Origin of the sequence: Sphingobacterium sp. BIGb0116, assembly GCF_024808035.1 — a bacterium.
GTDB lineage: Bacteria > Bacteroidota > Bacteroidia > Sphingobacteriales > Sphingobacteriaceae > Sphingobacterium > Sphingobacterium paramultivorum.
Genome location: NZ_JANUDT010000011.1, coordinates 288,358 through 330,439 on the forward strand (window position 1 = coordinate 288,358; position 42,082 = coordinate 330,439).

At 39.5% G+C, this 42,082-nt stretch carries 35 protein-coding genes; 18 read left to right on the forward strand and 17 right to left on the reverse strand.

Features of this window, described 5'->3' with window-relative positions; translation table 11 throughout:
* The first annotated feature begins 343 nt into the window (after positions 1 to 343).
* Together M2419_RS24060 and msrA are read left to right on the forward strand one after the other, a co-directional pair.
* Positions 344 to 1,372: a N(4)-(beta-N-acetylglucosaminyl)-L-asparaginase gene (locus tag M2419_RS24060; protein WP_120336530.1), complete on the forward strand. Its 1,029-nt coding sequence runs from the start codon at positions 344 to 346 to the stop codon at positions 1,370 to 1,372.
* 199 nt (positions 1,373 to 1,571) lie between these two features.
* Positions 1,572 to 2,087 (forward strand): peptide-methionine (S)-S-oxide reductase MsrA, encoded by a 516-nt coding sequence (msrA, locus tag M2419_RS24065; protein WP_083663801.1) that lies wholly within the window; start codon positions 1,572 to 1,574, stop codon positions 2,085 to 2,087.
* A gap of 81 nt (positions 2,088 to 2,168) precedes the next feature.
* Here the strand turns inward: msrA and M2419_RS24070 are convergent, their stop codons facing one another.
* From M2419_RS24070 to M2419_RS24090, 5 genes are all read right to left on the reverse strand, one after another.
* Positions 2,169 to 4,904, reverse strand: a complete 2,736-nt coding sequence (locus M2419_RS24070; protein WP_182332957.1) for a DNA gyrase/topoisomerase IV subunit A — start codon at positions 4,902 to 4,904, stop codon at positions 2,169 to 2,171.
* A gap of 143 nt (positions 4,905 to 5,047) precedes the next feature.
* Positions 5,048 to 5,596, reverse strand: coding sequence for a GNAT family N-acetyltransferase (locus tag M2419_RS24075; protein WP_259255763.1), 549 nt, complete (start codon positions 5,594 to 5,596; stop codon positions 5,048 to 5,050).
* A 27-nt stretch (positions 5,597 to 5,623) separates the two neighbouring features.
* Positions 5,624 to 6,301, reverse strand: a complete 678-nt coding sequence (locus M2419_RS24080; RefSeq protein WP_259255764.1) for an ATP-binding cassette domain-containing protein — start codon at positions 6,299 to 6,301, stop codon at positions 5,624 to 5,626.
* Positions 6,298 to 7,212 carry a hypothetical protein gene (locus M2419_RS24085; RefSeq protein ID WP_182332951.1) on the reverse strand — a complete coding sequence of 305 codons (915 nt, stop codon included), beginning with the start codon at positions 7,210 to 7,212 and terminating at the stop codon, positions 6,298 to 6,300. The genes M2419_RS24080 and M2419_RS24085 overlap by 4 nt, the downstream gene beginning before the upstream one ends.
* Before the next feature lie 198 nt (positions 7,213 to 7,410).
* On the reverse strand, positions 7,411 to 8,583 hold the full coding sequence (locus M2419_RS24090) for an MFS transporter (RefSeq protein ID WP_259255765.1): 1,173 nt from the start codon (positions 8,581 to 8,583) through the stop codon (positions 7,411 to 7,413).
* A 332-nt stretch (positions 8,584 to 8,915) separates the two neighbouring features.
* On the opposite strand from M2419_RS24090, the gene M2419_RS24095 reads away from it, so the two are divergent.
* Positions 8,916 to 9,086 (forward strand): hypothetical protein, encoded by a 171-nt coding sequence (locus M2419_RS24095; RefSeq protein ID WP_202883792.1) that lies wholly within the window; start codon positions 8,916 to 8,918, stop codon positions 9,084 to 9,086.
* A 24-nt stretch (positions 9,087 to 9,110) separates the two neighbouring features.
* Here the strand turns inward: M2419_RS24095 and M2419_RS24100 are convergent, their stop codons facing one another.
* Positions 9,111 to 9,860, reverse strand: a complete 750-nt coding sequence (locus M2419_RS24100; RefSeq protein WP_182332947.1) for an RNA methyltransferase — start codon at positions 9,858 to 9,860, stop codon at positions 9,111 to 9,113.
* 8 nt (positions 9,861 to 9,868) lie between these two features.
* Between M2419_RS24100 and M2419_RS24105 the strand changes: the two genes are divergently transcribed.
* Positions 9,869 to 12,220: a BamA/TamA family outer membrane protein gene (locus tag M2419_RS24105; RefSeq protein ID WP_182332931.1), complete on the forward strand. Its 2,352-nt coding sequence runs from the start codon at positions 9,869 to 9,871 to the stop codon at positions 12,218 to 12,220.
* 69 nt (positions 12,221 to 12,289) lie between these two features.
* Here the strand turns inward: M2419_RS24105 and M2419_RS24110 are convergent, their stop codons facing one another.
* From M2419_RS24110 to M2419_RS24120, 3 genes are all read right to left on the reverse strand, one after another.
* Positions 12,290 to 12,817 carry a hypothetical protein gene (locus M2419_RS24110; RefSeq protein WP_075991705.1) on the reverse strand — a complete coding sequence of 176 codons (528 nt, stop codon included), beginning with the start codon at positions 12,815 to 12,817 and terminating at the stop codon, positions 12,290 to 12,292.
* Positions 12,818 to 13,090: 273 nt separating this feature from the next.
* Positions 13,091 to 13,537, reverse strand: a complete 447-nt coding sequence (locus M2419_RS24115; RefSeq protein WP_182332929.1) for a hypothetical protein — start codon at positions 13,535 to 13,537, stop codon at positions 13,091 to 13,093.
* 49 nt (positions 13,538 to 13,586) lie between these two features.
* Entirely contained in the window at positions 13,587 to 14,465 is an 879-nt protein-coding gene (locus tag M2419_RS24120; protein ID WP_182332927.1) for a hypothetical protein, read from the reverse strand.
* A gap of 95 nt (positions 14,466 to 14,560) precedes the next feature.
* Between M2419_RS24120 and M2419_RS24125 the strand changes: the two genes are divergently transcribed.
* Complete coding sequence (locus M2419_RS24125; protein WP_259255766.1) at positions 14,561 to 17,671, forward strand: DUF6493 family protein; 3,111 nt, start codon at positions 14,561 to 14,563, stop codon at positions 17,669 to 17,671.
* A gap of 4 nt (positions 17,672 to 17,675) precedes the next feature.
* Positions 17,676 to 19,010 carry an SWIM zinc finger family protein gene (locus tag M2419_RS24130; protein ID WP_182332924.1) on the forward strand — a complete coding sequence of 445 codons (1,335 nt, stop codon included), beginning with the start codon at positions 17,676 to 17,678 and terminating at the stop codon, positions 19,008 to 19,010.
* Between the two features lie 108 nt (positions 19,011 to 19,118).
* Here M2419_RS24130 and M2419_RS24135 read toward each other — a convergent pair whose 3' ends face one another.
* The 3 genes from M2419_RS24135 to M2419_RS24145 all read right to left on the reverse strand — a co-directional run bounded on the left by M2419_RS24135 (position 19,119) and on the right by M2419_RS24145 (position 21,162).
* The gene (locus tag M2419_RS24135; RefSeq protein ID WP_153844974.1) at positions 19,119 to 19,607 is read right to left on the reverse strand and encodes a hypothetical protein; all 489 of its coding nucleotides are present in this window, start codon (positions 19,605 to 19,607) and stop codon (positions 19,119 to 19,121) included.
* 76 nt (positions 19,608 to 19,683) lie between these two features.
* A complete protein-coding gene (locus tag M2419_RS24140; RefSeq protein WP_153844973.1) occupies positions 19,684 to 20,469 on the reverse strand; it encodes a triacylglycerol lipase in 786 nt (261 codons plus the stop codon).
* Positions 20,470 to 20,562: 93 nt separating this feature from the next.
* Positions 20,563 to 21,162 carry an SMI1/KNR4 family protein gene (locus M2419_RS24145; protein ID WP_153844972.1) on the reverse strand — a complete coding sequence of 200 codons (600 nt, stop codon included), beginning with the start codon at positions 21,160 to 21,162 and terminating at the stop codon, positions 20,563 to 20,565.
* Positions 21,163 to 21,432: 270 nt separating this feature from the next.
* On the opposite strand from M2419_RS24145, the gene M2419_RS24150 reads away from it, so the two are divergent.
* Positions 21,433 to 22,446 (forward strand): YhcG family protein, encoded by a 1,014-nt coding sequence (locus tag M2419_RS24150; RefSeq protein ID WP_153844971.1) that lies wholly within the window; start codon positions 21,433 to 21,435, stop codon positions 22,444 to 22,446.
* 167 nt (positions 22,447 to 22,613) lie between these two features.
* Positions 22,614 to 22,874 (forward strand): hypothetical protein, encoded by a 261-nt coding sequence (locus M2419_RS24155; RefSeq protein ID WP_075991712.1) that lies wholly within the window; start codon positions 22,614 to 22,616, stop codon positions 22,872 to 22,874.
* 175 nt (positions 22,875 to 23,049) lie between these two features.
* Here M2419_RS24155 and M2419_RS24160 read toward each other — a convergent pair whose 3' ends face one another.
* Positions 23,050 to 23,463 (reverse strand): hypothetical protein, encoded by a 414-nt coding sequence (locus M2419_RS24160; RefSeq protein ID WP_112374214.1) that lies wholly within the window; start codon positions 23,461 to 23,463, stop codon positions 23,050 to 23,052.
* A 67-nt stretch (positions 23,464 to 23,530) separates the two neighbouring features.
* Positions 23,531 to 24,145, reverse strand: a complete 615-nt coding sequence (locus M2419_RS24165) for a sprT domain-containing protein (RefSeq protein WP_075991714.1) — start codon at positions 24,143 to 24,145, stop codon at positions 23,531 to 23,533.
* Positions 24,146 to 24,448: 303 nt separating this feature from the next.
* Between M2419_RS24165 and recN the strand changes: the two genes are divergently transcribed.
* Positions 24,449 to 26,110: a DNA repair protein RecN gene (gene recN, locus M2419_RS24170; protein ID WP_153844970.1), complete on the forward strand. Its 1,662-nt coding sequence runs from the start codon at positions 24,449 to 24,451 to the stop codon at positions 26,108 to 26,110.
* A 49-nt stretch (positions 26,111 to 26,159) separates the two neighbouring features.
* Here the strand turns inward: recN and M2419_RS24175 are convergent, their stop codons facing one another.
* Both M2419_RS24175 and M2419_RS24180 read right to left on the reverse strand, forming a co-directional pair.
* Positions 26,160 to 26,579 carry a hypothetical protein gene (locus M2419_RS24175; RefSeq protein WP_159729157.1) on the reverse strand — a complete coding sequence of 140 codons (420 nt, stop codon included), beginning with the start codon at positions 26,577 to 26,579 and terminating at the stop codon, positions 26,160 to 26,162.
* 138 nt (positions 26,580 to 26,717) lie between these two features.
* Complete coding sequence (locus M2419_RS24180; RefSeq protein ID WP_075991716.1) at positions 26,718 to 29,243, reverse strand: ATP-dependent Clp protease ATP-binding subunit; 2,526 nt, start codon at positions 29,241 to 29,243, stop codon at positions 26,718 to 26,720.
* Positions 29,244 to 29,428: 185 nt separating this feature from the next.
* Here M2419_RS24180 and ettA point away from each other — a divergent pair, with 185 nt between their 5' ends.
* The 9 genes from ettA to uxuA all read left to right on the forward strand — a co-directional run bounded on the left by ettA (position 29,429) and on the right by uxuA (position 40,236).
* A complete protein-coding gene (gene ettA, locus M2419_RS24185) occupies positions 29,429 to 31,111 on the forward strand; it encodes an energy-dependent translational throttle protein EttA (RefSeq protein ID WP_046672222.1) in 1,683 nt (560 codons plus the stop codon).
* Positions 31,112 to 31,120: 9 nt separating this feature from the next.
* Complete coding sequence (locus M2419_RS24190; protein WP_159729155.1) at positions 31,121 to 32,305, forward strand: PAS domain-containing sensor histidine kinase; 1,185 nt, start codon at positions 31,121 to 31,123, stop codon at positions 32,303 to 32,305.
* Positions 32,306 to 32,347: 42 nt separating this feature from the next.
* Complete coding sequence (locus M2419_RS24195) at positions 32,348 to 33,415, forward strand: response regulator (protein WP_153844966.1); 1,068 nt, start codon at positions 32,348 to 32,350, stop codon at positions 33,413 to 33,415.
* Positions 33,416 to 33,779: 364 nt separating this feature from the next.
* Positions 33,780 to 34,196, forward strand: coding sequence for a lactate dehydrogenase (locus M2419_RS24200; RefSeq protein WP_120336507.1), 417 nt, complete (start codon positions 33,780 to 33,782; stop codon positions 34,194 to 34,196).
* Between the two features lies 1 nt (position 34,197).
* Positions 34,198 to 35,568, forward strand: coding sequence for an oxygen-independent coproporphyrinogen III oxidase (gene hemN / locus M2419_RS24205; RefSeq protein ID WP_182332918.1), 1,371 nt, complete (start codon positions 34,198 to 34,200; stop codon positions 35,566 to 35,568).
* 9 nt (positions 35,569 to 35,577) lie between these two features.
* The gene (locus tag M2419_RS24210; RefSeq protein ID WP_153844965.1) at positions 35,578 to 37,971 is read left to right on the forward strand and encodes a heavy metal translocating P-type ATPase metal-binding domain-containing protein; all 2,394 of its coding nucleotides are present in this window, start codon (positions 35,578 to 35,580) and stop codon (positions 37,969 to 37,971) included.
* 5 nt (positions 37,972 to 37,976) lie between these two features.
* Positions 37,977 to 38,165 (forward strand): cbb3-type cytochrome oxidase assembly protein CcoS, encoded by a 189-nt coding sequence (gene ccoS, locus M2419_RS24215; RefSeq protein WP_075991720.1) that lies wholly within the window; start codon positions 37,977 to 37,979, stop codon positions 38,163 to 38,165.
* 79 nt (positions 38,166 to 38,244) lie between these two features.
* Complete coding sequence (locus M2419_RS24220) at positions 38,245 to 39,063, forward strand: SDR family oxidoreductase (protein WP_088160737.1); 819 nt, start codon at positions 38,245 to 38,247, stop codon at positions 39,061 to 39,063.
* 12 nt (positions 39,064 to 39,075) lie between these two features.
* Positions 39,076 to 40,236 (forward strand): mannonate dehydratase, encoded by a 1,161-nt coding sequence (gene uxuA, locus M2419_RS24225; RefSeq protein WP_182332914.1) that lies wholly within the window; start codon positions 39,076 to 39,078, stop codon positions 40,234 to 40,236.
* A 141-nt stretch (positions 40,237 to 40,377) separates the two neighbouring features.
* Here uxuA and M2419_RS24230 read toward each other — a convergent pair whose 3' ends face one another.
* Positions 40,378 to 41,400, reverse strand: coding sequence for a LacI family DNA-binding transcriptional regulator (locus tag M2419_RS24230; protein ID WP_120336504.1), 1,023 nt, complete (start codon positions 41,398 to 41,400; stop codon positions 40,378 to 40,380).
* Between the last annotated feature and the right edge of the window lie 682 nt (positions 41,401 to 42,082).

Consider the following 42,082-nt stretch of genomic DNA (forward strand, 5'->3'; position numbering starts at 1 on the left):
TGATGTTATGTTGCTAAAAAACGAATGTTTGGGTTTAATTTTAATTAAATTATCTAATTGCTAAAACCATTTTGTAATATTGCTTATTGATTGTAAAGTCAATATCCTTCTTCAGTTTAACACGAAGCTGTAAAAATGTAGAATAGCATTTTCCGGCGTATATCGATGAAGTAGATTGGGGTCAGATGTGACGTAAGGTCGTGCAATACACTAGAAAGAGAGCGATGCCTTTGTGCAGTCAATAATGGAAATTTTTTGTATTCGGTAGACCGAAGGCAATTTTTTTGATTGTTTTTTGCCGGATTAATCAATAGCGATAGTTTTATAAAATATTAATAAGGAAATGAGTTCAAGACGTGATTTTATTAGGCAAGGTTTGATTGCTGCGACGGCAATGGGGACATTGACAGCATTTGATGCGAAAGGATTGACGATTGCAGCAAAGGGCAGTGTTAAAAAATATCCTATTGTAATTTCAACTTGGGACTTTGGGATTGCAGCAAATAAAGCCGCTTGGGAAATATTGTCGAAAGGTGGTAAGGCATTGGATGCCGTTGAACAAGGCGTACGTGTACCCGAGGCTGATCTCAAAAATATGACAGTTGGTAAAGGTGGTTATCCAGATCGCGATGGTCACGTCACACTTGATGCTTGTATCATGGATGCGGATGGTAACTGTGGTGCTGTTGCTGGAATGGAAAAAATTGGACATCCAATATCAGTAGCGCGGATGGTCATGGAAAAAACACCCCACGTGATGCTAGTAGGCGAAGGTGCATTGCAATTTGCGTTAGAAAATGGTTTTAAGGAAGAGAATCTTCTAACGCCAGAAGGTGAAAAGGCTTGGAAAGAATGGTTAAAGGAGAAAAAATACAAACCTGTAGCCAATATTGAAAATCAATCCTTTGCAGCGGAACGTCTGCCAGGGAACCAGTATAACCACGATACGATCGGTATGTTGGCTTTGGATGCCAATGGGAATATTTCTGGAGCTTGTACAACCAGTGGTATGGCTTTCAAGATGCACGGCCGGGTAGGAGATAGCCCTATTATTGGAGCCGGACTTTATGTCGATAATGAAGTGGGCGGAGCTACATCGACCGGAGTTGGTGAAGAAGTCATACGGAATGTAGGTAGTTTCTTGGTTGTCGAATTGATGCGTCAGGGTTATTCTCCGGAAGATGCCTGTAAGGAAGCCGTTATGCGTATCGTGAAGAAGAAACCTGCAATTGCGAAGGAAATTCAAGTTGGATTCTTAGCAATAAATAAAAAAGGCGAATATGGTGCCTATGCGCTACAACAAGGTTTTTCCTATGCGGTTTGTGACAGTAAACAACAAGATTTATTGATTAAGGGAAAACACTACTATTAATATTAAAATAGGGGGCTATGGGTACGAGGGCTTCGTTCTCAAGTGGCAAATGGAACGTAAGCTGCCATTTTTCGCAATGATAGCAGTGTATCTCATTGCCGATTAATAATTATATTTGTCTAAACATTTTTCGCTGTAGCTACTAAATCGGCTATAGTGTTTGAAAAAGTAAGATTAAAATACGCAAGATTATAAAAGTATGAAAGCAACATTTGGAGGAGGATGTTTTTGGTGTACAGAAGTTATTTTCCAAAACACTGAAGGGGTAACATCGGTATTGCCTGGTTATATGGGAGGGCATGTAGATAAGCCAACTTATGAGCAGGTCTGTACGGGTACAACTGATCATGTTGAGGTTGTCGAGCTAGAATATGACGAAGAGCTGGTGAACTATGAAGACCTATTGAAAATCTTTTTTAAGACACATAACCCGACGACATTAAACCGTCAAGGTAACGATGTGGGTACGCAGTATAGATCAGTTGTTTTTTATCATAATGAAGAACAGGAGATCTTAGCGCAGAATTTTATCGACGAATTGGAAAATGAGGATGTTTATGAGGACGCTATTGTCACAACGGTAGAACCAGCCGTGACATTTTGGTTAGCAGAAGATTATCATCATAATTATTTTAATGATCATCCTGAAAATCCATTTTGTTCAGTAGTCATTGCTCCAAAACTTCAAAAATTCCTAAAAGAATTTAAAGCTTAAAGGACAATACTTAAGGTGTTGTATCCTACACAAAAAAGGCTCGAATATTTATTCGAGCCTTTTTTGTGTATGGAATACGAATTAGAACATTTCCATCTGTCCTTTATCGTCGATTTGGATGTCATTTGGATTAGTGATTTCCAATTTGATATCGTCATTTTTATCGGTTGACTCTACCTCCTTCTCCTTCACGGAACTGTCCACCGCCGTTATGGTGCTATCAACCGTTGTTTCTGTGGTATCAGTACTCGTTTCGGCTGCTTTTTCTTTACCTTTTTGACTTAAATCTTCATCCACCGTTGTTAACGTAACCGATTTTACGGTATGGAAAGAGAGGCGGTTTCCTTGTGCTTTTATTCCTTTTACGTCAATAATTTCAGTCAAAGGTTGATCAAGAGTTTCTTCCGTTTGGGATTTACCTTTTAAAATATCCAATTTGACCATCGGTTCAGCCGCATTACTCATCAATACCAATTTAGACCCCGCATCTTCATTAATAAAGGAAATACGTTTTCCAATAGGTTGATCGTCAAATTTAAAACGTTTGACAAAGTACGTTCCACTCTTGCCGTCCTGATGCACAACTGTATAGATATGGTCCGGGTAGTATTTTTCGATCCGGATCATTTTCTCGTCAAAGTGGTTGCTTAGATCAAAGTTTGACAATTCGTAACTACCGTCCGAAAGAACCACTAATATCTTGTCGTCGCCGTCAAACTCGCCAAGGTATTGGCCACGTTCATCTGCATTTAGACGTTTCATGATGGTATCGTACCATATTTTTCGTCCTGCCAGTGTGGAGACACCAGAGCTTTTAAAGCTGATTTTTTTGACGGGATATTTTGACACAATGTTTCCTTGTGAAGCACGGCCCTTGATTGCAATCTCGGCAAAGTCCATGTCAAAATTCAACTTGCGCAATTTTGTGTGCGGTTTAAGCTGTATATTAACGATCTCTGCTTCACCGTTTGGATTGGCTGTGAAATATAGGATTTTAGATCCTTTGGATCCTTTGGATACATCATATTCCTTATCCCGAGTGACACCTACCACAGAGAAACGTTTGATGTAACTGGTACCAGTTTCACCTTCTTTATAGATGGCATTATAGATTGTACGTTCATCACCTTTTTTGAAAACAGCAACGTGGATAATTCCTTTTCCAACGAATACTTTATCCTGGATTTTACTGACAACATACTTGCCATCCTCGCGGAATACAATAATATCGTCGATATCCGAGCAGTCGCATACAAACTCATCTTTCTTCATGCCTGAGCCAATAAATCCTTCCTCACGATTGACATATAGCTTGGCATTTGCTAGGGCAACTTGGGTCGCTTCTACTTTATCGAATATACGCAGTTCGGTTTTACGCTCGCGGTCTTTACTATATTTCTCACGCAATTTCTCAAACCATGCAATGGCATATTCTGTCAATTGACGTAGATGACGCTTGACTTCCTTGATCTCATTTTCGAGTGTTTTCATCATTTCGTCCGCTTTTTTAACGTCGAAACGTGTAATACTACTCATTGGTTTATCGATCAATTTTTTGTAATCTTCTGGTCGTATCTCGCGATAAAATTGATCGAAGAAAGGTTCAAACAAGCGATTCAGAACCTGCACCACGACCTCAAAGTCACCTGCATTTTCATAATCCGGATGTTTGTACATCCCCTCTTGAATAAATATTTTTAATAAACTACTGAAGAAGATTTTTTCTTGAAGATCGTTTAAACGAATCTCCAATTCTCGTTTCAATAAATTTTTGGTGTTTATTGTGTTTTCCGTTAGAATGTCATTGACACTCATAAAGTGAGGTTTCTCATCTTTGATAACACAAGTGTTAGGTGAGATAGAGACTTCACAGGCGGTAAAGGCATATAAGGCATCAATCGTTACATCAGGAGAAATTCCAGGAGCCAAATGCACAATGATCTCTACATTTCCTGCTGTATTGTCCTCGATTTTTTTGATCTTAATTTTTCCCTTATCGTTTGCTGTGACCACACTTTCAATCAGACCGCCCGTCGTGGTTCCAAATGGAATTTCTGTAATTGCGAGCGTCTTTTTGTCGCGTTCTTCAATTTTCGCACGTACACGGATTTTACCGCCACGTTGACCCTCATTATAATTTGAAACGTCGGCCATACCACCCGTAGGGAAATCTGGGAAGATATTCGGACGTTCACCGTGTAATACCTGAATAGATCCATCAATTAACTCAATGAAATTGTGCGGCATAATCTTGGTTGCTAAACCAACAGCAATACCTTCGGCACCTTGAGCCAATAATAATGGAAATTTTACCGGAAGTGTGACAGGTTCGCGATTCCGTCCATCATAACTCAATTGCCACTCAGTTGTTTCGGGATTGAAGACAACGTCATTTGCAAATTTGGATAATCTTCCCTCGATGTACCGTGGAGCAGCAGCAGAGTCGCCCGTAATTGGGAAGCCCCAGTTACCTTGACAGTCAATCAGGAGATCCTTTTGGCCCAATTGTACCATGGCATCACCGATAGAAGCATCACCATGTGGGTGATATTTCATCGTGTTACCAATGACGTTGGCAGCTTTATTATATCGTCCATCATCCATTTCCTTCAAGGAATGGAGGATACGACGTTGTACGGGTTTCAAACCGTCATTGATATGTGGTACGGCTCTGTCCAAGATAACATAGGATGCATAGTCCAAAAACCAGTTTTCGTATAGTCCTGATAAAGGTATCGTCTGACTTCCGTTTTCTGTTTTTCCTGATCCCAGTTCTTCTTGATTATCTTCCGTTGGGAAGTTCGTTTCGTCACTCATTTACTCAGCAATAGATTAAATTGTACAATACAGAAATGTTCGAAATAGTATTTTATTCGAACGTGTAAAAATACAAAACCATTTTGTTTTATCCCAGTGAAACTATGAAAAGTTAAAAAAATTAGTTTTTAAAGCTAATATAATTAGTTTGTTGGTCGGTCAATGGCCAGATCATACCAATAACAGGGAATATTCCATAGGTCGAAATGAGATTCTTCAGTTACCTGAAATCCTACTTTTTCCAAGACATGCCTTGACCCCAGGTTTCCCGTATGTGTGATGGCATGTACTTCAAAATGGGTCAGCTGTTCTCTGTAATATTGCATGCAGGCTAGTGCGGCTTCTGTCGCATAGCCTTTTCCCCAAGATTCCGTTCTGAAACGATAACCAAGGTCTAAAAATCCAATACGTCCGTTCTCCAGTTCGTCAATATATTTAAATCCTGTCCAGCCTATCCATTGATTGCTTGATTTCTCAATGACCCCTAGACGGCCTATACCGTATTTTTCATATTGTTGCTGAATATGTGCGATGGCTTTTTTCATTTCTTCAATAGATTGAACAGGTTCGTTATTCAGAAAGGTATGAACCTCCGGCTGTGAATCCATTGCGAAAAAATAAGCTGCATCATCCATCTGTATTGGACGGATAATTAAACGTTCAGTTTCCAGTATAGGTAAGTGTTTTTCCATATTGTTTATCTCAAGTGTTACGGCATGCTAAAGCCACAATTTGTCGATATCTTTTTGTAGTATTTTTTCTTTCATTTCCTCTTCAAAATCGCCGAACTGCTCTTTTTTTACAGATTTACTAATTCTGCCATTTTCGAGTACCAAGATTTCATCGCAGGTATCTTTTAGCGTAGAAAAGATATGGGACGAAATCAGGATCGTTTTACTCATTGCTTTTAAGCGAAGAATAATCTCCGTAAGAATAATGCTGCTTTGTAGATCGATGCCATTAAAAGGTTCGTCAAGGATATAATAATTATTGTCCTGAAGTAAAGTAGCTGTCAGGGCTAGTTTTTTTTTCATTCCCGTGGAATAGGTGCTCGCATACTCCTTTAAGGGCAACTCGAAAATATTCCTTTCACTGAGGTTTTTGATCTGTTTACCCCGTGCATCTGCCAGCAAATAAATATACTCTTCCCCGGTGAGTTTTGAAAGGAAATACGGATCCGAGGTGAGGTAACCTAAATTGTTTTTCAGCGGTTCTAAATCAGATTTTAGACTTCCAGTGGCGGTTTCTAGTCCAGCAATACAACGAAATAGCGTTGTCTTTCCAGCACCATTTTCACCGACGATACCATATACTTTTCCGCTATCAAAGAGGTAAGTAACCTCGTGGAGTACTTGATGCTGTCCAAAGGACTTATTGATATTCGCAAGCTCGATCATAAGTAATTTTTTAGATTGTTGATTGCTTTGATATAATAAAAAGGTAAGAGCGCTAGAATCAAAGGGTAAAAGCTAAAACAAAGTGCCAAAGCAAAACCTTCGGGGAAATTGATCTCCCGTGGGTAAGCGACGTATTTCAATGTGATTGCAAAAGGAAGTAAAAGTAATATTCCGCCCAATACAATACAGGCATTAAATAAATCCGATGGAAAGATTACAACATACAGAAAAAGAAGGGGCAGTACCAAGAGCAGACACTGTAAAATTCCCCTTTTAAACTTTCGCATCAGAAAGACTGTTGGTGTATGATGGTGATTCCAGAGGTAAAAAATAGGCTCCGGCAATTGATAATAGAAAACGCAGGTGAGCGCAATGCAAACGACGCAAAATAAAACAAGATTGGAATTGGCGACATAAAAACCGATTCCAGCCAATAGATACAATACAAGCAAAAGCAAGTAGCTCCGTCGGAACCCGATGATAAATTCAAAAGGTTTTTTTACGAAAGGTGTCGGAATAGATTTTACGAAAGCCCCAAATGTCAAAAATGCAAAAACAACAGCCAAAGTATCCAATAACAACGCATAGTGCCATTGGCTGTGGAGGAAAAGAATGACGAAGGACGGCAGCGTTAATAGGCCATTCTCAACTATTCTGATCTTGTGAAAATCTCGCTTACTGTATGTATTTTTGAGAAAGTCATTTCTGTTCTTTTCAGTGAGCAGAAACAGTGCTTGAAAATTACCAAGCAGTAGTGCATAACAACCAAAAAGCGGGTATTGAACCAAAGCATAATAAGCAAAATAACATAATCCAAACAACAGGAGAAAGGCGAGCCAAACAGGCAGTCCTGTAGCCCGAATATGCCGAGACAGTAAAGTATACTGAAGCTTTAAATAATTGCTTAACATGATAAATCAAACTTAGATAAATTACCTTTTATATGCAATATAATTGCGTGGCATATAAAAGCAAGTATTCGATTTTCTCTGTTCTTCTCGGTACTCGGATTACTGCGCAGTTTACTGATTTCTCCGCTATCCATTGAGAAACACATTTAAAGAGGAAATGAGGTTTGGTCCTGCATGAGTTTGCAAAAGCAATAAAGGCTAGTGGGCTTTGTGCTTTCTCTGCCAGCTCAGCATATAGGTCAGTGCCAGTAGCAAAACTACCGCATTGGCATACATAATGACTGGAATCCGGAGGATAACATCACTATAGTATAATCCAGCAAGCAGTGCGCCAAGCCCTATTCCAGCTTCAAGTGAGATATACATGGTTGCTACTGCCTTGCCCCGATGTTCAGGTAGGCTAAGGTCGATCGTCCAAGCATTGACGGCAGGGGAGAGTATACCTGTGCCCACGCCATAGATGCTTGCGCCGATCATCATTCCAATGAAACTATTGCCCATACCGATAGCAACGAGTGCAATAGCAATAATGACTATTCCGACAACAATGACTTTTGGTCTCCCGTAACGGTCCGAAACTTTGCCGGATACGAAACGTATCAGCACCGATGCGATTGTAAATGCCAGAAAAAATAGCCCTTTATTTTTAAGTCCCAGATATTCACTCCAATCGGGAATTAAAGTTAAAATGACTCCATAAGCGGTATAAGATAAAAACGTGACGATTCCAGCTGGAAGGGCACGCCATTCAATAATATCCTTGCGGTTTATTTTGAGCATGGAAAGATTGAATTTTTCTTTTTTCGCCAGTGTTTCTTTCATGTTAATGACGATAAGAATGGAGAGAAGTGCCATGAAAGAAGAGCAATAAAACATAACATTGATACCAAAGGCCTCGAAAATGGCACTCCCAATTGCTGGGCCAACAGCTGTACCGACGCTAAAAGCCAGTCCATGCATGCCAAGAGCCTCACCCCATCTTTTTTGAGGAACCAGATCGGCGACATACGCAGAAGTTGAGGTAGGTTTAAAACCGGTGGAAAAACCATGTATCAATCGTAAGAATAGGAAGCCCGCGACTGATGTTAAAATGGGATAAAGAAAACCACAGATGAAACAGACGATGGATCCAATTGCCATGACCGGTACACGTCCCCACCGATCGGTCAATTTACCACTAAAAGGCCGCGAAATTCCAGCAGTCAAAGTAAACAATGCTATGATTAGCCCTTTGTACTCCGTACCCCCCAAACTGCTCAGATAATTGGGTAGTTCCGGAATAATCATATTGAAACTAGAAGAAAATAGGAGCGAGCTTAAGCAAAGTAAAATAAATTGTAACGTATAGATGGATTTCTGTTCAGCGGGCATGGTGTAATTTTATCGTGTGTGAATATTCAAAAAAGAACATGGATAGCGGTATCGATCCGTCTTTCAATTGAACTGTTCAAATGTACAGTTTTTGGAGCGATTAAGCTTTTTCTTTTGACAAAAATTAATCGAATCTTTTAAACGAATAGAAAAATGTCGCGACGGGGCTTTTTCTCTATTAAAATTGATATTTTTGATGAAGATCAGTGTTTAAATATGGAAGGGTATAGAAATCTCAGGAGTATATTTTGAAATTCCTGTAACGAATATGGAAAGAGCTGTTCGGTTTTACAGCCAAACATTTAACTTTTCCTTTGAACGGGAAGAATTTGATGGAAATCATTTATTTCCATGTAGAAAATGTGATCGATACAATCGGGAAAGCGCTAGCGCTTGGGGGAAAAGAGTTATATTCAGCCACCTTTCATACCGACTTGGGCTTTGCCGTCGCAGAGATTGAAGATTTGGAAGGAAACAGGATTGGATTACATCAAAAGCTATAAGCGAAGTATCAAATTGAATCTGTTTTAGGTCAGTTTTTGTCTGGAAATCTCACTACAGAAGATCGTTGTTGCTACGGCTACATTCAATGATTCGGCTTGCCCTAGGCGTGGTATAGTGACAGCTTGATCGATCAAAGGTATTATTTCGTCGCTGATGCCATTTCCTTCGTTACCCATAACAATTAGCCCCTCATCAGCCCACACAGTCTGATAAATGGATTGACCATCAAGTAGGGCGCCATACACTTTCAATCCAGTAGCCGGAATAAAATCAGTTAAATCAGTATAGTGGATCTGCAGTCTTGCCAATGAGCCCATAGTTGCTTGCACTACTTTAGGATTGTAAGCGTCTACAGTGCCAATGGAACAGATAATATGTTCGATTCCAAACCACTCCGCCGTGCGGATAATTGTCCCTAGATTGCCTGGATCCTGCACATCATCGAGTACGAGGCTAAACTTATTTTTTAAATCACTTGATACAATTTTTTGCTGTAAAGGAAGTTTGACCAAAGCGAGTATACCTTGTGGCGATTTCAGTGCGCTAATCTTTTGGAATTCAGTTTCCGTTAGTTCATGGGATTTTATATTATGCGAGATTTTACCCACTTTTGTGTTGGCGTCGTCCGTGTAGAAAATAGACTCAACCTCATAACTTGATGAAATAAATTCCATCACGGATTTTATACCCTCAACGATAAACAGGCCGTGTTGTTTTCTATACTTTTTATTTTGTAGAGACGTTATTAGACTGATTTGCGCTTTTGACAACATTTTTATTGATGATTAAGTATACTCGTTTTATCGGATTTGCAAGTATAACGCTTTTAGTGTTATTTTTTGCATCATGCCGGTCTTCAAAATATCTTGACGATGACCAAGCTCTGGTTACAAAAGTACAGATTTCTGGTGTCACCCCTGCATTGAAAGAATCATCCGAAACGTATATTTCCAATCAAATAAGACCTAATTCAAGGGTAAATCTATTCATTTACAATACGTTCAATACTAAAAACGGACGCTATAAAACCAAGAAAATTCGGAATGTCGGTGAACCACCTCATTTGCTGGATTCGGCAATGGTGGATTTGTCTGCCAATCAAATCCGGCGTTTTCTATTTTCAAAAGGTTACTTTAAAGCTAAGGTCGAACCTACGATTTCAGTTTCCAAAAAGAGAGCACATATCGATTTTAAAGTGGATGAAGGTGTTCCTTATCAAGTTAGAAATATAGATCGAAAATTTGAGGATGAAGATATAAAGGCAATATTTGAACGGGAGGTACTTCCTAAAACTTCCGTAAAATCCAATACTCAGTACGATGCCGCAAAGTTGCTTGATGAGCGGGAGAAACTTTATGTTTCGATGCGTAACAATGGGTATTACGATTATGTAAGGCAATATATGCGTGCTGGGGTCGATTCAACTATCGATGGAGCTTTGATTGACTTGAAAATTAATGTCGAAAATCCATCTGACTCTACGATACATAAAAAGTATCAAATAGACAGTGTTTATATGACGATAAGGAATTATGGAACAATGTCGAAGAAGGAGCCACGTCGTATCCTAGATTCTGCAAAACGTCTTTTATTTGTTGATGAAACGAATAGTTTCAGGTGGAAACCTTTGGAACGCTATATGTATTTACGCTCAGGTCAGTACTATTCCTTGCGGGAGGAAAATAAATCCTATGACCGATTGTACGAGATGAATGGTTTTCGTTCTGTCAAAATGCAGTTTGTCAAAAAAGATTCCAATAAACTAGATGTGCACTATGATTTCGTTCCAAGACCTCGTATGGGAAACCAGATAGAGGGGGAGTATACCTTTAGTTCAGGTATGAGCGGATTTAATATTGGAAATACATTCTCACAACGTAATATCTTTGGTGGTTCGGAGCAATTGGAAGTGAAATTACGTTATGGTGTATTGTTTGATCCGCGTTTAGCAGGAGGGCTTTCCAGTAAAATATTCAATAACGATTTTCAAGCGGGCGTAAATTTGGTTATTCCTCGTCTGATGGTGCCCTTTCATATTAATCCAGGGGGGAAGTTTGGTTTGCCCAAAACGACCTACTCGATGACATTGCAGTTGTTCGATCAAGATAAAACCTATTCAAACCGCTATTTTATCACATCGCTGAATTACTCTTGGTATGAAACAGAAAATAAGTACCATAGTTTTACGCCTATCGTTTTGGAGTATCGGGATGGACGCTTGGATTCCAATTTTCGGAACAAGCTTGTACAGGAAGGCTACCAGCTGTATGTACGTAGCAACGATCGCCAGTATTTTGGTTTAGGAACACAATATACCTTTATCCTGAATGGCAAGAAATTGAATAGCAAGGAGGATTTTCAATATTTCAGAGGAACATTGGACGTGAGTGGAAACGTGCTGGACCTTATTAGCTCCTTGGCAAAATTGCCCAAGAATGCTGATGGTGAGAAAAAAATATTTGGTGTGCCCTTTCTTCAATACGCCAAGACAGAATTTGATTATCGTTTATACCGAAATCTTGGTGGAAATAGGCAGTTTGTCTTCCGTTTTAATCCAGGGATAGCGATTCCTTATGGTAATAACTCTAAACTGTTGATTTTTGAAAAGAGCTTTTATAGTGGGGGGATGAATGGTATACGCGCTTGGCAGGCACGTACCCTGGGACCAGGTGCCTATAACCGGCAGAGTCTTAGTGAGGATTTGCGTTTAAACCTGCGTAACTTGGATCAGTTGGGGGAGATTAAGCTGGAAGCGAATGCGGAGTATCGATTCAGATTACTTAATAACTTCCTGGGCGCAAAGATGAATGGAGCGACATTTGTGGATATGGGAAATGTTTGGCGACTGAAGAAGGATGAAGAACTAAATCCGGGTGGAGAGTTTAAATTCAATAAATTCCTTGGGCAAGTCGCCATCGGTACCGGTTTCGGACTTCGTTTCGATTCGGACTATTTTGTGATTCGCTTAGATGCCGGGCTTAAACTAAAAGATCCACAATTCTCAGGTGCTGATCAATGGGTTATCAAGCACTTCTTTGATTCCAAGGAATTTAAGGCACAATATTATGAAACCCATAGACCCGACAGATACAATTTTATTCAATACAATTTTGGAATCGGTATGCCGTTCTAATGTACAATCGTTTTGTTATGATTTACTTTGATCACATCAATTGATGTGATTTCCCAAGAGATTGTGTTGTCAACCGATGAGATTTTTGAGACTTGAAAATATAGATTCAAAAATTTTACTCAAGTCTAAACCCTGTGAATGGTTGAATAAAAAGAAAACTATAGCCAGTGCGATCGCTGTCATAATCACTTTTTTAAACATATAAGCTATTCCTAATACAATGGCCGGAATAATCAAAAACATCAATCCGCTAATGGCAAAAGGAGAGAGTCCGCTATCGCTCTTATAGATATAAAATAAGCGACCTTTGGAAGTTTGTTGATTCTTATGGCTAAAGAATACAAATGTTGATGACTCAATTTTCTGATTAGGGACAGCGACACCCTCATGAAATTGTAGTGCTTGCGAGAAACCATTGATTGTAAATAGGTAATTGCCATGGATGTTTTCATTGGTGTTTCCAAGTGAATCCAATGCAACTACAGCTAATTTTCCATTTTTGGAAAGGTTTTCTTTTACGATAAAGTTTTGGATATTTTGCTCTTGAGCAGCCGCCCAAAAAGGTATCAGTAATAGAAAAAATATAATCTTTTTCATCGTTTTATTTTTATTCAACTCGCTATTTCCCTTTTTAGGGCCTATTTCCGTAGCGTCAATATCGTTTGGAAGATCAGTAGCATTAATATGCTGAATCCGATTTCCTTGAAATGAGACTGCAATTTTAGGGATTTTAATTTTCTTTTGAAAATCTTTAACTATACGAATGTTGAAACCTTTGTAAATAGGCTCGAGGGTTTTTCATTATTCCTCAGAAGAAGGTACTATCTCCTGCTTCAGTTAACCCTCCTTTTATTTTCTTCTATGGGTAAATTAAGTATTATCCTCGTTGGGTAAAGCATACGAATTGCTTTTATCTGTGTCTTTTGTTAAGATCATATTTTGGAAATATCTAATTTCAGGCTCCCCCAAAAACTTGTTTATTTTTCCCATCGTTTGATCATCGCACCAGTTACCGTTCTGATCTTGGACTTGTAGTACCCATTTATAAGGTCGTTTGTTGTTGGAAAATTCCTTTATCCTAATAACCCCAAATAAGGCATAGGTAATCTGATTTAACATTTCATCTATTTCCTCTTCTGTATTATCAGAATGCCAATGGAAGTGGTCAAAAAAGAGCATATTTTCTCTTACGTCAATACATAATGTAATATCAAAGCCCTGAGTGGGAGTGCCTAATATTTGAAGTTCGTTCGCGTTTGGTCTTCGGTATGAGATTTCAGGGTGTTTTGTTAGTTCATCTATAATATTTTGGTCCATCGTAATGTTGGATTATTCACTTATAAAATAGGCTAATTTCCAGAAAAATTTAGTTCTTTGAAAGTTCTTGGATCAATTGCAATTTCACTGCGTCATTTAGAATACCTTTTGGATCATCAATAGTTATTTTTCCAAGGATATCTTTCTTGACGGAAGCCCGATTTCCTTTATTGTCACTCGCATCATAATTTCCTAAAATATCCTTTCTAACTGAAACTCGATTTCCGCTATTGTCTTCAATCGTTTTACCCCCTAGAATATCAGTTCTCACTGTGGTACGTTGACCATTGCTATTTTCGATAGTGAGATTATCAAGAATATCTTTTGTTATCCGGCTTGAATTACCTTTGTTGTCTCGAATTTCCAGATTTCCTAAAATATCTTTGGATATCGTTGAGCTATTACCTTGATTATCTCGGATGTCGAGATCTCCAGAAATATTTTTTGATACAGTTTTTACATTTCCTTTTTCATCATGTATTTCTAAATTACCGTGTATATTTTTTAAAACTGTAGATGAACTTCTGTCTAGATCGGGGATATCAAAATCGCCGCTGCTATTTTTTCTGGTAGTAGTTTTATCTCCATTCTCATCTTTTACAACAATATTTCCTGAAAAATCTTCTTTTATGGTCAGTTTAATACCACTCTTATTGACAGTTGTATATTCACCCAGGCTACCCCGTCTAAATTTAATGGTATTTCTCCATGTGTCTGAAAGAACAACTTCTCCCCAGCTATCGGTTTCTATTTTTATGGAGTTTTTATCTAGCCCATCTGAAATTGCCATTTTAATCATGTACTTTTTCATATTATTAGAAGGGGGATCGGACCATATTCGGGTATACTCTTCCGCTGTTGAAATTTTGGCTTCTGACGTTAAAGTAACTAATAGTAGTGAAAAACTGAATAGGAAATATATACGCATGATCTGTCTGTGATTTAATGTCAATATACGTTTTTTTCTCTACTTTCGTTATATTTAAACAGTAAGCGAAATAATTGATATTACAGTTATAAATAATGTTTAAGCACTTAAAATACATAGACGGTACATCGGATAAATTTTGGGAAATACAAACAGCGGGAGCAACTCATACAGTCACCTATGGACGGAACGGTACCGCTGGACAAAGTAAAAGTAAAACCTTTGATTCCGAGGAAGCCTGTCTTAAAGATGCAGATAAATTAATTGCAGAGAAGACCAAAAAGGGCTATTCTGAAGATGGTGCTGTAGATGCAGACAGCAAGGATAAAGGATCCGCTGTTCGACAGCCAACGGCTGCCAGCCAGCGAAAAGAAGAAGCGGTAGCAGCTCTGAAGTTGCTTATTAAAGAGGCAAGGACGGAAGATATCATCCCTTTTCTGGAAGAATATTCCAGTGGCAACCTGGAAATTTTAAAAAAAGAAATTCGTGTAGCCAAACGATATTGGGTCGACTACAGTGATCTCTCCAAAGATCCTGAATTTAAAAATAAGACGCAGTACAACTGGGGGACACGGGGTACGAAGGAGCAACAACGTACAGTAAAATTACTGGCGCTCGCCACATTTTCCGGCTCCGATGCCGGCAATTGGGATATTTTTTATGAACTTTTGAACCAGGCTCGGAGCAAGGAGGTGATACAGATCCTTGCCTATGCGAAGCCCAATTGGTTGGGCGGATATTTATTACAGTTAGTTCGTAAAAATGAGTGGCAGCAGATTAATTACGACAATCTCCGTTTTTTGGAGAGAATGGGGCATGTTGATTTTGAACCGGAGCTTTATGGAAGTTCAATTTCTGGGTTTAATAATTATGAATCCAAAAAGTTTTTTGAGCTGCTGACAACAGATGAATTGACGATCCAGCGGGATATTCCTCTGGTATTTGAATATGAAACGGGCGTTCATAGTAGGTATTGGGACTATAACTATCAGAATGTAGTCAATGAACTGTTATGGGATAGAGTGTTCGATACGTTGTTGGAAAACGGAAAAATTGATCCGGTACTCATCATCACTGGAGCGCTCGAAGCTCAAACCAAAAATTGGAATAATAATCTAAAAAGCTATTTCAGAAAGCTTATTGAGCGGATGAAGCTTTCCGAGAATACAGTTATTGAATATCAGCAACAGTTTTTCCCTTTATTGCATGCTGAGCATAGTGCTGTGGTCAATTTTGTGGTTGAGTATTTAAAACCATTCTTAGCGCATCGTGATTTCCAGTTACAGGAATTTTTAGATTGGGCCGAACCTATCTTTATGCGGAGTGATATTAAGACAAGTCTTAAAACTCTTTTGATTCAATTTGATAAGCTATTGAAACAAAAACCGGAATGGCGGGAGCGATTTGTTTCCCTGGCTGCGGATCTATTTATGATTTCGGACCTACAGTTACAGGAAAGAGCAAGTAAATTCATCTTAAAAAATCAGACAGAGCCTTCAGAAGAACTTTCCGGTAAGCTTCAGTTATATAAAGCCCAAATGATGGGTTCAGTGGCTGTTGACCTGAAGCATCTTTTGCAAGAGGATGGATATTCTGAAGCCGAAATCCTAGCAGAGCTGAATGGTCAATCTTCAGAGCAATATATTTATCAGCCAACAGAAGTTCGTTACCTGAACGAAGCTTATGACTATCCACAGACCTGGAACGAGTTATTTTTCAAGGTAGGGGAGGTAATCGGAGGTTCCGACCCCATTCAGGTGGAGATCCTAATGAATGCCTGGGTGCAACAGACAGCTGTTTTTCCCTCAGACTATCAGATCCAGCTGGAGCCTTATATAAAACAGCTAACAGGAGCTTATCGCGAATCTTCCTGGTACAATCATTTCTCAGGGACCTTCATTAATATGTATTATAAACCCACGGTAGTATATAAAGATAAGGATCGGTATCACAATTACTCCAAATGGGTCAGTCTCATGGGCAGCCAATTGGAGCTATTGCAACGTTATCGGATTGATGGTATCCGCCTGCCACTTTTGAGTCTGCCGACACATCGACCATTTTGGATCGCGCCGACGATTCTCGTTAAGCGTATTTTGGCTTACCAGGAAGCAGGAGTGAGAATCAATTTATTGGATTTGTCTATAGCACTGAGCCGTACTGTCCGTGAAGATCTGGAAGGAATTGAAGTACTGATAAAACAAATAAAGGAACAGCAGGTACAGGATGTGATCAGCTATGCCCTAGGTTTGAATCCGATGAAGGTTCAGCAGCAATCTTGGGTTAGAAATTTATTGTCTTCCAAAGATTCCGATCAGTTCAATTGGATTGGTGTATGGGCTACAGTGGCGCGCACGCATCATCGTGATACCTATTTTGAAGAATTTAACAAAGAGCCTTTGGCGGATATTCCTTTCGCTGGACAGCCATTCCGTCCGGTCTTGAAAATAGAACCGACCTATTATAACGGTTATAACTATACGACTAGAAAATCCGAGCAGGTATATAACGGAGATAAGCTCACCTATCATTTCCCCCCATACAAGCTAGGAACGGATACCTTTTTGTATCACAAAGATATTTTCAACCGTGGGAACGATGTTTTATTGTCTTATTATTTATATAGGGCAGATGTCCCTTATATGCATAGTTTGATGCCACAGAATACAGAAAGTCTTTCTATGTTTTTAACGATGGGGCTGAATAGCAAAAGCGATATCGGTGGAAAGTCTTCGGCAGCCTATCTGCAAGAGATGCTGTACGATTTTTTCCGTTTTGATCAACAGTCCAATCTATATCTGGCAACTTCGCTCTTCAATAAAGAGAAGGAGGTGCGCGCGATGGCTGTTGAAGTCATCTTGGCTGCAGTTAACGAAAATAGATTGGACACCACTGTATTAGGTGAACAATTGGGAATGTTGCTGAGCAATGGGTATGGTCCGATTGGCCGTTGTATTGAAGTGTTGGAGCAATGTCGCGATATATCTTCGAAGCATAACAATGCTTTGTTGCAGCTATTGGATGCGGCTTTTGCGCATTACATCATTGCTGAAAAAATGCCGACCAATTTTAAGAAAATCGTCGAATATTATTACGATTTGATGAACAAGGAACAATATCATTTTCCGGATGATCTTCAACAGGTTTTTGAGAAGCTGGAAATATATAAGAGTTTACAATCCATTTTGAAAAAAATAAGAAAATAACAATATGGCAGAGCAAGATTTAGCGATTAGCTATGCAAGAAATTCACAACTGACCCAACAATCGGGCATACAGCAATTGGTATTGGCACATCAGTCGGAATTGGCAGAAATCGCCAACGTACCTTGTTTCTTTTGGGGGAGTTTGACGGATCCTTTACTGACATCCAAATGTTTGTTGACCTTGTCGAAAGTAGTGCAGTCAAGTTTTGGTCCCGTACCTCCGAGTTTACGGGATCCTATCGTTTCTGCTGGTACCAATCAGATTCGTTTTGAGGGCTTTTCTTCCTGTAATGGTGTTTATGCACGCCTGGATTTATTGGAAGATGCTATTGATGGGGAGTTTATTACGAGTGGTACAACCAATGTGGATTTCAATGAGCCGATGCTCAATGCGTTAAATGCTGTCAAGAAAACCGAAAAGATGGTGTTGGGAGTAGGAAGCAATGAGGTTGCCATTAGTACCGATAAGGCTAAAGTGACCGAAAAGAAAGTGACTTTGCCCCCGCGTTGGATCAAAGGGCTGACTTCGGTCCAATTATATTTGGCAGGTATGGAGTTACAGTTTGAATTAAATAAAATTCAGCTTATCCAATTATTTCAGGGCATTCCGAAAGGGAATGTGAAGGGGGAATTTTATCTGACGAAAAGGGCTAACCGGTTTGTGTTTTCCCCTATAAGTACAGGTGATGCGGTGCGTATTGGTGGTTTACAGCGGTTGCGTTTATTGGAGGGATTGCTGACTTACGCAGATAAGTTGTTTGTTTATCAGGAAAAAGGAGGTGAAAGTGCAGCTTTTGTTGCCGACTTTGGTAAAATGAGACTGACTCTTGCGTTGTCACCAGATAGTTATCGCGGATTTTCGGGCGAAGGTAATGTATTGGAAAATATGATTAAGGCCGTTCCGGATGAATGGATACATGCGGTCAACGGATTACTTAAATCCAACGAGTTATTTGATCCAACAATGCTTTCAATTGAGCATGATGTCGACTTTGATACGATGGACACGCTATCAGCATCATTGTCTTCTATTGGGTTGCTTGGTTATGATTTGCATAGCCATCAGCACTATTATAGACGATTACCGTTTAAGATGGAACGTATCTTGGCATTGAACCCAAGGCTAAAAAATGCTAAAAAACTTGTTGCGACAGCAGGTGTACAATTTGTTAAGAATACAACGGATTATATTGAAGCTAGAGTGGATGGATCAGGTGTGCAACATACCGTCATTATACAGGGCGACAAGCATCAATGTACCTGCAATTGGTTTACCAATCATCAGGGAAAAAGAGGGTTATGCAAACATATACTTGCCGTCAAGATGTTGAATGGCTAACCTGTTTGTTGCTTCATACTTTACTTGCTGCGAAGTATGAAGTAACAAAATATAGGGGCACATATTTAAAAGTAAAGCGATAGGAGGTTTGACCTGTTCCGTGTTGAACTAGTCTAAGATCTCTTCGTATGTCAATGTGTTTTTATGATTGGATACACAGATTTTTATAAATGTTGGAGTGATGCCTTTGCCATTTGGACGATACATGGAATAAGTATAGGAATCATTGTCATGATAATTGGCGCGTAGCGTGTCACCTTCATATCTGTCTACCGCGGAGCTATGAACTTCTATTCTTTCATCCATTTTGTCACTCCAAGTTCGTTGATCGATAAAAGATTGTTTGTCTTTTTCGGAAATAGATAGTTCAAATTGATGTGTGTAATCTCTTAAGCCACCACTTTGATTGGAAATAATTTTAAAATCATCGTTTAGCGTGATATGGTGTTCGCTGAGTAGTTGTCTTGCATCAGATTTAGAGAATAATAGATCATCAAATAGTAGGTATAGCGTGAGCATAAGAAAAGGCAATATTAAAACAATCGAGACGATAGTTCCCAACTTTTTACGGCCAGATTTTTTTAGAATCCAGTACATTAAATAGATGAATAGGCCTGGGATGCCAAACCATATCAAAAAAATTAGCGCGTATAGCGTATACATTTGTTAATCGTTATAATCCTAAAGCTCCTAATCCACTAATAATGTCTAAGTAGATTTGTGGTATATGTACATTCCCAATATTGTTACGGGTGATATCGGTAATACCAGCATGCGAAATACCCTGGGAAGCATGTATATGTTTAAAGTTGGCTCCCCACACTGCACTTTCTAATGGGACCATCCCATCATTTTTACCTGCCAGTCCCGTCAGGTATTTAAAACTCAATGCGTACAATAAATCATCCTGTGGCTTATTCATAGTCGAAGCAAAGCTCTGATAAAATACATTGTCCATATTGGGGTTGAGCTGGTTGAAAGCACGCATTTTTTTTACACTGAGATCTCGGATTAATTCGATTGGGGCGGGAGATTGCCCTCTAAATAAGAAAGAAATACGTTGGATCAGTTTTTTTGTGACAGAATCCCCGGATAGATGTTTTTCCATTAGATAATCTGCTATTGGTGTTCCGAAGTGTGGCGTGGATAATGTGCTTAAAGAGGCCACCATTTGATGGCCTTTTAGAGTTGAAATAAAATAGCGGGCGTCGATCCCACCTTTAGAATGCGCGATGAGATTAAATTTAGTGACACCTGTTTTTTCTGCAAGATCTGACAGATTTCTTTTCAGCATCTGCGCATTGTTAGCTACAGAGCCCCAACCATCGGTTTTGCCATAGAAAAATGAGATATTGTTTTTTTTGAAAGTCTTGGGGATCCTGCCCCAAAACAAACTACTATCTCCAGCTGCGGTACCATGGATCAATATAATAGGATATCTTAATTTAAAGGCATTCATTGGTTTTTTTATACGTTTTAATCCATCCAATAGATTTTTTAAATTAGCTTTATCGCATTTATAAACTAGGGAAAAACCACTATTTCGATACTATTACATATTTTCTTCATCAATAAAATTGCAACCAGTATTGATCAGTAGCTGGAGATACGCATCGAAACTATCCGCTATGACACGAAACTCATCAGGGTCATGCACGAAACGTACAATTTGTCCTTTTTTACCTTTTCCGGAGGGGCTGAAGTCTACAAATAATTGAGAAGTCCCGCCGTTATTCATACAATCGGAAAAATGAAGCCATTTTAAGTCCGTTGATTTATCAGTAATCTTGTTGTCGATCTCTACATGATCGTATTTTCGGTCAATATAGTCAGCATAATAGGTGTGCGCAATATGTTGATTATCTACCATCTCCTTAGATGATAGCAGATAATAAGGATACTCATTTAAGTCAGACCCCAAAAAGAAAAAGGCAATTTCTTCATCGGCATAAGTCCTCCAATAAGTCCCATCGACATATTCGAGCAAATCGACCAGTCCCTGGGGGATTGCTGGAAAAGCTTCTTGAAGTTTCTTAATATCTGTTTTGCTTGCACCATGTTTAATCTTTTCAAAATGATTCCAGGTTTCTTCGTTACCATTGTCATAGTATGCTTTCTTTAAACCAGATAAATAATTGTCAGCTATTTTCATTTACTTTTCTTCTTGTCAGTGAAGTTAGCCAAACTTTATGATAGAATAAAAGTAAATTCTCGCGTATCTCCTATTCTGTTGATTTTAAAAAGGAACTGAAATTTAAAAGTATAGAAAAGAATCATTTTAGCCAATAATTCTTGAAGACTAGGATAATTAAATCTGATGTGATAGGGAATTATTGTTTGCTAAAATATTTAGTATTTAAATTATTTATAGTTATCTTTGTATTGTTCACTTACAGAAGTAATACCAAGAAAATAAACAATTATGTTGTCCGATCAAACTTTAGTATCCGATATAAAGGCAATTATTGCGCAGTCCAAAGATAATGCGATTCGTGCGGTCGATCATCAGCGCACATTAATGTACTGGCACATAGGCAAACGTATTTTTGAGCAGGAACAGGAAGGCAAGGATCGAGCTGATTATGGAAAATACATCATTAAATATCTTTCAGCAGAGTTACAGCCTGAGTTTGGAAGTGGTTTTTCATCTAGACAGTTAAATTGGTACCGTCAGTTTTATCGCACATTTCCAATTGTGTCTACACTGTGGACGCAATTGAGCTGGAGCCAATACAAGCTACTTTTAAGTCTTAGGAGCGAAGAACAACGTGAGTTTTATATCGCCGAGACCATTAAGAATAACTGGACAGTCCGGCAGCTTGAGCGGCAGATCAATACGAATCTATACGAACGCCTGTTGCTTAGCAACGATAAGGAAAGTGTGTTGGCTGTAGCGAAAAAGGAAAAGATGCCTTCCGATGCGAAGGAGATTATCAAAGATCCGATGGTGCTGGAATTTTTGGGTTTGAAACGGGAAAGCGCTTACTATGAGAAAGATCTTGAGGGCGCCATTATTGCCCATCTTCAAGAGTTCTTATTAGAATTAGGGAATGGCTTTTCATTTGTCGCTAGACAAAAACGTATTCATATCGAAGGCGATGAGTTTTTTGTCGATTTGGTCTTTTACAACCGTTTGTTGCAAAGTTTTGTGATCATTGAAATTAAAACCCATAAATTAACGCATCAGGACATTGGTCAATTGCAGATGTATGTCAATTACTATGACCGTATTGAAAAGCTTCCGCATGAACATCCGACGGTTGGTATCTTGCTATGTGCGAGTAAAAACGACGCGGTCGTCAAATTTACGCTTCCTGAAGATCAAAAACAGATTGTTGCAAGTCAATACGACCTTTATCTACCGACAGAGCAACAGTTGCTGGATGAGGTGAATAAAGAGTTGAATAGTTTTGTAGGTAAAAGTGACGCTGAGTAGAACTTTCAAGTGTTTGTATGGCGCCATTTAAGGGAATTTTAAACGCGCTAAACCGAGTTAATTTATAAGTATTGGGAGATGAAAGCCCTGTGTTTCCGCTTTTTTCATTTTTATTTTTCTAACATAGATTATTTTGTACATTTGTATCGAATAAAATCGAAATTGAAATGGCAGAAACTGTACAACCAAGAGGTCCAAAGACAACTGATAATAATGCGAACCAAACTCATTACTACAAAACATTGGTAGTAGCGATCGCTTTAGGTTTAATAGGTACATTTATCCGTTTTGTACCGGATGTATGTGCGGCAATGGGTCAACAAACTTTTTTGTTTTCCGCGATAGCTAACATCTCCATGATCGTAGGTGCACTTATCGCATTCAAAACCGTTTTCGGAATTTTGGGATTTGGAAAAAACCGTGACTAATTAAAAGTCAACTAAGATATTTGAAAGCCCCAGTTTACTGGGGCTTTTTTATTTTAATCCTTTTTTCGAACTCAGTTCATCGTGGACGATCCCGTCCCGTTATGCTTCTATGATCTACAAGGTACAAAAAAAGGCCTCACGATCGTGAGGCCTTTTCTTGTATGATTATCGCAGACTACGCGAAAAGTGACCAAGTAGACCAAGGAATACGAGCAAGAATTAAAATCAAACCGATGATATAGAAAATAACAACCGTTTGGTTTGCTTTTTTTGCATTTTCAATCTTTTTAGCTTTAGAGTAACCAATTGTGATCAATACAATAGCAATGATCATGGTTAATGGGTGTTCGATGATTTTAAAACGTAATGTCGGATCTTTCATTACGGCGCCAGAGATCATCGATGGATACTTTAAATAAAAGAATAAGATCAATCCCACCAATAATTGAATATGCGATGCGATAAAACCCAATAAAGCAATTTTACGGTTGTACGGTTTGTTGCCTAAATAGTTTGATAGGGTGATCACGATCGATATCACCAGGGCTAGCAATAATACAATTGCTATAGTCGAGTGTAAGTGTAACATAAAAGCTCTCTTTAATTGTTTCCTAAGTTAGCAAAGATAAAAATATAATGAATGTATTTGTCAAAAATCATTGTTCTAGCAGAAATACCTCCGCTATTGGATTGAATAGGTACATGCGTTTGCTGTTTAATTCCATGCACTTATAGCGTTTTCTTATCTTTTCAATGCGTTGAAATGAACGACCATTTTTTAGTTTAAAGAAATGGCCATCCTCCAAAGATTCCACCGTAAGGGCACTGGTTTTGACGGTATCGTATGATTTTAAGGTGCGAAACAGGTGAAGGTCCGTGCAGCTTGAAGCCGCGGGGTTTTCCATGTAGCGATGAATGGCACTGCTAATATCGATTGGAAAAATATTCAATTTAAGGAAGGGCTCCATCAGTTCCTTGAAATTATTTTTCCACTCAGTACCATGTGGCTTGACACGATGTTGGTGTTTGTTCCAGGTTTGTAAATGGGCAAATTCATGGATCGTCGTAATCAGAAATGAATAGGAATTTAAGTCATGGTTGACTGAGATGCGGTGTGGGCTTCCTTTAAACGGTGCACGGTAATCTCCTAGTTTGGTACTCCTTGAACGAGAGATCTTAAATAAGCAGCGGGTATGATTAATCCAGTTGGATATAATCGGCGCAGCTTCTTCAGGCATGTATTTTTTAAGCGTAGCACTATAATCTTGCATGCCATAAAAATAGGGATTTATTCATGTCAATAGTGCTAAATGAGAACATTCTTTTGTAAAAAATAAAATCTATTTACTAAAAATAGTAGTTTTTAATTTGGAAAAATGATATTATTTTTAGTATTTAGTGCCTGAGAATATTAAAAGTGGGCATGTTATTAAAGCAGAGTAGCTGTTTTTTTTAAATAAAATATATTGAAATCGCCTGAGTTTTAGGTAAATTACCTACAGAAAGGTTCATGAAACATAGGATCCGATTGAGGAACGGTATTTCCTCTAAACTGTAATTAGACCTTCAAGAATATGCTAGATACCTTACATATTAGAAATTATGCGCTCATCAACGAATTGGAAATCCAATTTGATAAAGGTTTGAATATGATTACCGGTGAAACCGGTGCCGGTAAATCTATTATCATGGGAGCATTATCGTTGATCTTAGGAAATAGAGCAGAGGGCAAGCATTTTTTCGACCCAACCAAGAAATGTGTGATTGAAGGGGAATTTAAAATTGGTTCTTACCAGCTACTTCGTTTTTTTGAGGAAAATGATCTCGATTACGCGGACCACACGATTATTCGAAGAGAAATATCTCCCGATGGTAAATCCCGGGCATTTATTAATGATTCTCCCGTCACCCTGGCTATCCTTAAAGCTTTAGGCGAGCAGTTGATTGATGTGCATTCTCAACATGCAACATTGCAGATTAATACAGAAGATTTTCAGTTTTTGGTAGTGGATAGTGTAGCAGGCTCTTTTGGACTGAAGCAAAGCTATCGAGAGAGCTTCTTCGCTTATAAGAAAGCAAAAAAAGAACTCGAAGAATTTAAGGATCTGGTAAAAAAAGCTGCAATAGAACAAGATTATTTTCAGTTTCAATTTGATGAACTTGACGCCGCCCGATTGGTAGCAGATGAACAGGGACAACTCGAAGTACAACAGCGACAATTGGAAAATGCAGAGGATATCAAGCGTGCACTAACTGGGGCATCACATCTTTTGGAAAACGAAGATACAGCAGTTTTAAGCCGTTTAAAAGAGACGATGAGCCAGGTGGAAGGCATTGCTTCATTTCTGCCTGAGGCTGCAGATTTGGCTACGCGATTAAAGAGCACTTGGATTGAGCTGAAGGATGTCGCAGCAGAGCTGAGCTCACTTGAGGAGGATACCCAAATCGACGAAGGAACTTTATTGGAAATCAATGAGCGCTTGAGCTTATTGTATTCCTTACAGAAAAAACATCATGTGGACTCCGTTGATGAGCTGATCAAATTACGTGATGATCTTGAATCCAAACTGTTTGCTATAAATTCTTCGGATGAGCAATTGGAGCGATTGGAAAAAGAGGTTGTGGCTAAATTAGCCATTGCCCAGAAAAACGCAAAGGAACTATCAGCAGCCAGAAGAAAGGTACTGGAGATGATCGCAAAGGATGCGCAAGCGACCTTGTCAAATGTAGGTATGCCGAATGCACGACTTCAAATTAATCTTGAACCATTAAAGGAGGGGGATATGCGGGAATCGGGGATGGATTCAATACAGTTTTTATTTTCGGCCAATAAAGGACAGGCATTGCAATCCATTCATAAGGTTGCATCCGGAGGAGAGCTTTCTCGCGTGATGTTGGCCATTAAATCCTTAGTTGCTAAAACTTCTGCATTACCTACTATTATTTTTGATGAGATCGATACAGGAATCTCTGGAGAGGTAGCGTTGCGTGTGGGGGAGGTAATGGAAAGTCTAGCGGAGAATATGCAGGTTATTGCTATTTCCCATTTGCCCCAAATTGCAGCTAAAGGTGCTGCGCATTATAAAGTATATAAGGAAGATAAAGCCAATCGAACCATATCTAATATTGTTCGATTAGATCAAGAGGGGAGAGTCAAGGAAATTGCTCAGATGCTCAGTGGTACCAATCCCACAGATGCAGCACTGGAACATGCGGAGTTGTTACTGAAAGGATAGTTATTAAATATAAAAAAAGGTCTTAGAGATTTTCTAAGACCTTTTTTTATTAGTTTCCACCGTTATCGGCATCCGTTAATGTTACTTTTACTAACATATTGGTCGGACGGACTGGTTTATTGTCGCTACCCACATAATCAGCATAGAGATATACTTTACCAATTTTATACTCCACACGATAATTGTAAGGGCCAATAGCTGAAGGAATGTTAATGAAATAATTTGGATCATTATCAAATGATACAGCTACTCCCACATGTCCGTAGTCGAAATATTTTGCATCTAGTTCGGGAAAGTCCAATTCATTTGAGAAAGAATATCCAGTATTATCAACTCCCCAAGAAGAAGATACCACCTTCGTATTAAAAGTTACTCCCGGTAAATAGTTTGTAACGTATTCTTTCTTACAAGAAGAAAATGAAACCAAGGCTGCGGTTCCAATTAATGCTGCTAATAAAAGTCTTTTCATATTGTTCGTGTTATTTGTGACATTTTTTTATTATAGGACGATAAAATAGTGCGAAAGTTTAACGCCAAATTTATATACAACAAAAAATGCACCATAAAGGTGCATTTTATTGAAATTATTTTTAAAGATAGCTGAAGCTTACTTCTCAGCTGTATCTTTTGAAGACTTAGAATCTGAGCTAGAAACCTCAATATCTTTGGTTTCAGGATTAATGCTCACGGTCAAAACTGAACCTGTTTGCACATTTCCTTTGAGGATCTCTTCTGCAATCGGATCTTCAAGATATTTTTGGATTGCTCGTTTTAATGGACGTGCACCAAAATTACTGTCATAACCTTTGTCTGCGATGAAATCTTTTGCCTCATCGGTTAAATTGATGGTATAGCCCAAATCAGCGATACGTTTGAACAATGACCTTAATTCAATATCAATGATTTTGAAGATATTCTCTTTCGTCAATGAGTTGAACACAATCACATCATCGATACGGTTCAAAAATTCAGGAGCGAAAGCTCTTTTCAAAGCGGTTTCAATAACTCCACGTGAATGCGCATCAGATTGTTGTGATTTTGCTGCAGTGGTGAAACCAACACCCTGACCAAATTCCTTCAATTGGCGTGCCCCAATATTTGAAGTCATAATGATTATGGTATTTCTGAAATCTACTTTACGGCCCAAACTATCTGTCAATTGGCCTTCGTCCAACACCTGTAACATGAGATTAAATACATCCGGGTGAGCTTTCTCAATCTCATCCAATAAGACAACCGCATAAGGTTTACGACGTACTTTTTCAGTCAATTGACCACCTTCTTCATAACCAACATATCCTGGAGGCGCTCCAACAAGGCGAGATACCGCAAATTTCTCCATGTATTCGCTCATGTCAATTTGGATCAGTGCATCTTCTGTATCAAACATAAATCGCGCTAATTCTTTAGCCAACTCTGTTTTACCAACCCCAGTAGGACCTAAGAAGATAAATGACCCGATTGGTTTTTTAGGATCCTTCAAGCCCGCACGTGTACGTTGAATAGCTTTCACCAATTTACCTACAGCGTCATCTTGACCAATGATTCTTCCCTTCATCAACTCAGCCATATTCAACAGTTTTTGACTGTCTGTTTGACTAACACGTTGTACTGGAATACCTGTCATCATGGCCACTACTTCAGCAACATTTTCTTCTGAAACAGTATAGCGTTTAGATTTTGTCTCTTCTTCCCAAGCGATTTTTTCTTTCTCGAGCTCTTCGATCAATTTTTTCTCCGTATCACGCAATTTGGCGGCCTCTTCGTATTTTTGACTACGAACGACCTTGTTCTTTTCCAATTTGACCTCTTCAATTTTATTTTCAATGTCAATAATGGACTGCGGTACATGAATATTGTTTAAGTGCACGCGAGAGCCTGCCTCATCCAAAGCATCAATAGCCTTATCTGGTAAGAATCTGTCTGTAATATAACGTGTTGTTAACGACACACAGGCTTCGATCGCTTCGGGAGTGTAGGTCACATTGTGGTGATCCTCATATTTCTCCTTGATACGATTCAATATCTCTACCGTTTCATCATGTGTTGCCGGCTCAATTGTTACCCGTTGGAAACGACGGTCCAAAGCACCATCTTTTTCAATGTATTGACGATATTCGTCCAATGTGGTTGCACCAATACATTGGATTTCTCCTCTTGCCAAGGCTGGTTTGAACATATTGGAAGCATCTAACGATCCTGAAGCGCCACCTGCACCAACGATGGTGTGAATCTCATCGATAAATAAGATGACATCCGGTGATTTCTCCAGCTCATTCATGACCGCTTTCATACGTTCTTCAAATTGACCGCGATATTTCGTCCCGGCAACCAATGAAGCCAGATCCAATGTGACTACACGCTTATTGAATAGTACACGCGAGACCTTGCGTTGGACAATACGAAGAGCAAGTCCCTCCGCAATAGCTGATTTACCAACTCCCGGTTCACCGATCAACAAAGGATTGTTCTTCTTGCGTCGGGATAAAATTTGAGATACACGCTCAATTTCTTTCTCGCGACCCACAATAGGATCCAATTTACCCTCTTCGGCAGCTTTGGTCAAATCACGGCCAAAGTTGTCCAATACCGGAGTTTTGGATTTGATATCCGAAACTTTTTTAGGTTGGATATATTGATCATCCTCAGCAAAATCATCGTCGCCGGTAGGAGAGCCTGGAGCCTCATCCTTGATGGTCGTTCTATTTTGCTCAACTTCAGATTTGAAGATGTCGTAAGTCACATTGTATTGTTGTAAAATCTGAGAAGCAATATTATCTTCATCTCGTAAGATAGCCAATAATAGATGCTCCGTTCCGATGATGTCCGATTTGAATATTTTAGCTTCCAAATAAGTGATCTTCAAAACTTTTTCAGCCTGTTTTGTTAATGGCATATTGCCAATAGGAGCGCGTGAAACCGATGCCCCCTTCACTGCGTCCTCCACAGATTGACGTAGTGCTGTCGTGTCAATGCCTATGTTTTTAAGGATCTTTATCGCCATACCATCGCCTTCACGAATCAATCCGAGCAATAAATGCTCCGTTCCTATATAATCGTGACGCAATCTCAAAGCTTCCTCTCTACTGTACGATATGACATCCTTTACGCGCGGTGAAAATTTTGCTTCCATTGAATACCTTTCTGTTTTATATTAAGGATATATAAATGTAGTAAATTCTGCATTTCAAACCTTAAAATTATTTTAAATAATGTCATCAACAATTAAGCCATGACCGTTATACGTCCAAAATGTCAGTATAAAAGATTACATTTGTATGTTAATATAATAAGAGTTTTCGAATTTTTTTAAATTTTATGTCAGACGAGAAGATCATTTTTTCGATGGCGGGTGTCAACAAAATCTATCCGCCTCAAAAACAAGTTTTAAAAAATATCTATTTATCTTTTTTCTATGGGGCGAAGATCGGTGTGATCGGTTTAAACGGATCAGGTAAATCTTCCCTATTAAAAATTATCGCTGGATTGGATAAGTCCTACCAAGGCGAGGTGGTGTTCTCCCCAGGTTACTCTGTGGGTTATTTAGCACAAGAACCTCAATTGGATCTTGAAAAGACTGTTCTTGAAGTCGTTCAGGAAGGTGTCGCTGAAATTACAGCCATCTTACAGGAATACGAAGAAATCAACGAAAAATTTGGCTTGCCAGAGGTGTATGAAAATGCCGATGAGATGGACAAATTGTTGGCAAGACAAGGGGAACTTCAGGATATCATTGATGCCACTAACGCTTGGGAAATCGATTCGAAATTGGAAAGAGCAATGGATGCTTTACGTTGCCCCGAACCAGATGCGAAGATTGTCAATTTGTCAGGTGGTGAGCGCAGACGTGTAGCATTATGTCGCTTATTGTTGCAGGAACCTGATGTATTACTCCTAGATGAGCCGACCAACCACTTGGACGCCGAGTCGATTGATTGGTTAGAACAACATTTAAAACAATATAAAGGAACGGTCATTGCCGTTACCCACGACCGTTATTTCTTGGATAATGTAGCCGGATGGATTCTTGAATTGGATCGCGGTGAGGGTATTCCTTGGAAAGGAAATTATTCTTCTTGGTTAGATCAAAAAGCAAAACGCTTGGCACAGGAAGAAAAACAGGAAACCAAACGTCAAAAAACCTTGGAACGTGAGCTGGAATGGGTGCGTATGGCACCGAAAGCACGCCACGCCAAATCGAAAGCTCGTTTGCATAACTATGAAAAATTAGCTTCTGAGGAAACGAAAGAACGCGAAGAAAAATTGGAATTGTTTATTCCACCGGGACCACGTTTAGGTAATTCGGTCATTGAGGCAACTAATATTTCCAAAGCGTATGGCGATCGTATCTTGTTTGAAAATTTGAGTTTCATGTTGCCGCCTGCGGGTATCGTAGGGATTATTGGACCCAACGGTGCGGGTAAAACAACCTTATTCCGTCTAATTACAGGTCAGGAAACACCTGACACGGGTTCGTTTAAGGTCGGAGAAACGGTAAAATTGGGTTACGTAGACCAAATGCACCACGACCTCGATCCTGAAAAATCGGTTTGGGAAAATATTACGGGTGGCAGCGACAATATGATGCTGGGCAATCGCTCGGTAAACTCAAGAGCTTACGTTTCCAAATTTAATTTTAACGGTGCTGATCAACAAAAGAAAGTAGGTGTACTTTCCGGTGGAGAACGTAACCGTGTTCACTTGGCTATTACACTCAAAGAAGGCTCAAATGTGCTCTTACTCGATGAGCCGACCAATGATATTGATGTAAATACCTTACGGGCACTGGAAGAAGGCTTGGAGAATTTCGGTGGTTGTGCCGTTGTGATCTCCCACGATAGATGGTTCCTGGATCGTATCTGTACACACATCCTTGCTTTTGAAGGGGATTCACAGGTTTATTTCTTTGAAGGTAACTACACTGAATATGAAGAAAACCGTAAAAAACGCGTTGGTGACGTGACACCGCACCGTATTAAATACAAGAAACTGGTAAAATAAGCAACGATCATGGACGGTGGAAGGCTTTTAGCTGCTATAATAGATCACGCTATTGATGGAATAATTACCATAGACAACAGGGGGAATGTGGAAAGCATTAACCCTGCTGCCTTGGAATTGTTCGGTTATCAGGCTGAAGAAGTGATCGGACACAATATCTCCATGTTAATGCCTGAACCTGATCGTGGCAATCACGATGGTTATCTGCATAATTACCAAACCACAGGTCACAAGAAAATCATCGGAATCGGCCGTGAAGTGATGGGCTTAAAGAAAAATGGAGAAACATTTCCATTTCGCTTGGCAGTCAGTGAGGTTTGGTTAAAAGATAAGAATATCTTTACCGGCTTTATTCACGATTTATCGCGTGAGAAGGCTGCCGAGGATATGCTCAAGCAACATGCAGCCGAACTTGAACATAAAGTCAGTGAGCGTACACGCGACCTGATCTCTCTGGTATCTGAACTTGAAAAAGCTAAAGCAGAAGTCTCAAAGTCTTTGGAAAAAGAAATTGAACTTAACCAGCTGAAATCACGGTTTGTGTCCATGGCCTCGCATGAGTTCCGGACACCTTTAAGCTCGGTTCAGCTTTCGGCTTCTCTGATTGAAAAGTATTCCGAACGACCGGATGATAAAGCTAATATCCTTAAACATACCAATAAAATTAAAAGTGCAGTTCAATTGCTCACAAGTATCCTGAACGACTTTCTGTCACTTGAAAAATTGGAAGCGGGTATTGTTGTGATGAATAAGCAGTACATCAATCTCGTTGAGTTGGCAGAAGAGATCACCGAAGAAATGCAATTGATCTGTAAGAAAAATCAGCATATTGTATACCAACATACCGGAGAAATTGGGCATTTCACCCTAGATCCAAATTTGTTGAAAAATGCTTTGGTCAACTTAATCTCCAACGCGATCAAATATTCCGGAGAAGATACCTTGATCGAATTCACAACCTGTATCGACGACGAAGGCTGCTTAATATCCGTGAAAGACAATGGTATTGGTATACCCGAGGAAGATCAGGTACATTTGTTTGAGCCTTTTTTTAGAGCACATAATACAGGTAATATCCCTGGTACAGGATTAGGTTTGAATATTGTAAAACGATACATCGAATTGATGGCGGGGCAGATGGAATTTGAATCGGAAGTACACAAAGGAACTTCATTCAGAGTAAGCTTTAAATAAAGGTGAACTTGCAGATTCGCATAACTGAATAAATAATTGCAGATGAGAAATAAAAAGACAATTCTAATTATTGAAGATAATATCGATATCCGAGAAGGGACTACCGAAATATTGGAGTTGACAGGAAGGTATGATGTCATTACAGCCGAAAATGGGCGCGTTGGCGTCGACCTGGCGACAAGACATATTCCTGATTTGATTCTCTGTGATATCATGATGCCTGAATTGGATGGTTACGGAGTCTTATTTATGTTAAGCAAAATTGAAAGTACAGCCAAAATTCCGTTCATTTTTCTGACTGCCAAAGCGGAACGCGCAGATATGCGCAAAGCGATGGAAATGGGGGCGGATGATTATTTGACGAAACCTTTTGATGATGTCGAATTGATGAATGCAATAGATGTTCGCCTCAAAAGACATGAGCAGCTTGCAGCAGATATCCCTCGGGAAGAAGATTTGAGTTTGAGCGCCGAAGAGCAGGTATTGTTGCTAAAAGAGCTAATTGCCAATTCACGTGTGAAAACAGTGAAGAAAAAACAGTCTATTTATGAAAAAGATGATTCGCCAACGTACGTCTATTTTGTGAAATCTGGTCAGGTACGCAGCTTTAAGTCCTATAAAGATGGACGTGAGCTGTCTACAGGTATTTTTATTGAAGGCAATTACTTTGGTTATGCTTCGATTTTGTTGAATGATAATTATGAAGACTACGCCGAAGCTGTTGAACAAAGTGAAATTGTGTTGATTCCAAAGGATAGTTTTTTGGAACTGTTATGGAAAAAACCTGCAATAGCCAGTAAATTTATTAAGCTCCTTTCTGTCGACTTACGTGAAAAAGAAGAGCAATTGCTGGGTTTTGCCTATCATTCTGTCCGTAAGCGTGTCGCCAATGCTTTGATTAGCGTTGCTGAAAAAAGTGGAGTCAATATCAATGAGGCTGATGCATGCTCAATTGATGTGACACGAGACGGCCTAGCTTCAATTGCAGGTACAGCCAATGAAACTGTTTCCCGTATGCTCTCCGACTTTAAAGAAGAAAAACTGATTTCGAAAGAAAAAGGAAAAATATACATCAATTCTATCAAGAACCTGCGGGATGTGAAGCAGTAGGGATCAGCAGCTAAGATTTAAAAATCAATTTACTAAAAAAGGCGTGTTCAGTTTTTCTGAACACGCTTTTTTTCTGATAGCCTATGTTTACTGATTTGTGTCTTTTCATTAAAGTATCAATGCGAGTTCGCTATGCCGTTTTATTGAACTAGTTTGGTTTCAATGAACGTATTGTACGCGATTATTGGCTAGATAATAGCTTTCGGTTGACTTTTAAAGCTGTTGATGTTAGCGAAATCATGCAAGTTTTTGTGAATTGTGATAAATATCATTTTAAGGTGTGGTGCTATATCATCTTTTTGCCCATATGCATGATTTACTTTTGTTCTTAGGATAAACCTTAATTGGTGATTGTAGAATCAGAATGAAAGTAGTAGTATATAATGTAAGGTCATTTGAAAAAGAGTTTTGGGCATTGGCAAATGCCAAACAACATGATTTGACTTTGATTTCAAATGGATTAAATGCGGAGACACAGAATTACGCGCGTGGAAAAGATGCGGTAGTTATTTCCGTGAGCGATATTTTGGACGAGAGCATGCTACTTAATTTAAAAGGGTTAGGGATCAATAAGATTATGACCCGCAGTAAGGATACTGCTCATATCGATCTGGTAAAGGCTGGAGATCTGCATATTCAGATTGCCAATGCGCCATTTGAAGATCAGAGTCCAAAAGGACTGGCAGAGCAGACCGTCCGGAATCTCAACTTATGGGGATTAGAAAAATGTGTTGGTAAAGCCTGTTGTTGTCTAAACGACTGTGCTAAAAAAATAAAATAAAATGATTACATCGCAGGTTACAATGGAAGAATTGGTGCAAAAATATAATGTTGCCGCACCGCGCTATACAAGCTATCCTACTGTTCCCTTTTGGGATAATGAAGCATTTTCTCGGGCGGCTTGGACTAATCAAGTCTACCAAACTTTCCAGCAGTCGAAAGAAAAAGGTATCAGCTTATATATACACCTTCCTTTTTGTGAAAGCCTCTGTACTTATTGTGGCTGCAATACGCGCATTACAAAAAACCATCGCGTTGAAGAACCTTATATTGCCGCTCTTTTGAAAGAATGGGAAATGTATGTCGCTTTATTTAAGGGAGAAAGACCGTTATTGGCAGAAATACATTTGGGTGGTGGTACTCCGACCTTTTTCCATCCGGATAATTTGAAGGTACTGATTGAGGGGATCCTTAAACACGCAGACCTGGCTCCTGATCGTTCATTCTCCTTTGAAGCTCACCCTGCTAATACAACCGTCACACATTTAGAAACCTTATTTGACTTGGGGTTTCGGCGCTTGAGCCTGGGAATACAGGATTTTGATCCACTTGTGCAGTTTGTGATCAACCGACATCAAACATCGGCGGAAGTGAAAGAAGTGATGCTGAATGCGCGGAAAATTGGATTTGAGTCGATCAACTTCGATTTGATCTATGGATTGCCTAAGCAAACATTGGCTACGGTGGAAGATACGATCCAAAAAGCGATGCTGCTCGGTCCAGACCGGATCTCTTTCTATAGCTATGCCCATGTGCCTTGGATAAAACCCGGTCAACGGCATTATACTGAAGCAGATCTACCTCATGGCGCAGCCAAACTCGCCTTATATAACCTTGGGAAAAAAATGATTTTGGCCCATGGCTATGAAGATGTCGGTATGGATCATTTTGCGAAAAGAGAGGACGAGTTATTTGTGGCTTTTCAACAAGAAAGATTACATCGCAATTTTATGGGGTATGCCGATCGATTTAGTCCCTTGTTAATCGGTATCGGAGTCTCTTCGATCAGCGATGCCTGGGGGGCTTTTGCTCAAAATGTGAAGACCGTAGAAGAATACCATAAACTCATTGATACAGGGGTATTGCCCGTTGTAAAAGGACATATACTCAACGAGGAGGATCTTCTTGTAAGGCGTTATATCCTCGATATGATGTGTAAAGGTAAAGTGCAGTTGCCGACAGGTGCGCCGTTGAATGAGCAGATTATCGACGAATTGTCTGAACTTGTTGCAGATGGTTTAGTCTCCATAACCGGCGAACTAATTCAATGTACTGCTATTGGACGCTCTTTTTTAAGAAATATCTGTATGGCCTTTGATCAGCGATTATTGCGTTCAAAAGCACAAAATCAATTATTTAGTCAGGCAATTTAGAACGAAGGTATGGGAGAGCTAAGGGATGAAATACAACTTGCAGAAAAATGTTTCCATTGCGGCGATAAAATTGAGGAAACGGGTTATCAGCTCGATCATCACGATTTTTGCTGTCTGGGGTGTCAGACCGTTTACCAGGTACTGAACGATAGTGGTATGCAGCAATATTATCGCTATAATCAGCACCCGGGTAAATCGAATAAATCCAAGCAAGAAGATTTTTCCTATCTGGATGAACCACAGATTGCCGGTAAATTAGTGGATTATAAAGATGATAAGATGACCATCATCACCTTTTATATTCCGGCTATTCACTGTAGCTCTTGTATCTGGTTGCTGGAAAATTTATATAAACTCAATCCCAATGTACTGCAGTCGCGCGTGGACTTTATGAAGAAACAGGCGAGCATTACATTCAATCACAATGAGCTGCCATTGAAAGACCTGGTTTATCTTTTGGTCAATATCGGTTATGACCCTAAAATCACCTTGCAGGATGTTGTAAAGGAAGGGAATAGAAATAATCTGAATCCTTTGGTCGCAAAAATTGCTGTTGCCGGTTTCTGTTTTGGAAATTCTATGTTATTCAGTTTCCCTGATTATTTTGGAATGGGGAGTTTTGAAAAGGAATATGCCAATTTCTTTGGTTATATAAACCTTGCCTTTGGTCTCCCTGTTTTATTGTATTGTGCATCGGATTATTTCAAATCGGCCTATTGGAGTCTGAAACAAAAGCGGTTGAATCTGGATGTGCCATTAGCTCTGGGAATCCTCGTGTTATTTTTGCGTTCCGCGTTTGAGGTGATCACACAGACAGGTGCCGGTTTTACGGATACGCTCTGTAGTCTTGTGTTTTTTATATTGATCGGAAAATGGGTACAACAACGTACCTATTATCATATCTCATTTGAACGGGATTACCGGAGTTATTTTCCGGTGGCTGTAACAGTATTGACCGAATCTGGGGATAAACCTGTACAATTAGCTGACGTTCATATAGGTGACCGTATCTTGGTTCGGAACAATGAAATTATACCGGCCGATGCTATGCTTTTAAAAGGTGATGCTGCGATAGATTTTAGCTTTGTAACGGGAGAATCAAGTCCGGTCAGTAAGACCTTAGGCGAAATTATCTATGCCGGTGGGCGCCAGACCGGGGAAGCGATAGAACTTGAAGTGGTCAAACCGATTTCACAGTCCTATTTGACCAAATTATGGAATAATGAGAATTATAAAGATTATGACAAACATTTTCAGACTTTTGTCAACTTTATAAGTAAATATTTTACTGTTGTTTTATTGGCTATTGCACTATTGGCGGCCTTGTTTTGGGCCGTTGATGGGAGTGCAAGCAGGGCTTGGGGAGCTTTTACGGCGGTATTGATTATTGCATGTCCATGTGCGTTGGCGTTGAGCTCTCCATTTACCCTTTCTGCGGCGCTAAGTATTTTTGATCGAAATAAGTTCTATGTGAAAAATACGGCTGCTATTGAGCAGATGGCAACGATTGATACCCTGGTGTTCGATAAAACTGGCACGATATCGTCGCCTAAAGCAACCTCAATTTATTTTGAAGGTAGCCTTTCGGCAGTTGACAAAAAACTACTGAATGCGGTATGTAGAAACTCTAGCCATCCGTTGAGCCGTGAAATCGTCAAGTGGCTGAATGTCTCTTCTGCTATTTCGATACAGGATTTTAAGGAATTTCCGGGAAAGGGGATGCAGGCTAATGTAGGTGGCAAGGAAATTAAAATCGGTAGTGCTAACTTTTTGAATATCGGTAATATTAAAACAGATGGTTCTGTGGTTTTTATTCGTATAGGTGAAGAGTTAAAAGGGTATTTTACCATGGAGCAATCCTGGCGGGATGGCCTTTCGGCTTTGATTGAAGATTTTAAAGTCGAATACGACCTTCATTTAATCTCAGGGGATAACGATAGACGTCTGGATGCACTCCAGTTAATTTTTCCCTCGAATGCAAGCCTGCTTTTTAATCAATCACCAATGGAAAAACTGGAAACCATTCAAAATTTTCAGGTAGCAGGAAAGCATGTCTGCATGATTGGTGATGGCCTTAATGATGCGGGGGCATTGCGTAAAGCAGATCTGGGTATCGCCGTGAGTGATGATATCAATAACTTCTCTCCCGGCTGTGATGCGATACTGGATGGGGAGTCATTTTCAAAAATGCCGGATTTCTTTGCTTTTAGCAAAGATGCGGTGAAAGTAATACATATGAGCTTTGGTATATCTCTTTTATATAATGTAATTGGATTGAGCTTTGCCGTGCAAGGTATTATGTCCCCGTTATTTGCCGCGATTCTAATGCCAATAAGTACGGTAACGATTATCTCCTTTACAAGTCTCATGACGAGGTGGTATGCCAAACGTCGTAAACTCTAGTTGTTATGGAAATAATGTATATTTTGATCGGTTGTAGTGTTTTGTTGGCTTTGGTTTTCCTATGTGCTTTTTTCTGGGCAAATAAAACCGGTCAGCATAATGATACCTATACACCTTCTATACGGATTCTGTTTGATGATGAAACGACAGAAGGGGAAGATAAAGAAGGTGACGTAACTAAAACGTTATCGTAATTAAATCAATTACTTTTTTTTGTAATTAAGGTTATTATCAATAAAATTGGGGGTAAATACCAATTTGAAATAAAAATACATGCATAATAATCCATTTTCATTAAAAGATAAGGTAGTTGTAATTACGGGAGGTACAGGGATTTTAGGCGAAGCATTTGTTGAGGCTTTGGCCGAGGCAGAAGCCAAAGTCGCAGTACTTGGACGTAATGGACAAATCGGAGCGGAGCGTGTCCAGCAGGTAGAGTCTGTTGGTGGCGAAGCTATATTTGTTGAAGTTGACATCATGAACGAACAGGATGTCACTCGGGCGAAAGATGAAGTTTTGCAAAAGTGGGGTAGGATAGACGCTTTAGTAAACGCCGTTGGAGGCAACATTCCAGGTGCAACAATTGGTGCCGATCAAGATTTATTTGCGAGCAATATTCAGGATACTATTAAAGCAATTGAGCTTAATTTGTATGGTACAATGATTCCTACGCATATTATTGGTCGTGTGATTGCTGAAAGCGGAAAAGGTGTCATCATCAATATATCTTCTCTTACAGCCAGTCGTCCTTTTACACGTGTTTTGGGCTATACTGTAGCAAAACACGGTATCGATGGGTATACAAAATGGATGGCCACCGAACTCGCTCAGCGTTACGGCGATCAAGTTCGTGTCAATGCAATCGCTCCCGGTGTATTCTTAACCAAACAAAACAAAAACTTATTGATCAATCCAGACGGTACGTATAGCGACCGTACCAAACGTATTCTTAACGGAACTCCCTATAACCGTTTGGGCGACCCTCGTGAGTTAAAAGGAACTTTAATCTATCTATTGAGCGATGCATCGGCCTTTGTGACAGGGGAGACGGTTTTTGTCGATGGTGGTTTTAATGCATGGTGTGGCGTTTAATTAAACTTTAAGATGAGAAAATTAGAACAAACCTGGCGTTGGTATGGTCCCAATGACCCGGTATCTTTACAAGATATCAAACAGGCTGGAGCTACTGGTATTGTTACGGCATTACATCATATTCCACACGGTGAGGTATGGCCACTTGCCGATATTCAAGAAAGAAAACGCATTATAGAAGATGCTGGTCTTACCTGGTCTGTTGTGGAAAGTGTGACAGTACATGAGGAGATTAAGACAAAAGGTGCTAGGGTCGATGAATACCTTCAGAAATATAATGAGACTTTAACCAATCTTGCACAATGCGGCATCAAAACAATTTGTTATAATTTTATGCCGGTGCTGGACTGGACACGTACACAATTGGATTTAACCATGGCGGATGGTTCAAAAGCATTGTATTTTGACTGGATTGATTTGGCACTTTTTGATATTTTTATATTGAAACGTGATGAGGCACAGACAGCGTATCCAGAGGATGTTGTTAAACGTGCGACTTTACGATTTGATGAAATTTCCGAACAGCAAAAAGAAGAATTGGCAAATGTTGTCTTAATGGGGATCCCCGGAGAGAAAAATGTGGAATTGGATGCGTTAAAAGCGAGCATTGATACCTATAAACATATTGGGAAAGATGGTTTACGCGATAATTTGGTTTATTTCCTTCGGGGAATTGCGGCAACTTGTGAGGATAACGGTATATGTATGACTATTCATCCCGATGATCCACCGTATCCTATTTTAGGTTTGCCCCGCATCGCCAGTAATGGTGCGGATTTCGATTATTTTTTAAATGCGGTTCCACAACGATTTAATGGTGTCTGCTTTTGTACAGGATCCTTGGGCGCCAGTCAGACAAACGATCTGCCGGCTATCTTAGAAAATATTAAAGGGCGGGTAAACTTTGTTCACTTACGGAATGTGAGGAAAGATGCGATCGGAAGCTTTTATGAGGCAGACCATTTGGATGGGGATGTCAATATGTATAAAATCATGAAAATCCTGGTTGCTGAAAATCAATTGCGATCTACAGCGATCCCATTCAGACCAGATCACGGCCATCAGATGCTGGATGATCTGAATAAAGTAACAAATCCAGGGTATTCTGCCATTGGAAGATTGAGAGGGCTTGCGGAATTACGGGGCCTAGAGTATGGTATTGTTGGTGAATGATACCAATAATTCAGGCGAAGATTAGAGATTATGACCTGTAATAGAGGTCTAGCATAAAGACAGTCGGGAAATAGGGGAGCTAACTTCTTATTTCCCGACTGTTTTGTTTTAAGTATGTCGATGAGACTATAATCAAAAGAATTATAAGGAAGATTTGCGAATGATGAGCTGTGTTGGAAGCTCAATCGTTTCAAATTCATGTATTGGTCTTGTTTGGTTAATGGTGGCGATTAATTTATTTGTCGCCAGTTCCCCAATTTCTGTTGCCGGTTGTACAACTGTGGATAGTGCCGGATTTAAGGAAGCTGCTATCTGTGTGTTTGAAAAACCAATAACGGCGACCTCGGAAGGGACTTGAATCTGAAGCTCAGCCAAAATACCTAGTGTTCGGGTTGTAATAACATCCGTAGCGCCGAAAATCGCATCTATACTTTTATGTTCAAGATATTCTTTGCGCAAAATCTCCCGAATTGTTTCGTCTATATCGGTGGTATTATTAAAACTACATTCGATATAATGTCTATTATCAAAAGGAATCCCCGCATCTGATAAAGCAGATTTGAAGCCATTTAATCGTTCGGCTGCCACACCTAAGTTCTTTCCGGTGATATGTAAAATATTCTTTTTACCTTGTTCGATGAGATGCTTTGTGGCATTATATGAACCCTGGAAATTATTGACACCAACCTTGAATGTGTCGAGCTGGTGATTGATACGATCAAAAATAACGACTGGGATCTGCGATTTTATCAATGCTTTTAGCTCTTCAATATTTGAATCGGAAGAAACCGGAGATATCATTAAGCCATCAATACCGCGCATGCGTAAGACGTCAATACAATTTTTTTCGATCCGTTCATCTTCCCGGCTTTGCATGAAAATAACGTCATAGACGGTCTGTTGAGAGGCTATTTGAATTCCATCGAGGATTTGTGAAACGAATGTATTGCTAATATTGGATACAATAACCCCTATTGTATTGGATTTTCCTATTTTTAAGCTCCGTGCCAACTTATTTGGGTGGAAATTATGCTTTTTGGCATATTCCTGAACCATCTTTTTAGTCGCTTCACTTATTTCGTAGCTGTCTGATAATGCTTTGGAAACCGTCGAAACAGAAATATTGAGTGCCAACGCTATATCTTTCAGGGTAGTTCTGCTCATCGCTCTGGTGGTTATTTTAAGATGATAAATCTACATAAAAAAATAGATAAATAGGTTTTTTATCTTGATAAGTGGACCAATGCTGCTATTATTTGGCTTTTCATATTGATATTTTGCTTGTTTCAGCGGCAGTTTTGACAAAAGGGGAGGCCTGTTGTTACCCCGCTTAGACTCGAATTGTATACTGATTTATAATTAATACCAATATAACACCGTTTTAACAGGGTGTTAATAGGGGTTGTACCCCTGCTAACCCCCTGTTAACCCCCTGTTAACCCCCTGTTATCTCCCTGTAATACCCCTATTAATTATAGACAAAAGTTAAACGAAATTGGTAATAGATCCGATGCGAAGCCTGCCTCCATACTATATATGATGACCTGGGTTCTGTGAATGGCCCAATCTGGCGGCCGGATCAGCCATTCCAGCCCTCCGATCACCTGTTTTACGAAAAGAATCTCGCACCGTTACAGGCAGTTAAGGGCGGAATGAAATAAATAAGAACAAAAGGCTTGGAAGTGATTGTAAAAACTCCCTATCTTTGCACCACTCCGCAAGGGAGGGACGGTTGCCACGAAAGAGGGAACCATGAAAAAAGAAGGGTTTAAGAGAAGCCTGACAGGATTTAAAATCCCGCTCAGTTTATTTTAAACGCGGAAATCGAAAAAAGGGAAAAGAAAAA

Bases quoted from the DNA above. Each gene is read 5' to 3' on its own strand.
- M2419_RS24060 (WP_120336530.1), top strand. From the start codon at position 344: ATGAGTTCAAGACGTGATTTTATTAGGCAAGGTTTGATTGCTGCGACG.
- msrA (WP_083663801.1), top strand. From the start codon at position 1,572: ATGAAAGCAACATTTGGAGGAGGATGTTTTTGGTGTACAGAAGTTATT.
- M2419_RS24070 (WP_182332957.1), bottom strand. From the start codon at position 4,904: ATGAGTGACGAAACGAACTTCCCAACGGAAGATAATCAAGAAGAACTG.
- M2419_RS24075 (WP_259255763.1), bottom strand. From the start codon at position 5,596: ATGGAAAAACACTTACCTATACTGGAAACTGAACGTTTAATTATCCGT.
- M2419_RS24080 (WP_259255764.1), bottom strand. From the start codon at position 6,301: ATGATCGAGCTTGCGAATATCAATAAGTCCTTTGGACAGCATCAAGTA.
- M2419_RS24085 (WP_182332951.1), bottom strand. From the start codon at position 7,212: ATGTTAAGCAATTATTTAAAGCTTCAGTATACTTTACTGTCTCGGCAT.
- M2419_RS24090 (WP_259255765.1), bottom strand. From the start codon at position 8,583: ATGCCCGCTGAACAGAAATCCATCTATACGTTACAATTTATTTTACTT.
- M2419_RS24095 (WP_202883792.1), top strand. From the start codon at position 8,916: ATGGAAATCATTTATTTCCATGTAGAAAATGTGATCGATACAATCGGG.
- M2419_RS24100 (WP_182332947.1), bottom strand. From the start codon at position 9,860: ATGTTGTCAAAAGCGCAAATCAGTCTAATAACGTCTCTACAAAATAAA.
- M2419_RS24105 (WP_182332931.1), top strand. From the start codon at position 9,869: ATGATTAAGTATACTCGTTTTATCGGATTTGCAAGTATAACGCTTTTA.
- M2419_RS24110 (WP_075991705.1), bottom strand. From the start codon at position 12,817: ATGAAAAAGATTATATTTTTTCTATTACTGATACCTTTTTGGGCGGCT.
- M2419_RS24115 (WP_182332929.1), bottom strand. From the start codon at position 13,537: ATGGACCAAAATATTATAGATGAACTAACAAAACACCCTGAAATCTCA.
- M2419_RS24120 (WP_182332927.1), bottom strand. From the start codon at position 14,465: ATGCGTATATATTTCCTATTCAGTTTTTCACTACTATTAGTTACTTTA.
- M2419_RS24125 (WP_259255766.1), top strand. From the start codon at position 14,561: ATGTTTAAGCACTTAAAATACATAGACGGTACATCGGATAAATTTTGG.
- M2419_RS24130 (WP_182332924.1), top strand. From the start codon at position 17,676: ATGGCAGAGCAAGATTTAGCGATTAGCTATGCAAGAAATTCACAACTG.
- M2419_RS24135 (WP_153844974.1), bottom strand. From the start codon at position 19,607: ATGTACTGGATTCTAAAAAAATCTGGCCGTAAAAAGTTGGGAACTATC.
- M2419_RS24140 (WP_153844973.1), bottom strand. From the start codon at position 20,469: ATGAATGCCTTTAAATTAAGATATCCTATTATATTGATCCATGGTACC.
- M2419_RS24145 (WP_153844972.1), bottom strand. From the start codon at position 21,162: ATGAAAATAGCTGACAATTATTTATCTGGTTTAAAGAAAGCATACTAT.
- M2419_RS24150 (WP_153844971.1), top strand. From the start codon at position 21,433: ATGTTGTCCGATCAAACTTTAGTATCCGATATAAAGGCAATTATTGCG.
- M2419_RS24155 (WP_075991712.1), top strand. From the start codon at position 22,614: ATGGCAGAAACTGTACAACCAAGAGGTCCAAAGACAACTGATAATAAT.
- M2419_RS24160 (WP_112374214.1), bottom strand. From the start codon at position 23,463: ATGTTACACTTACACTCGACTATAGCAATTGTATTATTGCTAGCCCTG.
- M2419_RS24165 (WP_075991714.1), bottom strand. From the start codon at position 24,145: ATGCAAGATTATAGTGCTACGCTTAAAAAATACATGCCTGAAGAAGCT.
- recN (WP_153844970.1), top strand. From the start codon at position 24,449: ATGCTAGATACCTTACATATTAGAAATTATGCGCTCATCAACGAATTG.
- M2419_RS24175 (WP_159729157.1), bottom strand. From the start codon at position 26,579: ATGAAAAGACTTTTATTAGCAGCATTAATTGGAACCGCAGCCTTGGTT.
- M2419_RS24180 (WP_075991716.1), bottom strand. From the start codon at position 29,243: ATGGAAGCAAAATTTTCACCGCGCGTAAAGGATGTCATATCGTACAGT.
- ettA (WP_046672222.1), top strand. From the start codon at position 29,429: ATGTCAGACGAGAAGATCATTTTTTCGATGGCGGGTGTCAACAAAATC.
- M2419_RS24190 (WP_159729155.1), top strand. From the start codon at position 31,121: ATGGACGGTGGAAGGCTTTTAGCTGCTATAATAGATCACGCTATTGAT.
- M2419_RS24195 (WP_153844966.1), top strand. From the start codon at position 32,348: ATGAGAAATAAAAAGACAATTCTAATTATTGAAGATAATATCGATATC.
- M2419_RS24200 (WP_120336507.1), top strand. From the start codon at position 33,780: ATGAAAGTAGTAGTATATAATGTAAGGTCATTTGAAAAAGAGTTTTGG.
- hemN (WP_182332918.1), top strand. From the start codon at position 34,198: ATGATTACATCGCAGGTTACAATGGAAGAATTGGTGCAAAAATATAAT.
- M2419_RS24210 (WP_153844965.1), top strand. From the start codon at position 35,578: ATGGGAGAGCTAAGGGATGAAATACAACTTGCAGAAAAATGTTTCCAT.
- ccoS (WP_075991720.1), top strand. From the start codon at position 37,977: ATGGAAATAATGTATATTTTGATCGGTTGTAGTGTTTTGTTGGCTTTG.
- M2419_RS24220 (WP_088160737.1), top strand. From the start codon at position 38,245: ATGCATAATAATCCATTTTCATTAAAAGATAAGGTAGTTGTAATTACG.
- uxuA (WP_182332914.1), top strand. From the start codon at position 39,076: ATGAGAAAATTAGAACAAACCTGGCGTTGGTATGGTCCCAATGACCCG.
- M2419_RS24230 (WP_120336504.1), bottom strand. From the start codon at position 41,400: ATGAGCAGAACTACCCTGAAAGATATAGCGTTGGCACTCAATATTTCT.